Below are 57,671 nucleotides of genomic sequence, written 5' to 3'. Positions count from 1 at the left end.
AATACCCAATATCAAAGACACTTTTATTATTTCCATCATTACCTATAGCAATACCAATAAAAGTGTTTACATTAGGGTTTAAGTATTTTGCGACAACACATCTTAATTCTAGTTCTAATTCTTTGTCTTTCCAGTTCTTACTAGATAAAGGCATGAAAATATAAAGATAAGTAGAATCAGGAATGAGTAAAATTCGCGCATTAACTTTACGCTTTATCGCATTATCTAAACTTATACCTAACTCTATTCTGTTTATTCTTGACTCTTGATTAATTAACCTAACTGCTTCTTCATAACTATTTCGTGTTTCATCATTGGTATTATCGTCAATATGATAATCAAAAAGCTGTTTAATCATATAGTCCCAGATAAAACTAGGTTTAATTTGTTCTCTCCAATTTTTGTAATCTTCGGATTTTTCATAGGTAGCCCATAAACCATTGGAACCAGCTATTAGGTTTACAGGATAATCAAATTGTAATCCTGTTTGAATATATAAAGCCAACAAATCGGTTTCTTCAGGTAAAAGCATGTACTTACTTTCCAAAAATTTCTCTTTAGCCTCTAAATATCTAGTGAAGTCTGTTATTGTATCTAATTCACTAATTATAATTGCAGTTGATTTTTCATCAAAAACATGAACAAATCCACGATTATCAAATCCCATTGGTAAAGGAAAATCATATTCACTTCCGAAAGCAATTGCTATTCTATAAATTTTTCTATTCTTCTTAGGTGGTAATTTTACAATTGTTTTCCTGTTTTTCAGCTTTATATTATCTACACTATTCAAATAACGTTCGGCTCCAAAAACTTGGTTTAATGAACTATCTACAGCATTTTTAACCCATCTATTATATCGGATAGTTCTATCTTGATGTTCAGAGACTTTAATGTCTTTTACTGAAAAAATAATTATAGTGTTTTCACAAACGACTAAAAGGTCACAAAGTTCCTTACCCTTTTTACCCAAAGGATTAGGATGGCTCCAGAATGGAAGGAAAGACTCTTCACATAAATTTGCAATATATTGTTCGGATGGAGTCATTTTTTAATTAATCTATAATTAATTCAACATCTAGGCTTTTTAATTTTTCTTTGGTTTCTGGACTTATTTGCTCAAGACATGAAATACATAACAATTGTTTTGCCCGACTAAATGCAACATATCCTAATCTAGGATAGTCAGTCGTTTCATTAGTTCTTTTAGCGTCTCTTGTCTCTTGATTAGTTTCTATCCACAACAAAAGTTCATCTTCTGTTTTAGCTATCACCAAAACAGCTTTTGATTCTAGTCCTTTATAGTTATGAAAATTAGATACAACGACAGAGCTTTCAGTAGAAGACACCGAGCCATGAATTCGTAAGTTTCCAAGCTTAAATGGAACAGTTGTTTTGACTTCTAATCCTAGACTTTCACTAATAAACTTATAGAAAGTATTTTCATTTGTTATTTCACCAGATTTTATAGCCTTTAAGATTCGAATACAATTCTTTCGTAATTCAAAAATTGTAGTATTGTAGCGATTTAAATATTCGGTTTGGTTTAAACTCAAAGCAGATAATAATGTTGCCATTATTTCTCTTATAGGAGAAATATTATTACTTTTTCTCGGAGAAATAATATTGCCATCTAAAGCTCTAACTATTCTTTTAATTACCTCATTTTTTTTCGCCAGTATACATCTGTCATTATGAGTAATTCCTAATTGCTGACAAATTTCAAAAAAGCTTGGGATAATATTAGATACATTTTCAAATTTATCAATAAATTTAACCGATTCAGTACCTGTTTCTTTTTTACAAATTTGCCTGAAAGTATTAGTTCCGTATTCCCTGTTATTGAAGTGATTTAAAAAACTAACAATAGGTTCTGAACATCTAAAATTTGAATCGTTAATTTCGACATCATATGATGTTGTACATGAAGCTTTTAAAATAGGAATATTGGAAAAGTTTTTAATTGATGAATCATAACTCTGAATATACTGTTCTGGATCACCGACACAATATATTTCTGTTGTTTTTTCTTTTCGGATACTATCGATGATATAAAAAATATTATTCCCTGTATCCTGAAACTCATCAACAAACAAATATTGAATCTTATTAGCTACTATTTTTTTTATTTTTTTATTCTCAAAACACTCTTTAGCTAATGATACTGTTTGGTCGTATGTGATATAACCATTTTTATGCATAGAGTCTTTTATCTTTTTCTTTATAAAGTTTGCAGTTTTATAATTATATGTCTTCCCTGTTTCCTTTTTTAATTTTTGAAAAATATCATCTGTTGCACATTGAATAAATAATTTTTCTCCGTTCACTTTTGTGTTGTTAAAACTGGAAAAAGGAATAACAATAAATCTATTCAGAAACGAATGCATTGTTCCAATAAACAAGTTTGGAGGTATTTGTATTCTCTTTGAAAGTCTTTGCTTAATATTATCTGAAGCAGAATTAGTATATGTTATTACAACTATATACTTTGAAGGAGATAATGTTTTTAATTTATCAATAATTTGGTTTACTAACCCATAGGTCTTACCTGCACCAGGTCCAGCAATAACTAACTTTGGTTTATTCATCATTACTTTGACTTCCGTTTAAGAATAATATTCCAGATTTGATGTAATCAGGAACCGTAAATCCTGAATTATTTTCTTCAAGCTCAATCATCAATTGATAAGCAAAATCCGATTTGAAATTCTCTATCAAATCAAAATAATCTTCAATATCAATTTCATTTTCACCTAGCCCCTCACCATATTGTTTACCAGAGATAGGTCGTACTTGTTTTAACACTTTAAGTAAAATATCTTTTCCTAATCCATCTTTATTACTTGCTATGATATCTTTTTCAAAAGTTGATTCATTAGTTATGTGAACAGAAATTTGATCGATGTCAGAATATAAATCTGCCAAATTTTCTGCTCTATCTTCAGCTCTTGTATTTATATCACTGTCTGTTAAAACTAAACACTTTGTGTGATATCCATTTTTTACAATATCTAAAAAGTTCTTGAATGCTAAGCCATTAATATTAACAACACAACAACTTGATTTTTCAATAGTATTAGATGTCTCAATTTTAAAGAATGTTGGTAAGAGTAGCTTTTCAGATATTCCTTCAACTAGTATTATCTTCCTCGAATAAAAAAGATTAATGTTTTCAGCATCTAGATATTTTCTTAAATATTTAATTCTTTTTCTATCTTCTGCATTATTTGAAAAACCATCCAATACATAATGGGTACTTAAAGTATTATCATTTTTGTATAACACAACTGTATTATCAAAATCTATTTTAGTTGTTATATGGTTTGAATGTGAAACCAATATCAATTGAATATCTTTTCTGTATGTATTACTTCCTTCTTCTTTTATTAAAAGCTCAATATTTTGAGCTAAGTGATTCTGTAAATTGGCATGTAAGTGAGACTCTGGTTCCTCAATTCCAACAACTCTAAAATAATTACTTTCCATTGAACTAGGGTCTTCTATGTAAGATAGGATAAGAGACATGAAGAGTAAATTGTTTCTTCCTGTTCCATTGTGCTCAATCTTCAATGGATTTTCACCATATATCAAACTTAATTTCTTTAAAATATCCTCTACGTTGGGTAGAGAAAAAATTAAATTAATATTATTTGTAAAATCTTCTGTAGTTAATGAAATCTTATCCAATTGTGTAGAAATCCCCTCTTTAATGCCTTGAATTGCTTCGTTTTCCTTTATTGAATTATGTAATCCAACCAACTGCTTTTTTAAGTCTTGATATTCATTTTCTTCTTTAGCATTCAAAACCCTAAAAAGTAAATTCCCTCTATGGCTTGCAGATAACTCTAACTTGGCATCTCTTAATGCATCTAGCAGTTCAAATTTTAACTGATTTAGATGATACATATTTGCTTGAGTATCGTTTTGATTACCTCCAATAATAGAATAATAATATTTTGATATCGGAAAATTGATTAAATCTAAAATTTCCTTCTCTGGTAACTCTGAAAATTTTTCTTCGCCTATATCTATTTTGAATTTATTTATAAACTCTCTTTGAGTTGCAAGTTCAGCTAATCTATCAAATGATGATACAGGAGCATATCTATATGTTAACTCGGCTTCGGTTAATTCTTCATTAACATACCAATCACTTATTACAGATTCCTGATCTTCATCCCAATCAACTAAAGTGGCAGAAATTTCTATTACTGGAAATGTTATTTCTTCTAAAGGCTTTTCATTGTCAATGATGTCTCTTTTGTACTGGAGGATGACATCATAATTAAAATCAGAAACTTCAAGATTTCTCTTCTTATAAATGGATATATCTTGACTAAAGATTAATCCTAAAGAATTTAAAAGGTTAGATTTACCGATATTATTCTCACCAACAATTAAAGTCAATGGTTTTAGTTTAATATTAAAATCTTTAAAGTTTCGGTAATTTTTGATTTTTAGGTTAGATATATACATAGAAATTATTTTAAAAGATATTTTATTCAAAGCCTATCTTATAAAACAATTTTACCACATCAAGACGTCAGCATATTAGAGCAATTATTTGTAAAACTTTAGACAGTGAATTTTAGCAAATTCAAAGTTAGCAAATAGCTCATAAACAGCAATGTGAGTTTCCGTAAAATATATTACAATCTCTAATTTATCGGATGCAAACTCTCAATAACCTCCTGCAAGTTTTCAAGGTCATCCTGAACGTAACGTTCGGTAGAAGAAATATAACGATGCCCTGCCATGTATTGTACTTCCCTAATGTTGTATTGAGATAGCCAATAGGTAATTACGGAAGCTCTGATTTGTTTTGGAGAAACCACCTTGTGATTGATGCGTTTTAGTCTTTTGTAGATGTGTGTAGTAATGATGTCAAACCTATCAGAATTAAGCGGAAACAAAGCCTGTGAGTAGTTTTCTATCTCCTCTTGGGTGATTTCCCTATGTTTCTCTAAATACTGCACCAGTGGGAGTATTTGCCATGATTTAAGTTCTAGTGTTCGTCCATTGGTTTTTCGTGTACCTGGTATATAAACCACTCCTTTTTCAACATGAATGTGGTCTACTTTTAGGGATTTCAATGCAGTGGCATTCATTCCTTGATAGACAATAAAACCAGTGATGACCTTGTTGCGAATAGCAACCGATGGACTGCTTGGAAATTCAATATTGTGTGTTGGGTAGCTATAGTACAAATCTTCCAATTCTGCGAACTCTAACAAGTTATGATTGAGTGTTCGTTTAACACCTCGAATATTTACATTCTCTATTGGATTATCAAAACGTAACTCTTGATCTACTAAATAATTGAAATAGATTTTTAATGCTCCAACTTTATGCTTAACCGTAGATTGTGAGACTCGCTTCCCTTTTCTGACTTCTTGAAGCTTTTTAACGTACTCCAGACATTTTTTGTAGTCGATACTCTCTGGATGATAATCTTTCTTTTCGCACCAAGTGATAAATTTAGATTTAGTATCATCATAGCTTTTGATGGTTGTTTTGGAATAAGCTTCCCTTTTCAGGTAATCAGTAAACGAAATATTAGTCATATACTTTTTGTTTGTGAGCATAAGGATCTGCTAGATGAGTATAGATTTGTGTTGACTCTAGCGAAGCGTGTCCAAGAAAAGAACTAATCATTTGAATTGGTACTTTGTTTTGCATTAGGTGTGTTGCAATACTATGACGGAGCGTGTGCATAGTTATATTCTTCTCCTTAATGGTTTCATTTTCTGTGGCATCTACAATAGCTTTTAATCGATGCGCGATGGTTAAGTCATTCATACGCTTTCCGTGAGAGGATAAAAGCAATGCATCGGTTTGATAATCGGTAATAAATTCAGAGCGGTGTTCAAACACATACTCTTCCAGTATTTCTAAATTGTGTTTGTTAATTGGTACAAAACGCTCTTTATAATTCTTACCCTTGCGAACATATATACGTCCTTTCTGAAACAGGATATCTTCAGTGTCCATATGCATCGCTTCATTTCGTCTGAGTCCACAACTGTATAGCAGTACCAATATGGCTCTATCTCTAGCTTGAAAATATGGCGTCATGTGAGCAAACTGACACGCATCGAACAATTCTTTGATTTCAATTTGGGTAAGGATTGTTTTTTGGTCTTGGTAATTGATGCGTTCTTGTTTGAGGTGTACGCCAAATTTGATATTGGCATTATGTTCTTTTAAGTAGGTCAAGAATTTCTTTAAAGCTTGCTGATGTTTGTTTAAAAAGGACTTGCTCAAAGAACCACCACGTCTTTGGTTGCCACGTTGTGATAGATACTTGTAATAGTCTTTAATGATTTGCGTGGTGATTGTAGAAATATCAGAATACCCTTTGGACTCTAAATAATAGAAGAACTCACGCAGGTGGTTTGGTAAGTTGTAAACCGTAGATGGCGCATATCCTAACACTTTTAGCCAATCTTTATACGATGCTAAAAGCGTTATATACGTGTCGCTATTAAGTGATAATTTTTTCATTTTTTATTTACCTTCCTTTTATATTTCATTTTTTGTGGCGAGCTATTCGCAATGCTTTGATTTTATTGTTATTACCCTCGCCACTTTTTAAGTGGCGAACCTGTGGCGAGGTGGCGGTGGCAAATCCCAACTGCTAAGCATAACATCAGCTCGTTTTTATCAATTTATCTAAACAAATACCAAGTGCTTTGTTTATGCTATTTTCCAATTCTCCAAACTCATCCTGCTCTATAATTTCATATACAAAAGAATCGCTTTGGATATCCTTTCGTCTTTTGATATATCCTTCTGATTCGAGCTTCAATTGATACCTACGCATGGTGCTTTCCGCCATTCTAAATTCCTTACGCATCTCCCTGTTCGTAAAAATGGTATCTCCTTTCTTTTTTAAATAGATTTTTAGCCTTTCAAAATAATTGCGTGTTGCTCCATTCAAATTATCAGACTTACGCAGTAGAATTGGTTTCAATAGTTCATTAGCATATTTGATATCTTCTATTGTTGTTTCAATATACTCCTCTCCAGTATGTATATCATATTGCTTGTGTCGCTGACACTGATGATAGAAGGTAATAGCTTCAATGAATTGCAAATAATGAGCATTGGTACGTCTTGGTTTGAATACCGATTTTGGCAGTACCAAATGTTCTGCATATGGATTTATTACTCGTACAGGTTTTAGTAATCGCTGTACATTTTGGAGTAATTCTTCCGCCCACAGCTCATCTTCAATATTTACCTTACCTGCCGATACTTTACGTTGGTAATCCATAATACGTTCATCTTGCTCTTCGCTTTCATCAATGTAGAGAAGAAAAGAACGATTAGAATTATCTTCATAGATACTTTCTTTGGTAGTACACCCTCCAACCGACACAGGTCCCTCAACAACTAAGTTCTTGGTTTTTCCTTGTCCGCCAATTCCCTTTTGTACTACAGATTTTGTAATACGCTTTTTGGTTTGAAGTTCCCTTAGTGGATACAACACATCATCTGCACCATCCAAATCTTCAATCAGAACCAGTTTATGTTTCAATTCATCTTTCTTGAAATAGTAAAATGAATTACTAGAAAGTGAAGTAAGACTCAGTCTGTCTTCTTGTGGTATAAGTTCTGCAACACTAGACTGTAAATGTGTTTTCCCTGAACCACTAGAACCAAAAGAAATACAGTGCAATGGATTTTCCATTTTTCTACTGGTAAAAATAAGATACATCAACAATCTATTATTCTCTTCTCCAATAACACCAGATTTTCCAATGTACTTGTTCGTCTTTTCTAAGAGGTTTTCAGACTTAAGAAAATCCATAGCAGAACGCCTCTCTTTTTTGGAGAGGAGATATTCTTCTGCTTCTTCGTTTTCTACTTGGTCTAATACTTCTAATCTGAAATGTTCCAATTTAGAAATAAGTTCTTGTAAAGCTCGTCTAATTATAGAAGTACCGATTTCTAAAAATTCAGCCAACTTGCGTACAAACTTTTCGACACCATTGGCATTGTATAAATCTATGTTATGTCGCAAGGCATGAAATTCATCATCTAACCTATTGACCTTTAAGGTCACTCTCAATCTATCTAATCCAAAGGTGGATAAACCACCGAGAACATGAAATTCCAAAGTGTCTGTTGCGAAAATAAAGTGGTTTGGGTTTGATGTATTTAATTGACTCATATCTATTGAAAACAAATTACACAATAATTATTTTCAAATATAAACAAATATGATTATTTAATAAAATAATATTTGTGTTATTTGCTGTTATTGATTATTTGACCTACATTTGGAATTAAATAATGAGTAATATGGAAGCAACACAAGCACTATTATTAGAGAACATTAAACGTATTCGTAAGGAAAAAGGACTGACACAGAAGGATGTAGCAGAAGGATCTGATATGTTGGTGCCTACCTATTCACGCCTAGAGCGTGGTGGCTCTAATCCTTCCTTAGCTTCAATGGTACGTATTGCTAAAGCCCTTGGTGTTCCTGTAGTCGAACTCCTTTCTACCTCAGAAATTAAAGACCGAAATGTTGCTCAGAAATTGGAAATGATTGGAAACTTGTCGGAGTATAACAAGTCTGTAATTAATATAATGTTGGATTCGATTATCGAAAAAGACCGTATTGAAAAGTTACAGGAAGTAAAAAAGAACTCACGACTAGCGGAACTCGAAGCTATTCGTAAATAGTTCTAAACTGAATATATAAAAATAGAAGAAGCATCTTTCAAGATGCTTCTTCTATTTTTTTGTTCTATTAAATAACTCTCTTACAAATCAAACTCATGCGTAAAATGAAAATCAATTTGAGTCCCTAAATATCTTTCTTGTGAAGGAATATATGAATCTACAGTACTTAAGTAAATAATACTTTTGAATCTCGAAAAATCATCTAGTGAAGAACCAAATGAATCACTAAATATAATTTCGTTTGTACCTACATCTTTATCATATAACTTAAATGGAATATTGTTATAATAGGCCTTGTTTTTATCCAACACTAAAGGAGGGTTGAAAACTACTTCGATTGATGCCGAATTCATGATTACTTCATCATTAAGATAATTATACGTTAAAGGTGACTTTGTATTTTGATACACTTCACTAGTATGTGTTCCTGAAGCAGTTCCTATTTCAAAGAAAATATCTGCTTCTTTATTATCTCCTACTTCATTTGAATCCCATCCAGTAATTGTTCCCTTGAATTGCTTAATTATAATTTTATCCAAAGTTACCTTTGTTAAGGTCTCTAAACTTTTTTCTTTTGGAGTTCCATCTTCATCGTCACTGCTACTACATGAAATGGTTATGGTTGCAACAAGAATGAAGCTAAACACAGTAAATAACTTCTGTTTCATACTTTCACTATTTATTTTTTATACCTAATAACTGTTCCTGATACACTCGCAAAATCCTCTGTAAGATTTATGATAGCATGTCCTCCAACAGAAGCTGCTTTTTCTTTTAATCTTTTGTTTATAGTTTCTCCTGAGTGTTTTATAGCTCCTAACTTGGAAAACTTATCAGTGCTTACTTTTGCAATTTCAACATAATCTTTGGTTGGTTTTTGAGAAGAAAAAACATCTATATCATTGACGTTTGTTTCCTCATACTTTTCGTTACTTAAACGTACTATTTGTGAAGATTTACATGATTGTAGATTTGAAGCTCCTACAATTAGAGCTAACATAAGTAGAACTTTTGTTAAATTTTTCATTGATAATTGATTATTTATTGCCCCTTGGCTCTATAGGAGCGTTAATGTTGAGCCATTTACCCTTCAAATATAGATATAAATTCAAAAACACGACAATTTTGTCGTGTAAAATATTAACAAATACGCATACTTTTCTGATTGAACCTCATAGAGAGGTAAAATCATGGAACAAACAGAGATAGATACATACATAAGAAAGGTAGGAGATAGGATTAAGTCCCTTAGAAAAGAACAAGGGATGACCCAGCTAGATTTAGCTACGTCTTCTGATATTGATGTAAGACAGATACAACGTCTTGAAAATGGACATACTTCGGCAACGTTAAAAACTCTCCTTAAGGTTACAAATGGTTTAAACATTGGTATTTTAGATTTTTTTGATTTTCTAAAAAATGAAAATATAAAAGCATAACCTTAATGTCTCTTAAGAAAAAAATGTCCTCATCTGCTTTTACCATGTAAGCATTTGAGGACATTTTATATCTGTCCAAAGTCGTTCTACCATTAAACTTTTTGGACAGATGACTAGCGATAACTTAAGTCGAAAACCTTTTAAGACATCGCTAGGCAAGATTGCCTTTATTCTGAATACACTTCATAAAGGCTATCTTGCCTAGGGACACCCTAGGTACCCGTAACAAAAAAAGAAGACAGGAGCAACCATGCATCCTGTCTTGTTCTTTTGTAAAAAGTAGTATTATAAATTCTTTCCTATTTCTAGCGCATTTCTTTATAGCTACACAAAACCATATCCCAATCTTTATCCAAACCTACCTTTTCATAAAATGAAGCCGAAGCAATTAAACTAAAACCTTCATAATAATATGTTCTTAATCTTTCAGGATTGTTAGCTAACATGGCTATTAACATTCCATTTTGATTTTTTGCTTGAGTGTAAATGTTTTTACCTGAAGCTATAATCCCATTGCAAAAGCGATTAAAGACTTCACGTGAAGTGTAATAACCTAAATCCATAGCCACCTTAATCACCTCAAAATTATCTAAAGCTTTCCGTAATTCAAGTAAACGCAAGTGAAAACCAACAATGGTTTGAACTTCTTCCTTTTTTAGATGATTAATAAGAAAAGAATCATATTCAATTATATTTTCAAGAGAGCTATTGGTTAATGTAGTAGCTATGAGTTTCCAAAATTTATTTTCATTTATCATTATTATAAGTTTGGACTCATTATATCATGCTCAATAATCTAATTCTTCCTCTTTACTCTTGCTATCTCTTTGCAATTCCTGTAATCGTTTGGATTCTGTTTTCTTAATAGTAGCCTTTAAATCTTGGTCACGATCCTGCGTTTTTTGTTTTGATAATTCTAAAATTCGTTTTCTTGATTGCTTGAGCATTTGCATTCTTGTTGTATGTAACATGGATAATTCTTTGAGTAAATCTTCTTTACTTTGGATATGATTAAAATTGCTGATATTTAATACTTCATTTTTGGAAGTATAGGGATTGTAACAAACCAATTTTCCCTTTTCTAATTTGTATCCTGTAAAGGATTGTATAATCCCAGCAATAACAATATGTTTGTGGTTTTTAATAACATCCGCATTTTTGAAGAAGTTATCAATATTTGAATACCCATAATTTTGTGCTAGGTAAAATTTAATATTCTTTGTTGAAATTCTAGGTCTCATAATTTTACGTTTAATATTCTTGTTCTAAATCTTGCTGTTTGTTACCTAACTGAGTAAGTCGTCTCAATTGCTTCTTTTGTTGTGATTTCTCTAGTGTTAAAAGAGCAATACGTCCCTTAGAGTACCCGAGTGTTTTTAATCGGTACTTTCTGTTGTTTCCAATAATACCAGGTTCTTTTCCTCTGAAATACAGTTTCAATCCCCTGTCCTTAATCATTGTATAAAACTGTTCTACAGAATTGGCTTTACTGTAGAGTTCAGATAAAACCATCTCTAGCTGTTGTTTTTCACTTTGTTTCCCCATGAGATTAAGTTGATATTCTGCATCGGTTATTAGGGTTTTATCTTTTTTTTTACATGTTGCACACTACTGTATTTCAGGTCTAATTCCTGCTCTTGCCAACGTTCCATATACTGTTTTATCTCTGAAAACTGTTTTTTCGTATGATAGTTAGTAATACCTGTTCCTACATGGACGTGTGAACCAACCATATGGATATGGTAGTGGTCAGTATCATGATGGGAAACCGCAGTAACCACAGATTTTGGATAGCGTTGTTTAATGAATTCTTTGGCTACTTTAAGTAGTTCCTGTTCACTAAGCACATCCTTTTTATGAAAACTGATAATAGAGTGGTGGAATTTAGTCTCGTTATCTCTTTTATGAATACGCCCTTTATCATTCTGAATATATTTAGCTAACATATTTTGCAATCGTTCTTCTTTAACAATGGAGAATGCCTGTGCATCCTCCATTACTAATGATAATTCTTTAGCATACTTTCGATCACTTCGTATATACCTAGTATGTACAAAACCATGCATAGCTTCTTTGGATAAAACGTAGCGTAAGACTCTTTCCAAATTTGTATAATCCTTGATTGATTTTTCTTTGATAATCATGTGCCTTTCAATTGAATAATCTGGGTTTCTAAAGTCTCCATTTTTTCTAAGAACACTTCTAATATGTATGAATCAGAATGCTCTGTTAAGGTTTCAAACGCATCAATAATTTCTAGTTGAGATGCATGGATTTTTCCTAATAACCTAGTGTCAGATATTCCTTGATTCTTTAAAACTGAATAGATGCATTGATACAAAAATGCAGATACACTCAGTTCTCCTCGCTCTTTATGAATCAGCAACATCTTTTGATAATTAAAACCAAGAGTAAATTCCTTGATCCGTTCTCTTCTTTGCTTTTGATATGCCTCTAAATACAGCTTTCGATATTGCTTTTTAGCGTCTTTTATTTGTTGTATTGTGGGATTTTCAATAGCCCCAAAAACAATATCTAAATATTCATGTAATGAAGTGTATGGAAAATCTGTACTCATCGTAAAAAGTTTCGAGTGGATTATAATTCTTGTGTTTCATCTTGCTCATAACCTCTTTTCTTGGCTTGGTCTTTTGTCAGCTTTTTTATTTGTGTAATTCTATCTACAGTAGTTTCTCGAATTAATTGCTCTGTATTTCTTTTTACACTTCGAATATCTCTGATGTGAGAGAACAAATCTTTGTGTTGAAAGTTAGGATATTGACTATACCGTAACCTCATATCTTGTTCTTGAGGAAATGTGAAAAATATACCCTTAGCGTCTTCTTTAAGTGGCATGAACCCAGTGAAATTCCTATAGATATCATAGATAATTTCCCTTTGCTTTTCTTCTTTACATTCCCATAGTTCTTTTTCAGAATTGAGCTTGTAGGTTTCTAGCAAAAAAGACATGATATTTACCCTTGAAATATCAAGTGTCTCTTTAGGTTTTGAAAATAGTTTATCTGGCAATTGTAAAGTATTTGCCTGACTCTTATTCTCTTTTCGCTTTTGATACGCATCATTTAAATATTGTATAGCAGAGTATAAATCAGGAAGACGGTTTATCTTTTCTAACTCTACCGTCTCAGTAGCAAATAAAATTCCATCAATATCAGTAACAAAAAACTTGTTGTCATGGTCATAATCGTAGTTAGCAAATTCCTTTATTATTGATAAAACTGTTTCTTGTCCGTTTTTACTTTCTTGAAGATTATTCAAATTAATATCAGAATAATGTGTTCTTAAATGTTTAATGAATTTTAAAAAGTCTTTAAATGATTCCATAATCTTTTGAGTTTTACCTGTGGTTTATTTAATGATTTTATTATCAATCCGATTTTTTAAATAGATGCTGAAAACATGTACTCATCGTTCCCTTTCTTGCTCTTCTTTATTCTTTGGTAGCTCAGATAAACGGTCTTTATTCTTTTTCGGGAATAGCTCATCAAAAGTTTGCTCCTTACAGTAAAGATCTCTTTCAATCCTTAACCCTAATGGACGCTTTATCGACTCTAATTCATCTATAGAAAAACTTCCCCATTCGTCATTTGCAAATCCTGTAACATAGCCATGACATATCTTAGTTTCTTTATCATATTCCGTAGCGTACCAAGTTCCGCTACCTACTGGATCAAAAAATTTTGCAATTATAATTGGATTTTCTATGTCAGATTGATCTCCCACTTCGGCAAATCGCGCTTCTAATTCTGGTGTAATGAGTTTCATAGGCTATTGATTTTTTACTGTTGAATAAGGTGTTAAATCGATGTATTGAATTGTATAATCCGCCACATCTTGCATTTTATTATCAACCTCCATTGCTAATCGTTTACGGAGTTTCCTTTGCTTATACGCTGGAGTCACTTTGAGTTTAAGTGGCTTTTGTCCATTAGGAAGCACAATAATCTCATTATCGAGTTCACGTATTTCAGAGGCATATAACAGCGGTCGCTGTTTCTTTTGCCCATTGTCTTTATCGGTATAGGTATAGTTTCCTAAAAGCTTTTCTAGTTCAAGAGCCTTTTTGTCCTGTCCTCCGTAGTAGACTTTAACAAAACAGTTCTGAAGAATATTATCTTTTAACTCTTTATATGGGCTAAGTAATGATTCATCTTGCAGAATGATGCACTGAGGAATCTTGAATTTTCTACTATTGGAAATGGTATTACTATAATCAGGTAACCCATTAATCAAGCTAGAAAACTCATCCAGCACCATCATAATATCCAAATCTTCTTTTGACGGTAATTTGGAAAAGGCGAAACGATAAAAACTTTGAAAGACCAGTGCTACCATAGGCGCATAGAATTTTGCATCACTCACAGGAGATTGAATAAAGAGTACATGAGGTGTAGCCCTAAAATCTTCAAATGAAATATTGGTAATTGATGTAATATCCGCCAATGTCGGATTATCACCTAACCATGATAATGCGGAAATTGCTGTAGCTGTAATAGACTTGAGTGTTTTCTCAGAGTTCCCTGCTAACGCTTTAAACTTTGTCCATACATCATCAGAAGCTTTTTCCGCTAGTAATTTCTCAATAACCTTTGGTGTTCCTTGATAGGTTAAAATCAATTTATAAACATTCCCTAAATTAGCATGAATGCGTGGTTCTGATTCCAGTACATATTGAATAAAAAGCGTAATACAATCTTCTCCTGATAAACTAAAAAAATCATTATCCTTAGAAGCATTCCCCATGAGCGTTTTGGCTATTTTTCGCATGGCTGAAACATCCCCTTTACAACTATCAAGTGGGTTCAGATAGACACCACTTTTCTTGGTTAGATTCATTACCAGTGGTGTAATCCCAATATTTTGAAGGTATGGAATAGTGGTAGCCAATTCTCCTGAATTGTCATTGACCACCATTGAGGATTCAGAGTTTAATATCGTTGAAAAAATATGAACCTGCGTTTTTCCTTTTCCACTTCCTGCAACCACACAAAAATTGCGTCGTGAGGTTTCTAAATCCAAAAAGCGTTTGCCATCTACGCACCATCCTTTGTTTCTTTTAGAGATAAGTTTGTTAGGATTTCCAAACTCCGCATTAACGCTGTGGTCTTTATCAAAAAGTGACAGGATACTATCCAGTCCTCCTGATAGACTTTCACTGAATATATCTACAATACTTTTTATCATTACTGAGTGTTTTAAAAAGGTTATTTCAAAAATTTATCAAGTAGCTTACTACAGAATCCTGCTAGGGTTTCCAAGATTTTGGCTGTAGCATACAACCCTAACAGTAAGAGTTTCCAAATAGCCTTGAGGATGTACCCAAGGCTAGAGAATAGTATATGTCCTTTATGCTTTCCCATTACTAGTAACTATTGAAGTTTTGTAATAAAGGCAATGGAAATCCCAAGTTCTTTAAAGACAATGGTGTATAGCTTTTTCATTTTGGAAAAAGCGATGTCTTCTTTCATAGTTTGAGGTTGATAGACCACAATCACTGTAATATTCTTGTTTCCCTTTTTAATACCTTCTGCCTTGCTTAAAAAACGTTCTGCTACCTTTTGACTATTATGTTCTAATAACATAAGGTCATCGTATTTATGAATGGAAAACCAACTAGGGTTGTTTTCCTGTAAATCGGAATAGAGATATAGTGTAGCGGTACTGTTTGGAATAGCTTGTAAGGATATAATCTCATCTACAAGTGGCGTCCAAATAGCCGAATAGCGGTGTGCTTCTGAATACGTATTCTTCTTTAGGGCTTCAGAAACATCTTGCTTAAACTGCTTTACTTTGGCTTTACGTTCAATGTCATTGGCAAAAAGTGCATTTTCAGACATGAGCTTATACGAAACACGCTTGTTATGGATTAAGCTACTAATACTTCCATAACGAAACGCTACTGCCTGCCACCTATCTTTATCTAAATGGAATTGAGGAAGTATGGTACTCGTATATGGTGTTACTAAAAAATCTGCTTCCGTAACATCTTCTAATACGGAAATAATGGTCTGTTTTTTGTCTGCGGTGCAGGCTGATAACATCAGCCCAAGCGCCAAAGTATATAGGTACTTTTTCATTGTAGTTTGTTTTAAATGGTTATATATCTAAGCCTTTGTAAAAAGATGGTAGTTGTGGAATATCATCTTCAAAGAATTTTGGAGTCTTGCCATCACTTCTATGAATTAGGTTTGTACTATAGAAGGTCTTTTGCGACTCTTCAAAGAATTTTTGAACCAATTCTTGAATATCGTGCGCGTAGATTTGGATTTGTCTGCGCGCCAATTCAGATTCAGCTTGCGTTTTGCGTACTTTTTGAATCTGTTCTTTAAGTGCTTTGATTTCCGCTTCTAACTGTTGGAGAGCTTCTTTGGTTAGTTTGTATTGATCGAGTATTTTCTTTTCGTGTTTTTTTAAACCATTGAAGTAGACTACAAGGGATGCTGTAATAGCAAAAAACATATTGAGTGCAGTGAAATAAATAGGATGCACACCAGAACCAAACTCATCGTTTTCTGAAAAGGATTCGCTTCTAAAGATTCCTAAGACGTAAAACAAAATAAACAACCCACTAAAAATGGCTAGTGTAATAAGGCGTCTTTGCATTGGCGTTTGTCCTTTTGCGATGATTTCAGGTAGATTTTCAGCTAAAAAGAAAATTCCTACACCTATAGCCAAGCCAATACCATATGAAACAATTAGTGAATAACCCATGGATTGGAGTGCAATACTTGTAACAAAAAGATCAATAAAGATTAGAAAAACTAAAAAGAAACGTATCCAGCCATAACGCTTGGCTTTCTTTAAAAGTGAATTGTCACATTTATCAAGTTCACGTTTTTTAATACGATGATCTGTTTCTTTGAGTTCGAGTTCTTTCGAAAACTCTTCCAATTGCTTATCAGCTTCCTCCTTCTCAGAAATAATATGATAGGATTCTATCTCGCTTTGAACTTCTTTTTTAGCTCCCTGCATCATTTTGGCGTAAGCTCCATTAATGACACCTGAATACACATCTTTTGTACACTCAAATTCTGGCTTGTTCATCGCTGCTAAATCCTTTCCTAATGGAATGGCAATGTCATTTTTAATGACTTCATGTTCTTCGGTAAGCTTATTTTCTAAAGCTTCAACCCTATATCTAAAAATGGTAATGTTGCTGTCTACAGCTTTGTTGTTTACTTTGGTTTTCATAATAAACGGGTTAAGAATTAATAAATATGAAAAGGCACTTCCTGAAATAGGAAATGCCAATGAATTGTTAGGCTACAAGTTGTTTTTGTAACCACACAAATTTTTGATTATTTGAATTGTAACTCAACGCATTGTCAACCGTACGTCTTACCTTTGATAATAAATATGGGGTCTCATACTCATCAAAAGAAAGTGTGCTTAAGACAAATCGTACATATGCTCTTGTAAAGTGGTATTCATCATTACAAATTTTTACTCCTTGCTGATAAGCAGTTCTATCCATATCGTCCAACAGACCAGAGGCTAGCTCTAAATGTTCAATAGCATTTTCTTGCTTATAGTAATTAAAGTGATGTCTAGCATTTAGATATTTGAAGTACACCAAACAGTATGGTGTTAGATAATCAGTATTAATTTTTGATAACTTCTCTTCAACCAATTCTGGTTGAAAACTACGTCCATTAATTAATCGGTGGATAGTTTCTAAACGACTTATTTGAGACTTTGGATTGTGTGTCGTCTTTTGGTTTGCATGTAGATTTCTCATCTGTAAGTAGTATTAAAATGAAACTTGATTTTAATGCTACTTCGAGCTTGACTTTTATATCCTTTCTGATACTATTTCAATTAGTTCAATTTGAGAGGTCGGATTCTCATTTTGAATCAGCTGAAACGTCAACCTTTGAAGTGGCGTTGTCGTTAAGGCGACCACCTTGCTTATGCTTGGTGGTTTTTTGCCTTTCGACAATGCAAATGACTTTGGATTAGTTTGGCTGATTTTGGATGTTTATGGTTTAGTTTGGTTTTCCTTATTTTTATCAAAAAATATTTCAATGAAGGATGGCAAATAAATACTACTCAGAAGGAGAAGCACATGAAATCTTAGAAAGCTTGATAGAAGCTTTTAGGCACTATTATCAAAACTCAGACATTAAAAGTTTAGTTGATATTAGCGATAATGAGAGACTCAGTTCTTCTTTTTTTAGAAGATTAGATAGGGATGGTAAAAACAGTAATATTGAATTGGAATTTAGGATTTCAAGGAGTACTCTTGAGCCTTTTTTTAATGACACAGAATCAAGAAAATTTAATATCCAGACAGATACTAAAATTCAAATATTAATAGATTTTTATAATTCTCATATTTATGACCCTGAAGAAAAAGATTACCGAAAGGTTATAGAGCCTGAAACTGAAAAAGAAAAACTTAAAGAAGCAAATAATGTTGATGAAGAAGAACCAGTACCAGAACCAATAAAATCAAACCAAAAGAAAAAAATTAAAATTGATTTTGTTTATTGGATCAAGTTTGTGGTTATAGGGATTTTTATCTTAGCTGTTGGGTATTTTATCTTTAATGGTATTCAAAATCATTTTAATAAACAAACCGCTATTGAAGAAGAAAGAAATATTATCGAGAATGCCAAAGAAAAAAGTAGTTCAAGAAGTTTGTTATTATCAAAACTATATGAAGATATACATCAAGAGCTTAGAGATGATTATAAAAAAGATGGTATAAGAAATTTATCAGAGAGTTTAATAGGTATAATTGTTTCTTTGAGTGAAGATTTTAAACCATATAAATACATCAGAGATGATGAAGTAAAAAGACTCAGTCCAGAAAGAGGAAGTCTATTTTTTACCATCATTCAAAGTAATTTAGATGCAGAAACGCTGAATAAAATAATTGCAAAATCAAATTTCTCATATTCGGATTTATCTAATAAAGATTTAAGTGGACTTGATTTAATGAAAAATTTTTATGGATTAGCAGGTGATTATAATACTGAAGCTCAAATTCTAGTTACACCTGTGAGAAGAATAACATTAAATCACTCCGATTTTACCAATGCTAAATTAAATAGCTCTTTTCTCTATGGGGATTTTAGCTATTCCAATTTCAAGAATGCTAACTTTAATGAAACGACTTTTAAATGGTCTAAAATTAGCCATTGTAATTTTGAAGGAAATATATTTAAAAACAGTAACTTTATATATTCCAGTATAAACAACTCTAATTTTAAGGATATATCAATCAGCAAAAACTCAAAATTTAGTAGATGTGATCTAAGAGGTGCTATCTTTGATGATAGTACTTTTTTAGGGCAAGATGCTCCAGTATTCTTTGACAACTGCTTCTTTTCATCAACAGGAGTTTTCTTTACATATGAAGTTAATTTAACATACTCTGCTATTCATTTAATTAACAATCCCTTTAGTAATGAAATGAAAAATGAAGATTTTATGAATAACGAAATACTTATTTTTTCGGTTGATATGTTCAGGGATAAGAATAAGGATTATTATCGTACTAGAATAAGAGAAAGGTTTAGCCTGTTTGGAATACAAGAAAATGAAGTTGAAGATTTTGTCACCAAATTATTTGAACATAATGGAAATTATTCCTCTCCCAAAATGTTTTCATATGTAATAAGGACAAATGACAATACCAATAGATCAAAAAAAAGTCTATCAGGCTCTCTTAAGTATTTTAACAAAAGCATTGAAGATGTTATACAAAATTCTTCTAAAGATACATTTTATGTAAAAAGTGGTTTAAACAAACTTCAAAGTGAATTTCAGAATGAAATATATTTACATAATAAAAAGCATGATAGCTTGACTGACGGTATCGCTTCATTTAAAAATTGTACTTTTAAATCTGTATCCTTTGAGAATTGCAATTTAGAATATGTTAATTTTAAAGATTCAAAATTTGGAAAAGAGACTAACTTCCGAAGAAATAAGTTTATAAACTGTAGTTTTTTTGGAAACAACTTTTTAGACATTTCTGGGTATTTTACCCTAGAAAGCAATAGTTCATTAGATAGCTTAACAATAGATAAAAACTTTCCAATATTAACCTATTTTAAGAACGATAGTATTTTAATTGATAGTGAATACAAGGAATATCTTAAATTAAAAAATGATGGTGTAAGTTTAAATTTCACAGAACATCATGATTTTTTTGATAAAAAACAAGTAGTTGATTGGATTGAATCGAATAAACATATTTTTGTTTTAGATAGTTCAAATTATAATAATGGAAAAATTTTATTGAAAAAAGCACCTAAAAATAAATCTGATTTTAATAAAAGGAAGTACGACTCAAGTACCAAAATGATTCCCTTGAATGAAAATAAGATATATTCAATTAAACAAAAGTCCTAATATTAAGCGGATGCTTATACACTTGCGAACGCAAATGTTCAGCAGTTGCAGAAAGATATATCGTAGTGGTCTTAATATCACTATGTCCCATCATTTTAGATAAACTATAAATATCACAACCTCCTTCTACCATAAGTGTAGCAAAGGTATGACGGAGTTTGTGTATCGTAAAATCAATCCCTGAAGCACTACGTATCCTCGTAGTTAGTCTTTTTAAACCTGATACAGTAAATCCTTGATTTCGATTAGAAGAAGTAAAAAATTCAGGACAAGTTTTTCCTTGCTTTTTACGCTCTGTGAGATAACGGTCTAAACTTTGTGCCAAAGTATGACTCATGGGAATGATACGGTCTTTATTCCCTTTTCCTTTACGAACAAAAATTGTGAAGTTTTCTATATCTACATCCGCTAACTTTAAATTAAGTAATTCATTTTTTCTAAGTCCAGCGTATAGGAACATGGAAAAAATGGCATGATTTCGAGATCTTAAATATCGATGCGTATATGGGTAGTTATATACCACCTCCAGAAGCTTAAATGCTTCTTGTTTCTTGAGTGCTTTTGGTAAACTTTTTTCTTGTTTAGGTAATATCATAGACTCTACAAAATTCTCTTCCATATATTCATGCTCCATGCACCACCTAAAGAAAACAATCAGTGTCATGTAATAAGTTCTGTAGGTCGCTGTACTCCAGTTTTTAGCCACCCTACCGTGCAAGAAGAAGCTATGTACCATTTTTTTGTTTACAGCGCTTATATCACTAGTTTTTGAGACTTCTACAAAATAAGAAACTTGCTGTCTATATCTGTTAATAGTATTTGGAGATACAGCTCGCATGTATTTTGCATAATGACAAAAATCCTCCAATAATAGTTTTATATTCATATCGCTTAAGCAGATATTTCTACAACTATCATTAAAGGATTCTATGGACACATCAATTAGAGATGTGGTCGGTAATGACCATTTTTCAACCTTATAATTTAGTTTTCAGCTTAAATTATAAGGGGGATTTGTGCGCACGCTAGGACTTGAACCTAGGACCTCATCATTATCAGTTCCGATGTAACCCTTTAATTCCCTATTAAGGTTATTTTATAAGGGTTTTAGAGGATTTTAGTGTTAATGATATGCCTTTTTGCACGACCCCATCTCTACATTCAAAATCATTCTCCTTTAAGGGATGTAATAGAAATATCCAATTGTTAAACATTCATATTTGAATGCATTAATTACTAATTGGTCGACATAAAAAGTATAGCAATTCTAGAGATTCAAATCAATCATTAGTATGCTAATTTTTCTATTCCATCACGAGCACTTTCAGATTGAATTGAACGCAAATAACGCTCTGTCATTTGCAAGGAACCATGCCCTAAGACTCTCATAATAGACGTGATACTTGTATTCTTTTTTGCTAAACTACATGCAAAAGTATGCCTGAACTGATGCAAGTGAAATTTTACACTTGATAATTTACTGTACTTAGCAACCCAATGTTTAAGTCCATGAACAGAGAGAGGATTGTCTCCTTGGGTAGATACGATAAGTGCAGATGTTCTTAGGTTTCTTTTCTCCAAAAGTTTTAAATAGCTTTTTAGATGTGTAAAAAGCGTATAATGCATTGGAATACTACGGCTCTTTTTAGATTTAGAGGTTTCTCCATTAATATGGATGGTTTTATTTATAAAATCAACATCCTGTATTCGTAATCCAAGCAACTCTCCTCTTCGTATTCCTGTATAGAGTAGCAGGCTAACTATAACCATATCTCTTTGAAACCTAAATTGGTCTGCTGTAGCAGATAAACTTATACTCGCTACAATTTGAGATATTTCTACTGAATCTAATGCCTTACTATCATCATATTTAGGAGTAGGTGGATTAGGTATTTCTTTACTTAGCTTACCTTCCTCAATATATTTTTTTGATTCCAACCATCTAAAAAAAGGCATTAGTTTATTGTAATAAGTCTTAATAGTAGATACTTTTACTCCAATAGCAATTCTGTCTTTACCTACTTTTCGCTCTCTTATACTTAATCGTTCGTAAAACTCGTGCATCATATAAGGGTGTAAGTCGTTTACTTCTTCCATTTCAGGCATGATTTTTTGAAATGTAGAAAACACCTCTTCATAACTTTTAAGGGTTTGAGAACGTAATTGTTTGCTGTACCTACATTCTTTAATATAGTTATTGAAAATATATTTTAGATTCGTATTGGGGTTTATTTCTGTATCATAAATATGCATAGTTAAGTTAAAAAATAGCTGATAATAAAAACGCTTATAGGATGAGCGTTTTTTTTATTGAAAGTATTATTTTAAATATTGATCAGTAAGCATCAAAGCAAACACATCAAAGAGCATCATTCTGTAATGCTCAGGCTCATAATTCTTTCTAATACTTGGTAGTTTTGGTGCAAGTTCTGGATACCAAGAACTAATGGTTTTTGAAATCGTGTATTTTGTATCTGCTCCAAACTGTTTGAATACTTCTTTAATTTGCGTACGAGAGTATTTACGAACAGGTAGATTATACTTATTGGCTTCTGCCACAAACGCATCAATCATTTTTTTAACTCGTTTACTGATACGGTAATCTTTGAATTCATAACCTCTTACAATGATAAGTGAAGGCTTATAGTTTCTCATAAACTTCAATAAGCGATTCACATATTTATCATTGGTTAAAGGACGCATCTTTGCTATTCCATAGTCCACCAATTCTTTTGGAGATTCACAAATCAAATACCCCATTCCCTGTATGCTTGGGTATAGTACTAAAGCAAGCTCATTTTTATTTTTCATAGGTAGTTTTTAAATCTGCTAGGCGGTCAATAACTACATCCAATAAAATAATTCTGTGACTAATATTTGGTGTCTCCATCGCATTTAAAATACGCTCTTTTAATACTGAAACATTTTCGTAACATTCTTTAATAAGCTGTGTGTACTGATTTTTAAATAATCGTTCTATTGGAATTTTTAAAATAGAACAATATCCTAATATCACTTTTAAATTAGGTTCTCGTTGTCCTGATTCTATTTTTGATAAATTCCCTGTGTCTACACCAATAATCTCACTCATATCACTAAGGGTAATTCCTGTCCGTTTTCTAAATGTTTTTAAGTAATTCTGTATTTCCATATAAATAAAAAAGTACTGGGATAACTTTTTTTGTGAAAGCTCCAATACTTGTATGTGAATAATAGTTTAATATCATAACACATCATAGACGTACATATTTGTCAATTTGACAATTTTTTCTCTGGGTCACTTAATATTTTTTGGATAAGTTGTGTATTACTGGGTGTTTTTACGTTTTTAGGTGTTTAAAATTGATTTTATTAAATCCCTGTGACTTTTCTTCACTGTACTTATTTGTATGTTTAATTATTGTAGTGTGACCTTTCTTCACAGGTTTTATGTCTTTAAGTTCACACGGAATAGTTTTGTGTTTGAATTTATAGAATAGTTTTTGAGATAACTGTCTCTCTTTATTGGAATACATGAGCTTCCCTGTTTCGTTTTTTATTAGAATTAAATCTTTTTGTAGCAAAGATGTAATGGCATTGGAAATTGCTCGAGCAGAGAGTCCTGTTTTTCTAACGAAAAACTGCTGAGAAATCCAATCCCATTCCTTTACCTTTTTAGTTTTTTTGTCTATCCAACCTAAGGTTTGACGAATAATAACTAATAGCACCTTTAATTCTGCATGTCCTAATTGTTTTAAATGGATATCAAATACATGGTTTGGTACATTGGTTTTTGGGATATAACTCATAAATAATAAATAAAATTAATAGAATAGTATTTCCAATTAGGTTAGTCTAGCTAGAAAATAAATAGTTTTTGTGATTTATAAGCTCCTGTATAGTAATCGTCTTCGCTGAAAATGCAGGAGATATTTTTCCACTAATAAGCAAGCGTAAATAAATATGGTAGTGCTTTAAAGAGGTAAAGTCACTGGTCTGAAACGTAGGATAAAATTCTGTAGCAAAGTATTTGGCGTCCTGTTGTCCGAGCCTAAAAGTAATTAACGTTCCAATATTCCCAAGAACAGCGTTTTTAATGTCTTGATTCAGTTGGAAAAGATATTGATTTGCCAGTACAAAAGAGATTCCAAACTTACGTAATTCACTAATTGCTCCTGCAATACTTCCTGTAGTGAAGTTTTGAAATTCATCTAAATAAATGATAAATGGATGGCGGTTTTGTGGTGGCAGATGTACTCGATTAAACCCTGCGGATGCCATCGCTGTTATGAGTAACGAACCTAGTAAATGCGCCCCATCACTTCCCAAGAGTCCTCCCTTGGATAGATTCACTAAAAAGATTTTCTTTTCATTCATTAACTGTGAAAGGGATAATTGATTGGTATTGTTAACGAGTATTTTTCTCAGCATTGGAATAGATAAAAAACTCCCCACCTTGTTAAGTACAGGTAAAATATCTGTCTTTGAATATTTAGGATATTCCACTTTAAAAAATCGGATAACGTGCGGATTTTTTGAGTTCACTAAACAGCTATCTCTAAATTGATTGTCTAATAATACTTTTGGAATATCATCTAGTGTTGCTTGTTCTTGGTCTAAGAGTAGGAGTAGTGAGTTTCTTAGGATATATTCCAATTTAATTCCCCAACTCTGACCTCCCCATAGCTTTTGAAAGGTCTCCAATATGCTTGATGCTATCAAGGCTCTTTTAGCGTAGCTTACTTTTTTAAGTGGATTGTAACCTAACGTTAATTTTGGATTACTCGCATCTAAATACACAATATCTTGTTTACGATGCTCTGGAATAAGATCTATAATCTCACGGATAAAATCCCCATTCACATCCATTAAACAGGCTCCTCTGCCACAGATAATATCTTGATAGAGTAATACTTTCATTAAGTTGGTCTTTCCACTTCCTGACTTTCCTAGTAATAGCATTCCATGAAGTCGGTCTTTTTGATGGATACCAAATATTTTATTGTTGTGTCTAAAATCTTCTTTGGCGAAATAGGATGGATGTTGATAATGCATACACTACAGCATAGCGTGTCTTTTGATGTGGATATAGGTGACCCTTTTTCTGATTGTCAATTTGACTAAATCGCCTATCTAGGGATGATTTTGCTTTTGCTTCATACTAGGTGCAAACAACTTTGAAATAAATACACCTGATTATGAAAACAAAATTACCTGCTCCCTACACAGGAAGCACACCAGAAATTGAACTTCATTATAAGCGTCCTGTTTTTGATTCGATGTTTAGTATTCGTGAAGCAAAAGATGCCTGCAAAATTCTTAGAAAAACAGTACATCCTAAACGTTGGGATTTAAAAGAAATGTTCTTTGTTATTTTATTAACTAATTCTAACAGTGTACTTGGTATTGCCGAGCTTGGCTCTGGAACTACAGAAGCTGTGAAAGTAAATATTAAAGAAATCTTTCAGCTTGCTTTAGTTTCTAATGCCTCAGCACTTATCATTTGTCATAACCATCCATCTGGAAAAATGGTTATCTCTCCAAGTGACAAAGCCATTACCAAAAATATCCAAGAACTAGCCAACCAAATGGGATTCACATTACTTGACCACATTATTATTACCTCAGAGGATTATATCTCCTTTGCAGAGGAGCATCTGCTCTAACTCTTATTCATCCTTTATTTTTTTACCTATGCTATGCCCAAAACCCCCATTACCTACTATGGAGGCAAGATCAATCTTGTCTCTGAAATCCTACCATTAATACCCAAACACAAAGTCTATGTTGAACCTTATTTTGGAGGTGGTGCTATCTTCTTTGCCAAAAAACCATCACAGGCAGAAGTTATCAATGACCTTAATGCAATGGTGGTTAATTTCTATGAAGTAGTTAAGTCATCTGATTTTTCCAAGCTCAAAGAAAAGATTGAAGGTACGCTCTTTTCAAGAGCCACATATTCTGTAGCATTAGCCATTTATCGGATGCCACACTTGTTTAACAAAATACAACGTGCTTGGGCATTTTATGTAGGAACGAATATGGGGTTCTCATGTCAGATTGGTTCTTGGGGCTATGACAAATACAGTAAACGTGTCAAAGCATTTAGAAATAAGAAATTATTATTTGATGAATCTATTCAAAAGAGACTCGAACAAGTTCAAATTGAACACTTGAATGCTCTTAAGGTAATTCAGAATAGAGACGGAGAAGAGGTGCTATTCTATCTCGATCCTCCGTACCCAAACTCGAATCAAGGGCACTATTCTGGGTTTAGCCAAAAAGACTTTGAGGATCTTTTAGAAGTTCTTTCAACCATTAAGGGCAAGTTCTTGTTGTCTTCTTATCCAAACGAGGCTTTGGAAAAATATTCCAAAGCGTTTGGGTGGTATACCAAAACTTTTGAAAAACCACTCTCTGCTCATAAAGCAGAAAATGGAAAAGCACGTCCTCGAAAAATCGAAGTGCTTACTGCCAACTATCCGTTAGACAAAACTTAATATTAATCAGCGGTGATTCACCGCATTAAATTTTATACAAATGAATATTACAACTCATCAGGTAATACAGCATTTTTTGACTGTATTACTTGAGAAATTACAGAATGAAAAAGTGCATGAACTTGATAGTTTTTTCGATGACTATTTCACTAAAGACGAAATCATCACCATGTTACAAAATGTTTATGGAGATAGCTTAGAGGAGCATGTGAAAATTGATTCACAAGATAACTCAGAACTCTTAACATTCCTATCTAATGCTGATGTTTTACAGTTCTATATGCAAAGGTGGGAATTAAACACTCAGCAAAGTACTGCATTACATCCCGTTAAAGTCATGAAAACCTTAGAACAACTAGGTCTTCAAACTCATTATTTAGCTTCCAAAGCCATAGCATTTTGGGATGAATATGACCACTCCAATTATCGTTCCTTACAAATCAAAGCTGGAAAGATGAAACGTGTGTATGGTATTTATGACACTATGGTTAAACAACAAGATGTTTACAAGATTACTAGTCAACCTAAACGCTTTTTTGAAAGCTATGATTTAGCTAAAGAAAAACTACAGGAGTTTATTGATAGTGGAACTTTTAAAGAAGATGAAATACATATTCTTTATAGATACTTAAGTCTATCATGATAGAAGTATACGTAATCTTCTTAGCAGATGACCTAGGTAATTTTGACTGGGTATATACCTACCCAAAGCCATATTACTTAGATAAAAAAGAAGCTCAAAAAATAGTAGATGAGCTTATTAAAACTGAACACATTTCTAATTCTAAAATTAAAATCCGAACATTATGGAAATTCAAAAACAACAATTAGTTAAACTCTTTTCATTAATTTTAAAGAAAAGAGCCAGCGAAGATGCTGTAAAAACAAATGAAATTACTCCTTCATTATTAAAATTCTTTTCTCGCAAAGAGCTTATTGCTATTATCAAGTATCGTTTTGGAGGTAGCATTCCTAAAGAACACGACTTGATGGAAAAAGAAAATGAAGAGCTTTTAAACCTTATTGAAGATGATATGTACATCATTTCCTATGTCACCCAAAAGTGGTGCGAAGAAGTAGCTAAAAAGCCTGAAAAGGTTTTAGCTCCTAAGGTAACAGTCAATGAAAAGAAAGCAGCTTCTAAAACTACAAGTAATGAGAAAGCAAAGAAGTAATCCAAATAGTTTTTCTAATTTAGAAAAACAAAAAGCTATTGATGCTCTATTATGGAAAAACTTTGAAGCTAGGAATGAAGGTGTTTTTTATAAGTTATTTCAAAAGCAAGGAAAAGGTGATTTTGTAATTCAAAAAGCTAATACTCCTGAAGGTATGTATAACTTGTATAGTAAAACGGTTAGACAGAAGAACTACAGAAAAATGATTTATACTGACATTCAGAAAATCGCTCAAGAGGATAATCCTTTACATCATTGGGAAGAAATCAGAGGTTTGTTTTCTTCTTTTGATGGAGAGTTATTACGCTATATTCTTCATGCTAAAATCCCTCTAGAAAAGTTTATTCGATATGAATTAGCTTCTCGTGGATTTGATAAAGACCACAATTGGTGTGGTTTTGAAAAAGCTAAAAAGATTTGGCTTATATAATTGCATACAAAAAACCACTGTAAGGTGGTTTTTATTTATTGAGTATAAAATACTACTAAATTTTATTTTTTTCTTCTTCTATTTTTTTAAAAGCTTCCAAAAGCAGAGGGTTAGGTTTATATATTTTATCTATACGAAGTTTACTTTTTCCTATTTTAATTTCAGATTTGATTTCCGCTTCTTGAGTGTTTAAAAACTTAAGATATTTCTCAGCAGAAAGTGATGCTCTTTTTTTAGAAAGATAAGAATCATAATTTTTATAATTATTCATTTTAAAAAATTTATATATCAAAAAGTAAACACCTATAAATATTATTATTAGATTAAAAATATTTTCCATAGACTGATTATAACAAAAAAGCCATAAAAAGGCTTTTTGCTTTATTCTTCAATAAGAGTTCGCTCTAAGACATATTTAGTATCTGGAATCATTGTAATTTCATAATACCTCCCTTCTTTAAATCGCGCTGAATCAAACCACATTTCCATTTTTCCTAGTTTCTCAAACTCTACATTTTGTGTGGTAAATTTTGATGTTCCTGTTCCTGCTCTGGCTTTAGTTACTAAATCAATTTGAGTTATCGGTTGCTTATTTTGAACATATAAATAATTTATTCCTTTAATAGAATAAGGAAGAAACATATATGTTGCTCCAGCAAATAATATCATCCCTAGCACGAGCACTATATAACCCAAAATTTGAGCTTTTTTTGGAGATAGTTTCTGTAGTCTTTGAGGTCCTGTTGTAATTCTCTTAGGCTTAGATCTCCTTAAAAAAAGGGTTATTAAGCTCATTAACGTCCAAGATAAGCAAAGTATCCCCATTAAAACAATTAACCAAAAGGTTCTTTGCCATTCTAAGATTGGCAAAAATCTAGTTAAAATTGGCAATCCAATAAACGATACCCCACCAAGATACACCAAGTATAAGCTAGCTCTATCAATTCTTTTATTTATTTTTTCTTGTTTTGCATTCATATTTTTTAATTTCTTGAAGAATTACTATTTCTATTTTTGTTATTTTCTGATTTCTTTATTGATCTAGAAACACCATCAACAACAGCCTCAGCAGCATTTTCAGATGAATCTGAAACAACTTCATTAACAAGCATTTTTCCTAGAGTTCCGGCTGATACATTTTCGATAGTTCCGTTATTAAGCTTTGTGGTAATTTGATTTGAAACTGCTTGGAAACTACCTTTTCCAGCATTAATTCCTGGGATTTTTACATTTGGCAACTTAATTAATCCACCAAAAGCTGCAGTAGTTATTGCTTGTGAAATAGCTTCACTAGCAGCATCAGAACTTGAATATTCTGTTCCATCTAATTCTGTTTGAACACTATAATCTGCTACTCCTCCAGCAGCCCCTGCAACACCTAAGCCGCCTAAACCACCCCATGGTCCAGCTAATGCAACTCCGGTTGGTACTGTGTATAATGCAACTTCAGCAGTAACAGCCCCACCAACACCTGAAGCTATATATGAATTTGTAGAACTTAATTCTCCTGCAACTATATCACTAACTCCTTGAGCAGCGACACCCCCAATAAATCCTGCACCTAAAGCAATAGCGTCATCAATACCAGCCCACTCACCACCTTCATCTTGATACTTTACAGGATTATTGAAAGCATATGAATAAGAGTTGTGTTTCTGTGGGTTTGAAAGATATGTCTTTATATCTCCATTAGTTTTTTCTTGAATAGCTTTCCAATTTCCTAGTGAAAGTGCTACAGGGTCTTGAGAGATAAACCTCCCAATATCACTCTTCATATACCGAGCACCAGCATAACTTAATTGAGTGTTAGAATCTTTAATATACCCAGTAAATTGCTTCGCCTCGTTATCACTTCCCACATCGATCCTTGTATCTCCAAATGGATAGTAGTCGAGTGTTTGAGTAATTACTCCAGTACTATCTGTAGTAATATGTGTTCCTCCTAGATGATCAGTATGAACATGATTAAGTGTGGAGCCTGTACCGGACGTAGATCCGGTATCTTTCACTGTGGCTACCAAGGTATCAGCAAGGTTAAGTGACACTTTTACTTCTCCATTTTTAATTTCATAATCTGATGTTGGATAAATGGTAGTGTCACTTCCCTCTACCAGTTTAATTCTATCATTATTATGGTCATATTCGTAATTTGAAGTAGCTGTTCCATCTGCCGAGCTTGTTAATCTATTTCGATAATCCCAAGTGTGGTTCCATACTCCGTCATTCGTAAGGTTCCCATTGTTATCATAACTATAACTTGTTCCTCCAATATCAGTTACTGCATGTGGGTTTGAATATCCTGTGTCAGTATAGGTATAGTTTACTCCATTAAATGAGTTAATGTTTCCGATTGGAGAGTAAGTATATGTTCTCGTATAGTCTGCGGTATTTGCAGAGTTTGTAACATTGGTTTCTGTTAATCGATACAGGTCATCATAGGTGAAGCTTTGCGTCTTTGCAGTATCAGTGTTTGATGCATCTACAATTTGTGTAATATTTCCAACATTGTCGTAACTGTAACTAAGGTCTTGGAATTTTGTGTTTCCAAGTTCTGTAGTTTTGTTTGTCAGCTCATAGAGGTTATCTTCATCATACGTAAGTGTTGAAGTTACTCCATTACTGTGCGTTAGTGATGTTGGACGTCCATGTACACCATACTCTGCTGTTACCAGAGATGTTCCACCCCATTTAACTTCATCTGTTAGACCTCTTGTGTTGTAGCTGTATTCAGTAAATGAAGCATTTGGATGAGTTACTTTTGTAACAGAACCTTGCCTGTCGTAATCTGTATCTGTTGTGTAGCTTACCCCATCAATCACTTTTGATTCTGTATCAACAAGACCTTGTTTTAGATAGGTATAATTTGTTGCAGCGTCTGGTGTTACCACTGAACATAATTGTCCAATACCATTAATACATGAATCATAGGTATTGGTAACATCTACACCTATTGTACTACTGTTATTTTCAGTAAGAACTCGGTTTAACTGATCGTAAGTGTAGCTTGTTGTAGTTCCTTTTGGATCAGTTTGTGATGTCAGGTTAATGTCATCATAGTTAAAGTTCCATACTCCAAATTGAGAGTCATCCGAGCTATGTAAATCTTCTAACTGAGTTCGTCTTCCTAATCCATCATAACTGATGTTTCTAACATTATTTTCTGCATCAGTTATTTTAGTAAGTAGGTTTTGAGTATTGTAATTGTATTCTGTTTCATAGATTGAACCATCACTATGTTCTTTTACACTAACAAGATTTCCAAATGCATCAGTAATCAAATCTTTTTGATTGTTTTCTGCATCAGTAATAGTAGTTTCAAATCCATCATAACTAGTCGTTGTTGTTCCTTTTGCATTTTCTGTTTCAAGAACGCGACTAAGTGTATCATAAGTGAATTCAGTTAAGAGATCAGAATTTGATATTGGACTTGAATCAGAGCTTGATGATGTTTGATATGGGAGCGATTGTTTTGCTACTCGTCCCATTTCATCGTATACCGTATCAAGTGTTAACCATCCTGAGTCCATTTCTGATTTTGTTTGGATAGTTCGCCCTAGTCCGTCAGTATAGTTAAAGATATCTTGGGTATCTCCAGAGTCTCGATAGGTTGTTTCTTTAGTAAATTGTGGAGATGCATTTGTATTGTATTCAATTTCTTTTACTGTTTCGGTTCCTCCATTAGCAATGGTTTGCTCTATCTTGGTCAATCTATCTAATCCATCATAGCTGTAGTCAGTAACTTTTCCATTTGGATTGGTTTCTTTACTGAGCTTTCCAGATGAATAGTCATATTCATAGTTTGTAATATGTCCTTTTGCGTTGGTTACTGATACAGGGTAGATATTGTGCGCGTCGTATGAATAGGTGGTTGTATTACTTAATGCGTCTGTTTCAGTAAGTGGTAGACCAAAACTATTGTAAGTGTAACTCGTGTCTGAATAATCAGAACCTGAAATCCATTTTGATTCTGTTAGTAGATTACCATTAGCGTCATAGCTGTAATTTGTTTCAGCTTCTTTTACATTACTATTATTTTTTAATGTTTGATTTGTTGGGAGTCCTACAATGTAATCAGTTGTGTTATTTACATATGAATACTCTAGTGTTCGTTTATCTAATCCTGTATCAGAGAATGTTCCGTCAGCATTTCCATTTACTTCTCCGTATTGAATTTGTTTCTCTATGTTTCCATATGTATCGTATTCATATGTGGCTGCTGTATCGGTAGATGAAGAATCTCCATCGAATTGCTGGGTTAATACTGATGCTGCTTGAATACTGTGTGCATTATTACCTAGTGAGTTTTCTGTATAGCCTGTTCTTGTTTTTGTAAACAAGTCTCCACTTGAATCTTCTACTGTTTGCTCAAATACTTTTCCGATTTTAGCGTAGCTGTCACTTGGCTCATTACCTGTTTCTCCATTTGCTTGATGGTATTTGGTAGTTGTTTTTGTTCCGTCATTATCTGTTTTGATAACTTCAGAGAATCCAGCAAAACGTTTGTCGTGTGGAGTGTTGTAATAGTAATCAGCTCCTTTGTATTCGTAGTTTGTTGTTGCTACGTTTCCATTGTTGTCGTCTGTAGTTACCGATTCTACAACTGATACTGGGAAGTGAACATGGTTTGATGAATCTTGAATACGAGCGTACGTGTAAGTAAATTCTGTTTCTCCTCCTTGGGAGTTTTTGAGGGTCTTTAGGTTTGAGAAATCTTTAGCTGTGTTGATAAATACATTATTACCATAATCACTAGTACTATAATTATTATCTCCTCGCTTTGACCAACGAATAAAATCAGGAAGTCCATCACCATTGATATCTTGGAAATATGTACCTCCATAGGTTTTTTGTTCTCCTAATTTTAAGACTCTTCCATTTGATTCTGTTGGTAATGAGAACGTTGTATCTTCAACGAAACCATTTCCTGTGTTGATAAATACATTATTACCATAATCACTAGTACTATAATTATTATCTCCTAGCTTTGACCAACGAATAAAATCAGGAAGTCCATCACCATTGATATCTTGGAAATATGTACCTCCATAGGTTTTTTGTTCTCCTAATTTTAAGACTCTTCCATTTGATTCTGTTGGTAATGAGAACGTTGTATCTTCAACGAAACCATTTCCTGTGTTGATAAATACATTATTACCATAATCACTAGTACTATAATTATTATCTCCGTAGATATACCACCTAACGATATCAGGAAGTGAATCTCCATTAATGTCTTGAAAAAATGAACCTCCTTGTGAATTTGTTCTTAGATTTACAACTTTTCCATTAGAGTCTGTTGGAAGATTAAAGTTAGTATCATCTACAAAACCACTTATTGTATTTTCATGAGTATAACCTAGCTCCATTTCAGGCAACTCAAAAGAACTCGTTCCATTGTATCCAGTCACCTGAATATCTTTTACTAAATTATCAACAATCGTAATATCATATTCTGCTGTAGTTTGCCCATCTGTTTTTACTTCTACGTTATTAATATGATGAGCTGTTGCTACCTTGAATGCTGAAGCATATGAGGTAGATGGACTTGTTTTAGCAACTCTATTAAATACAACTTCATAGAGACCTTCTTGGTTGTAGCTAATTATGTCAGGATAGATTTGACCTTGGTCTTTGAAATATGAATATGAAATAGTGTTTCCATTCGTATCAGTTACTGATTCAAGCATCCATGAAAAGATTTTTGTTGTATCGCTTGGATTATCTTGCCGAGCCTGTACTGTTTCCCCTAGCTTGTATACTGTTCCCTCTTTATCAGTAATTGTCCAAATATCATTTGAGAATTCATATTTTAGAAAGTTTCCATTTTCTGTTCGCGGAGTGTAGATTCCATTTCCTTGGTCAATCAATTCCCCATCAAGTGATGATGTAAAATGGTTTTCAGTGTAGAGATTATTTGTTCCTTTTTTATTAATCCTTTGAATATATGGAATATTAAATGACCATCCAGTACCAATAAGTGAACTATGTGATTTATTTCCACTGTTGTAGTTAAGAGAAATATCTGGAGTTAAGCCATTTCTCCCTGTTGGAACTACAACAGGATATTCATAGTTTAGTGAACCATTAGTAGTTGAGACTTGAGGTGCAATATATTTACCAAGTGTTTGAGCTTCTGGTTCGATATTTGCACTACGCGCCATCATTGCCATTTCAGGTTCTGGTTCAATTGGTTCTTCAGGTTGAATTCCTGTAATTTCAGCTTTTTTCTTGTCGTACTCTTCTTGAGTAATTTTTCCCTTCTTTAGCTGTTTATCTAATTTCTTAAGCTGTTTTTGTTGCTTCTTTGTTAAAACAGGTTCAATTGTTTTTGAAATTGACTCAATAGTATCTAGCTCTGAAATTTCTTGAATTTCTGTATCTACAGTAGATTCTGAAATAGAAATATTATTTGTTTCTACATGTCGAGTTTCAGTTTTTAAAACTTGTTCTTGTGCAAAGGTTTTTGTTGTAAATAAAAAAGTTGCCAAAAGAATGACAACTTGGAGCACAACAAAAACACCTTGCGTATATGTATATAATTTAATGCTTGGGGTTTTCATAGGTGGGTTAAGTATATTAAATGCGTAATAGCGTGTAAAGTAGTTCCAACCAAAAAGCCCATCACCAAGGTAGAATTGCCCAGAGCAATTCTTACACACAAGTTTCCAAGGTGTAGCACAAACCAGCACAACCCATGATGATGGGTTTTTTAATCTGGTTTGTGCCTAAGGCTATTTGAACCATGTCCTCATAGAAGAGGGGTTAGGCTGCTTGGTTGTTAATAATACTATAACTGATTTTGAGTTCTTGGGAAGTGAGTAGAAATAAAAAACACTCATCAGTTAAGATGAGCGTTTTAAAATACTGTAATAAAAGGAAATTTAATCTTTATCCTTTTTCAAATAGGTTTTGAATTTCATATTCTTTGATGCGTATTGACCATCTTCAGTTTTAGATTGATATGATTCTTTACTGAAATCGATCCACAAATAAGCACTCTTATTAATTTCTGTAGAATAGAAGCCATTTGCATTAGTATTTAACTCTATTCTATCATTACCTAAATATTCATCATAATTTGCATTACCTGCATCATCTTCATATCTATTGTTATTGATAATAACCTTTACATTACTTAAGGGTTTTTCAGTTGTTTGGTCAAAAACATATCCTTCAACATGAACATTTTTAATATCAGTTCTTGATATAAAGAATATTGCAAAATATAAGATCATTCCTAATACAACTACACCCAGTGTAGCTAATATCCATTTCTTTTTAATTACCATTTATAGCTCGATTAATTTGTTGTTGAATTTGTTCACCAGCAGTAGTTTGAATATTACCATGGGTTACATTGCTACCAGAAACATTAACATTTCTAACTCTTGCTCGACCTTCTGATGAGTGTCTATATCCTCTAGAACCAGGAGAGTTACTAGAACCGCTATTACTTCTATTACTACTTCCACTACTATTACTTCCACTGCTACTACTTGTAGCACCTGAAGATGAACCAGTAGACCTTGAAGAACTTGAAGCACCACTAAAACTAGTCTGAAAGAAATTAAAAGCGTCAGCAACATTATCAGGAATTGAAGTATCAACTGTTGCGCCACCGAAAGGACCATCAGAACTATCAACTATTACCATAGTGTTAACTGGAATATCAGAAACCTCTTCAGCTAAATTAACGGCATTATCACCTCCATAGCTATAACCATAAATAATAACTTGGTCTCCTTCTTGATAATTTTCTTTTAAAAACGACGCCCCTGTACTAACACCAGGACCTTGTGTTGCTGAGGGTGATATAACTGCACCTTTAAAATCTAAACCAGCACTTCTAGCTGCTGATGCCGTAGCATTAAATCTGTCCCCAGTTCCTCCTGTTCCTTCTGTAGTAGCTCTTATATTACCATCACCAGTTGGCCCCCCATGATAAAATACAGCTAGAACTCTACTATATGGTTGACTACCATGATTTCCTGTTCCGTCTCCAATTGGAATTGCAGAACTTCCTGCACCAGTATTTCCTGCCACAGGTTCATAATTCAATTGATCTACAGCACCATTTGATGGTGTACCTTCTAATCCCTCAATTTCAATTTTCCAAACAGGATTATTATGAGCAAATTGATAGTTTGTAATAGATAGATAATCTTCACTGATAGGGTCTACACCAAAAAATCTACCAATTTCAGGCATGTAATTTCTGTAACGGAATGTTAACCAATTTAATCCAAGTTCTTCATTTTCTTCTTGATTTAAGAACCCATAAGGGTGATGAGTTCCATTAATCACGTTATTATACCCTTTATGTTCAAGCCCAAAGGGATAATAATGTTTCTCTTCCTTTATCACAATCCCATTTTCAGATCGATCCGATAAACGAATATCATCCAATTCTACAGTAGAGACTTCTGTGTTTGCCTCAGACAATCCTATCTTCACCAAAATAGAAGCTGCCCCTTCATTACGGATTGTATAGGTTTTATTATGAGTCCCACTACCAACATCTCCTAAGGATTTCCATCCCAAACTCACTGAATTTCCATCTAACTCCTGGATAAGAATTCGCATCTTATCTGCTTCATTAGCCATCGTTAGATTAAAGGATAAGGTCAATTGTTGCCCCTTGGTAAAATCTCCATAAATACGTTTATGAGTACCGCTATACATGTTTTTGACATCAATATGCAACTTTTGATCTACTACCTCTAAGGCACCTCCTGTCCAATCACTACTTCCCTGATCAAAAGCATCCTGGATATAGGTTTTTACTCCTGCATATGACAGGCGTATATTCCCCAGATGATCTTTATACTGGTAGGTATAATCATATCCATTGTTCCCATCAGGTTCCACATAGCCTTCCGGATGATTAAAAAATGTTAACCTTCCGTTTTTATAGATGTAGTTCCCTGCATAATCTGTCGTTGTTAAAGAACCTCCCTCTGTTACCGTTTTTCTTAACTTGGTACCAGCGGCGTCGTAAATATAATTAATATTTCCTTTTCCTGCCAGCGTTATCTGTTTAGGTAAATTTAAATGGTTATACTGAATCTCTGTAATTCCTTTATTGCCATCCCTGGTCATATTCCCATTGGCATCATAGGTATAGTCATCCCCTGTATTAGTCCCATCTGTAAACCCAAAAGTTTTATTTCCGCTATCCGTTACCTTTAGTAATTTGTTTCCTCCATTATAGGAATACACTAATTTATCCATTGCTCCAAAGGCAGTGGCAGTAGCATTAGTATGCCCGTTTCTGGTAAGGGTCTGGATATTCCCATTCTTATCATAGGTAACTCCTAATAGGTTATAACTTCCTATATTGGCATATCCGGCAGTGATCCGGTTTAAATCATCATACTGATAGGAATAGGAACGTTTGGTGTTGTCACTGGCAGTTTTCCAGAGCGTCTCGCTGATATTTCCATTGTATAACTCATCAGCTCTGGAAGCATTTTCGGTCACCCTGTTATAATTAATCCCAAAGGCAAACAGATCTGATCCCAGATTGTTGACATCATTAATCCCGGTAAGCCACCCCCGTACATTATAGCTGTAATCTACCGTTTGTAATTCGTTCCCTACCTTTTTAGCGATGAGTTGCCCTAACTCATCATAGGTATTACTGGCAATGGTTTCTGTATATGTTCCAATGCTTTGTTGTTGGGTAAGCAAACGTCCCATATGATCATAGGTAAAGACATCCGTTGTTACAATGGGGGTATTATTCCCTTTGGTATGTGTAGTTTTCAGACGCAGTACCTTGCCTGTAAAATCCAATTCATACTCCATAATATCAGTGGTATTCAGATATGGATTTACCGTTTTGACATAGATAGGTCTGGCTTTATCATCATAGTACGTAATGGTGGTAATCCAGGCGTCTGTATCCAGTACTTTTACCTTACTGGCTGTGACTAAGGATTTTGTTTTTGTCGTACTTTCTACTCCATAAGCCGTTACTAAGTGAGTATTGGTGAATCCCTGATAAGTGTCGTAATACTGAATGGTCAACAGTTCCAGTCCAGTGGTAGGAAAATTGTCATTGGAATAATAGTTTTCCTGATCCACACTGACATGGGATGTTTTTCGCTCGTAGTTTTGCTGTGTAGTCTTATCTTTAAAGAGCCTGCGCAACTGTCTTGCTGTCTGATCCTGTGGGGCAGTATAGCTACCGGCATAGACCACTCGATCAAAAACATCGTATTTGGTAAACAACCATCTATTCGCCGCTCTGAGCAAACTGTCCTGTGTCAATACTGGTCGGTCCAGATTGTCATAAACAATATACTCCCATCCTTTTCCAGGGATTTTCTTTTCGATAACTCTATTTCGATCGTCATATCGATATTGATAACACAATTCTGCAAGCTCTGTAGCAGACACCCCATCACTAACAACTACCTTGGGAGGAAGTACAAAACTTAAATTCCCATAAACATCATATACATAATAAGTATCATGTGCTTCTGATACAGTATAGGTTCTTTTTAGAACTATCTGTCCCTGCTTGTTTTTATATTCTCTGGTGGTATGATTATCTCCATCAGCTCTCGTCCAGTTTTCATCTTTGATAATGGTAACCAGCAATTGACTGGGAGCATAGTTTCCATTTTTACGAAGTACTGGTTTTTCAGTATCCCCAGTTGTAAATGTAACTTCAAACAAGGGAATATCTGCCTGATTTGTTGCCCAGTCAGTTTTGATGGTATGATCAGCTGCCATGGCACTGATTTCACTGTTAGCTTTCCAGGCTGTTCCCGGAGCTGCCTGTTTAATCACTCGGTTTAAAGCAGAGGCTTCAAAAACACTTTCTGAATAAGCATTAACACTAGTGCCTGTAAAATCCTGCGGGTAGTTACTTTTATAATATGCATCAATATCTGTAGCCACATTCACCGTTTTATAGGCTCCGGTAGCAGTAGTGGATACAAAGGGTAAATACTGTTTGCTCTGTCTTCCATAGCTGTCATAGGTGATATGTGTTACAATATCCTTATGACTGGGAGATTGCCCGATCCCGATTTGCTGAATCGGACGCCCTAAACCATCAAAATAGGTAATCTGTTTAATGGATTCGGCTGTGTCCGTATTACAATTGCTGTTTTCCAGATTTGCAATTGTCACTGCAAACTGAGGGACAATACTATAAACATAGTTCTTATCAGAGAGTGCTTCCTGTGCTTGTAATCCTATAGCAAACCATAATACCAACAAGCTATATATATATTTATTTTTCATATTTTAAATTTTAGTGAGGGATATCTCCTCCATTACAAGACCTTGTAAAATTATATGACCTCTCTATGGTTTTTGTTTTTTGAGTACGCTCATCTCTTATTACACATTTGAGTCCATCAGACTTATTATCACAATTTAGCTCCACCATAATTTTTTGTGGACCATAAGGGTTATTTCTTACAACTGCCCCATCCCTATACCAAGTATAAGAATAATGACCAGACCCATTTGAGACTATAGCTTCTATCATATAATCTTGATGATAGTGATTATTGTGTATCGTTTCTTGAGAAAAACTTCCTCCAAGTGGGGGAGCCCCATTAACTATAATAGTCTTACTGGTGGTTTTGCTTACCCCTGTTTTAACCTCTAAAACCTTACAGCTTACTTTTATATTTGTCCCGTAATAATCGTAATTCATTTTCAAGTTAAATGATTTAGATGTACTGGTATGCGTCTTCCAATTACTTTTAACTGTCCAGGTATATGTATAAGAACCGCCTGCCCCTGTAGAGTTAATGTTAAAAGAAGCTGAATTATTAACAGTAGTAGTTGATGGTACAGAAATAGCCCCTGTATTTAAAGGATTGTATACATAGATAGTTCGTGATCGCTCAATAGACTTTCCTGTTTTGGTATCAAGCACCAGAAACTTAATAGTATAAGTTCCATCTGTACTAAAACTCTTCTCAAAATGAACTCCTGTAGCAGATTGCAACTGATTATTCACATACCATTTATACGTCCGATGTCCTGATCCTCCTGCTATACCATTAGTAGTAAACCTGATAGAGTTCCCTTCTATGATATGGGTTTTATTCGCACTTACAGTTGGCCTGTTTAAGGGAGTATACACATAGATTGTTTTGCTTTTCTCTTTAAAGTGCCCGGATATCTTAGTGTCTATTACACGATACTTAATGGTATATGTTCCCGTATTAGAAAATACTTCTACCAATTTGATTCCTGTATCGCTTTGTTTGGTATTATTAATATACCACTCATTTCTTCTAGAACCAGAGCCTCCATTTATCCCTGAAGCAGTAAAGGTAATAGTAGTACCCTTTTCCAGGTGTGTATAATCGGAAATCAGTTTAGGAGTAGTCAAACTATTATATACATTTAGTTCTTTAGTGGTACTATTTTTAGTATGGTTTACTACCTTGGCATCTTCCACTTTTACATATACAGAAAAAGCTCCTGTAGTAGTATGCGTATAGGATAACATTGGATTATTGATCGTTTGCAAACTATTGTTCACATACCACTTATAATTGTAATCTCCTGATCCACCATTAAGTTCTGAAACTTTATAAGTTACCTTAGTTCCTTGTACCACTGCCGTTTCTGAAGTGGTTACCTTAGAAGTACTCAAGGGAGTATAGGTATATATCTTTTTTATAGCACTGTTTTTAGAAATCCCTGTTTTTGTATCTGTTATTTTGCTATACACAGAATAAGTCCCTGCTGTACTATTAGAAAAATCAAAACGAGCAGCTGTATTATCCTGCAAACTATTATTAACATACCATTGATAGCGAAAACTACCAGAACCTCCTCCACTGGTAGTGGTAAAAACAACCGGTGTTCCTTTAATCGTGTATGTGGCACTAGCTATGACTACAGGAGTTTGCACAACAGGATATACAACCTCTATATTTTTAGAGACCGTTTTTGCTTCTTTGGTTTGAGTGTCTACTACTTTAAGACGTATCTGATGATTTCCAACTTGATTAAAGGCTTTATTAATCTGTGATTGCGCCCCACAGGAAACCTCTACATTATCCACCCACCAGGTATAGATAAAACGATCACTCGCATTACTTCTTGTCACTGAAGCTCTATACTGTATTGAGCTATTTAATTGTACTTGAGTTTCTCCGTCAATTGCAATACTAAAAGCTCCATAAATAGCTTCCTTTTCCCCATCATAATTATATGAATATTTTTGAAGCACATGACCGTTGTGATCCTCGGTGTAAGAGAGTCTGCTAAAAGCATCATAGGTATGATAGATTGTATTTCCTCGGGGATCAGTGATACTGGTAACCCCTATAAGCGGATCATAGGTATAGGAAGTCACCATGGCATCAGGAAGTTGTTCTCTTACATTGTCAAGTGCTTCTCTAAGGAGTTGTTCTTTACAACCCGGCTGACGACAGTGATCTGTATCAGCATTTGATGCTGTTTTTAGGTTTGCTACATAAGGAGCTACATCATTATAGCTCGCATTTTCGATTTTAGCAACAGGAAGCTGATTTTGGTATCCCCAAATAAGTACTTGAGAGCTTCCATTTTCTCTGGAAACTTCAATTGGATTTCCTGTCTCATCATATCGATGGTATCGCAGAGTTACTACGGCTTCTTTATTGCCCTTGGCAACTTTAGTATAAGAGGGTAACAAAAGACCATTTTCCCAATTTTTAAATTCAGTACTTTGCGTCTGTAGCAGCTCATCATTCCTAGCAGTGCTAACTTCTATTGCTGTACTGATTCGATTTTGATGTCGTAATGCATTATTAACCGCCCCAGCCTTATCATATGGATATAAGTAAGTTGAACTAATCTCATTGTTCTGACTATCGGTAGTAACTTGTTTTTTTAATTGCCCATATGGCGTATCATAGCTATAAGAACTTTGTCTATCCATTGTTTTATTTTCCAGAAACTCCTTTGTTCGTGTTTCAACTAGACGATATTCTTTAGGATAATCGATATAATAATTTTCATTATAATGACGGGGATCTCCATATGTATTAGAATAATAATGTTTTCCAACTAACATTCCATATGCCTTCATACTACTAAACTTACCTTTGCCATAGGGGAAGAACTCTTCATATTGATTAGTCGTTTCTCTTACTAAAACAAATGCTCCATTTTTTCTTTTAAAAACTTCTAATTTAAGAAGATGACCCTTTTTCCAATCATTATTTAGTGTCGTGACAAAAGGGAAACCAGTGTAGTTGTTAGTAGCTAGTGAATAATGACGAACTTCTTTTCCGTTTTCACCTGTTTCAATGATACTTTCTACTCGCTTGTAAAGAACAGGTGCTCCCTGATAGCTTGCAAAATCTCTCATACTATTACTTACTGTATGTGTTTTTAGAACACTGCGGTTTATCCCATCAAAATAGCTGGTTGTATAACTATAGACAGGTCTAGCTCCTGTTAAAATACCACTTTCTGTTCCATCTGCTAATTTGTATTTATAACGAGTCTTTTTACAATTACCATTATTATCACAATCTTCAGTATCTCTTACACGCACACCTCCTACATAACTATAACGTTCTCCTACCTGATTAATCAACTCTTCATATTTTATAGAAAAGTTTACTTGAACTTCTCTTTTTACAGGCGCATAAATAGATCCTCGTATACGTATTCTAGCTCCCTGGGAAACACTTCTAAAAACAACAGGGTTTGTTTTTGAATAATTACTAGGGCAACCAGTAGCTTCGCATTGCGCCCCAGTATCTTCTCCTGTTATATGTACTCCCCCTATTAATTGAGAAGGGTTAATACAATCTAAACACGCTATTTCAATACTTGCTTCTGCCCCTTGCAATCCAATGTTGGGAGTTGTAGCAGGATTGTTAGGATCGTAAAGATACATTCTTGCCCCCATATTCACTTCTATAATTTGATTTGAAGGAATCGTTACTATCGTATCAATTGTTTTTCTATGTCCTTGTCCTGCTTTTACACGTTTAGAGATCGTTTTATTTCTGGAATATGTATAAAAGTCCGATATCCCAGGTGATGTTGAAGGCACCCTGTTTTGCTCATAATTAATCAAACTATATCCGCGTGTCGGGTAAATTATCTTTTTTAAAGCTCCAGAAAGTGTTTTTTGGTAGTTGATTATTCTATTTTCTATCGATAAAAGAGAACTGGCGTTTCCATTATAATACCCCCAGGCATCCTGATATTTGAAATTAGAAGAGGATGGTAACCTATTAGGAAAAGGATGATATTCGAATTGATACCATGGGGTTTGGACAATTCCTTTATCTTTTGTTATGCCTAATAATGTCTTTCTGTTTTTTGTCGGATCATTATAACTCAAGTTATAACTTACTATTTCTTGGGTCTTATCCCATACAGAAACTTTATTTAAAGTATGAACAGGCATTTCCTGATCTAAGCCTCCTGAAGAAATATCAAATCGTACTTCTCCATTAGGAAATCGTATTTTTTTAAGTAAATATTGACTCGATGAACTTTCCCTATAATCTACTATAACCGGCGGAGTTCCTCCTGTAGCCCCATCTTTTGTCTTTGATTCTGAATAGACTTTTTTTCTATAGATTCCTCCTGAAACATATTCAAAATAAATACTCCCTTTATTATTAGGCAGTTGTACTTGTGTTAACAGATAACTTACAGGAACACTTCTATTAACAGATTCAGGTCCGACACTATATTGATATGTTCCTATCTCATGGACAGTGAAATAATAGGTGATTCCTTTATCATCTATAATAGTAAAAGAATCTCCATTTTTTTGAACTTTATAATTTTTATGTTGTAGAAATACAATTTCATTCTTTTCATTAAACACAAAACTACCACCTAACCCTGAAGCATTAATACTATATAAATCCTGTTGTCCATCAAAGTTTCTATTAGCTATATTATCATATATCTGATACTGTTTATCTCTATATGCTGCTGTTCCAGAAAGGTGATCATAAGCTCCTTGTAAATATGGAATTATCGCAGTAGCTTTATATGATTGATTCCCATACTGATCATCCATACCTCTTACTTGTCTTGTAATTCTACCTGAAGCAATTAAATCCCAACCCAAGCCTGTCATGGGATGATCTTGTTCTGTAACAAGCCCTGAATAGTTATAGGATAAATATACTGGCCATTGAAAATCTCCTATGCGAATAGTATAGACAGGAATCGTATAATTGATTTTCCCTGTGGCAAGATTGACAGGAACATCACCGTACCTCCCTAAAGAAGCTGCTTCTGGAGAAACAGGAAAAACCTGTTCTATATCATTTAGAGGGTTAGCTTGGCTATTTTGCCTAGCTTGTAGCAGAAGGCAATACACCAGTAAAGAACATAAAAGAAACGTTTTTTTCATAAAGTTTATTGAATAGAAAGATTCATTACTAAAATATATATACAAGTAGGTAGTAATAGGGAAGTGGGACGCTACTCTATTGTTTACATAGGTTGAGGGTTTTGATTATCTTTTTGTTTTTTCAGGTATGATAACAGGTTTATAATCAGTCGGCAAAGATATACGCTAAAACCATAAATTATATTAAAAAAATACTTTTTTGCAGTAGTTGCAGTAAATAGTTTACTGACACTTAAAAAAACCCTGTTTTTACCATTCCTACAAAGGAAAACTCCTATAGAACACAGTCGGTTACTTAAGGAGAATTGTCCGGACGCCTCTTGATTATTGTATAAAAAAGGGATCTACAACAAGTAATCAAGTGCTGTACATTTATTTACTGTTTTTTTAAGAGAAAACGCGGCTTTTTGGGGCAAAAAAAGCCCTAACATACGGGCTTTACCTGTTAGGGGAAGAATCTCTTTTCTTATTTTCTACAGTGCAGAAGACAATGCATTCACTACTATTTAGATACATCTATAGGAGAGATCTCGGTATGTACCGTTGTATCTGTCGTGAAAGGATGGTTTGCTATGGAAATCAAATGTGTATTTATGACTTCTATTAGTACCGCCAAAGGGTGTACGTCTCTGAGCTTGCCTTGAATTTAAAAATTTGTTTCTCACGAATACCTCCCGGGTTTGTCCCCTAGGTAATTTACTTTATAAAGTATACAGCAAGAGGTATTCCAATCACACTTTTAAACAATTAAATAACAAATTACCAAACAAACAAAACTACACATGCCAGACATCTCAGGAAACAAGCTCCGCTTCAAAAAGTATTGCAAAGTGTTTTTTTAGTCTATCTTTTACAGCAGTTTCATCTACTTGTTCCTGTCCCAGTTCTACATGGAGGGAGGTGACTGCCTTCCCTTGTATCCCACAAGGAACAATATGATCAAAATATCCTAAATCTGCATTGACATTCAGGGCAAATCCATGCATGGTAACCCATCTACTGGCACGAACTCCCATAGCACATATTTTTCGGGCAAAAGGAGTGCCTGCATCCAGCCATACGCCAGTTTCTCCTTCGCTTCTTCCTGCCTGTACTCCATATTCTTCTAGGGTAAGAATTACCGCTTCCTCCAGTAACCTAAGGTACTTATGAATATCTGTAAAAAAATTATCTAAATCCAGAATAGGGTACCCTACAATCTGCCCTGGTCCATGATAGGTGATATCCCCTCCTCTGTTGATCTTATAAAAGGTAGCCCCTTTGGCACGTAATTGTTCTTCATTGATCAACAAATGCTTCATATCTCCACTTTTTCCAAGAGTGTACACATGTGGGTGGGCTACAAAGAGTAAATGATTCGGTGTTTCAAGACCTGCATTTTCTCTGCGATTTTTTATTTTGATATTCAGAATCTCCTGAAAAAGTTGTTCCTGATATTCCCAGGTCGCTTTATAATCCTTATATCCTAAATCCTGAAGCTTTACTTTTTTATTCATATACTGTAACTAGAAGTACAAAGGTACGATGATAAAAAAAAGCAGCCAATGGACTGCTTTTATATTTTATCGTTTTGGGAAATGAACATTACCATCAAAACACTCCCGGTTATTAAAATCCTGAGTGTCGAGTAGCTTGTTTTCCTTAATGATCAAATTCTATTTTCAGATCCATCACTCTGGGAGTTGCATCTAATTCCCCGAATGAGCTTTCCAGCTCTACTCCCTTGAAATCTGGTAAAACCCGGGCTTTCTCATTGCTTACTGATTTTATCTTATAAGGAAACCTATAAATCTGCTTAAAGGTAATCATCTTAGAAAAAGGGTTAGCCATTACCGAAGAAGTGGTAGTGTCATTTTTCTTTTTTTCCATGGCTTTCTGGTATACCTTCTCCGTAATCTTTCTCTCGAATGCCTGAGTCGAAAAACGGGTCTCAAACGAATTGGTAAATGCTGTAATATCCATATCTCTGTTTCCTCCTTGTTCTTTGGTCGGAATCATTCGATCCAATTCATTAACCCCCATTCCTTTTAGGTTCTTGGCAAAATCCTTTAACTCTCTGATATCTTTAAAATCAAAATCTACTTTGAAAGTAAACTCCTTGGAAACTGTATCCATTTTTACAGCCACCTGATAATTTTTTAATGTATTGAGTTTCTCCTGTTCTTCTTTACTCAGCGTAGCAATACTATCTTTTTTTTCTTCTAAGATATCTGAAAACCGGATAATCGTATCCATTTGTTGTTCAAGCCCCTTGGTTCCCTGCCCCATCTTGAGCATTTCTGACATATTCATCCCCAGGCTATAGTTCCCGGTTCCGTCTTCGTTAAAACGAATTTCCTCTGTCAACTGGCATCCGATGCACAGGCAAGCGATAAGCCCTGCTATTAGTATGTTAATTTTTCTCATGTATTCTAAAAAGGTAATTGATTGTTTATTGCTTAGAAAACAACAGGTGTTTTCTGTATAACAAAGGAACGAAAAAAAAGCATCCAAAAGATATAAGCCCTCTCAGGAAATCGCTTTCCTTTTCTTTTTAGACAAACTGTATGGAAAATCAGGGCATCAATTCCCTTAGTTCTTAGGATTATTAAGGATGATCAGGGCAGCTATCACCCCTGGAATCCATCCACAGACAGTAAGAATTAATACAATTAATATCGATCCACACCCCTTATCCAATACGGCTAATGGGGGAAAAAAAATCGATAATAACACTCTCCAAATACTCATAATTTTATAAAAGATAAATTAGTAAATTCCCTTTTGAAAGTATTCCCAAAGGGTTTTTCTGATCACTTTTTGATCTCAAAGCTGTTACTCACAGACCCTCCTCCCTCAGGAAGGAAAACGACCTTGCTATATACGATAAAATCAAAAGTGATCCCTACTAATAGGTAGCTTTTATCTCGAATATGTTACATATTAAGGATATAATTTTTACCTTCCCCAATCATTGCTAACTAATTGCTCATAAAATGATACGCTAAACTCCTCTGATAAGGATAACGAGTAAATTTTATCTGCCATTATTAAACAATACACTAAAAGCTGACAAATGAGATTACACCCCAGGTTACTGCTCCCTTTTTTTGTTTTATGCCATACGGTACTGATGGCGCAATATCAATTTTCGGGTCGTATTGATACGACCGAATGGTCTGGAGATGTATACCTGTCTCTGGTAGAAGATTACCGCAAGCTACACGGTATTTATCCGGAACAAATTATCAAAAAGGTGATCCCGGACAGTACTGGTTTTTTTACTTTTGAAGACAACAACCTTCCCGAAAACAATCACATTTATAAAATTCATGTAGGAAATTGCTCTCCTAATGAGCAACAATCGCACCTGAGAGGGGTATGTGCACATCAAAAAGAAATTGTATTTATCGCCAAAAATACAGACACACTTACCTTTCCTTTTTCTTTTGACCGGGAAATGTTTTGCAAAGTCGTCTCCAATAATTTTAAAAGCAGCACCTTTATTCAGGCAGATTCTCTATTAAATGAAATGCGTTATGCTTTTGGCAATTCCTCCAGTCCTGCGAATTATAAAATCAATGCCAAAAAATGGTTCAAAAAATTACAGCAATTCGGAATCGCCCAAAAAGAACCTCTTACAGAACTCTATCTCTATGCTTATTTATCTGATAAGTCCAATCGTCTCTACTCGTACTATCTCAAAGACCTAAAACAAAACGCTTATTACACCGAATTAAAAGAACGCTTACTACAACACTATCCACAAACAAACTACTCAGTACAATATGATACCGAGATCACCTCTGATTTCTATCGGGGAACTCCCCTGACAACGCCCGAAACTTTCAATCGATGGACCTGGATCCTGTTATCGGGATTACTACTATCCCTGGCAGGAAATGCATACTTATTGTATCAATTCCAACAGCGTAAGAAAACGTCGCTTCCCAATATCCATCAACTGACAAAACAGGAACAAAAAATCCTGCAACTGATTCGCGAAGATAAGACCAATAAAGAAATTGCCGCCAGCTTGTTCTTAAGCCTCAGTACTATTAAAACACATATCAACAGTTTATACAAGAAGCTAAAAGTATCTTCCAGAGAAGAAGTTAAATCCCTGAAAATAAAAGAGTAGCTATAATTCCAACCCGGGTCTAGTCCTCTTTTCAAACCGGATTTTATTGGGATTATGCATGGATGTTTTGATTTTTGATCTCACAATTCAAAACCAAGCTCTATGTGTAGAACTTTTCTATTTATTCTCTTTTTTACCGGTAGTCTATTGACCGCTTATGCGCAAGTAACTGTTCATATTGCCCCCAGTACCCGACTCCCTAAAGATTCTATTCGCACTCATAAACTGCTACATTCTTTTGAAGCTTTTCTCAGTCTAAAAGAAAAACCAAACAGAGAAAACAGTTATATATCTCCTTCGCATTTACTGGCTACTTCTGCCTTGCTTGATGAACTAAAGCATATCGAAAAAAGCCGTCGATTCGAACAGGATGCATTTTACCATTGTTATGTCAATAATATCATTCTTATAGATGCGACTACTTATTTATTGCAGTTTTCTTATGTCGGAACTCATAAAGAGACACCCGTATTACGGGCAGTCTTTAGTCTACTGGCAGAAGAACAACCAGATCGGTTTTATTTTTATTCTCCGCTGGTATCTAATACCGCTTTATGGAAAACCAAAAAACACGAATCATATACCTATCACTACCAAAATGAAGCGGTACTCGAAGAAGCCATGGCATATACCGCACAAGCCAAAGCCTATGATCAGATTCTGAACAGTGATACGCAAACTCCTACAACGCTGTATTGTGCCAAAAATTTTAATGAGGTACTGCGATTAATGGGAATCGATTATAAAGCAGACTATAATGGGTATCGCTATAACACAGTTACTGCTACCGAAAATGGGCATCATTTGGTTATCGACGGATACCTCGCTGCTACAGATCGGAGTTTTGACCCGCATGACCTATGGCACAGCCGGGCACGACGCGTATTCCCTGCTGATCGCATTCATAAAGCTGTGGATGAAGGATGTGCCTTCTTATTTGGCGGCAGTTGGGGATATAGTTGGGAAGAGATTCTACAGAAATTCAAAACTTTTATAGCGATCACTCCGAATCCTGACTGGCTTGCACTCTATAAAGAAGGAAGAGATTTCGGTGATGAAACGAAAAAACCCTTACGGGTAGATTATATGATCAATGCTTTGCTTGTCCAGAAAATAAAGAAGGAAGAAGGATTCCCCGCCGTAGTGCCATTACTCAATTGCGGAAAGAAAAAAGAAGCCTATTTCCCTGCATTAAAAAAAGCGACAGGAATCACCAAAAAAAATTTTAACACCCGTATTTCAGCGCTTATCGCGCCTATTCAATAACCCCATATTAGAACAAATAACCGCAGTATCAGCGTCCTTATAAGACCAATGACTGCCCTAATTTTTTAATAACCTAAATAATTGAACATGATGAAAAAAGCTATTGTATTTATGAGCGGACTATTTGTATTGTCCTTATTTTCCTGTATTAACAATGCCAGTGCGACAGAAACTCCAGAAGCTCCTGCGCTAACTGCCAAAGAAGTGACAGTCAGTGCTCCTGTAATGAGTTTTTCTGAAACGAATTATGATTTTGGAACCATCACAGAAGGGGAAATTGTAGAACATACCTTTACATTTACCAATACTGGAAATGCTCCATTGGTCATCACGAACGCCAAAGGAAGTTGTGGATGTACCGTTTCTAAATGGTCCAGAGATCCTATTGCTCCGGGAGCTACAGGGAGTATGTTGGTGGCTTTTAATTCTAACGGAAAGCCCAATCTGCAAAACAAGCAGGTAACCATTACAGCCAATACCAAAAAGGGAAAAGAAATCCTGAAAATCAAAGCAATGGTCACTCCAAAAACGGCTACCTCTACCGGTACCCCTATTAGTAAATAACCCGCACGAGAAAGCTAAGGTTACTTATGAAACAAGGAGGCATCAAATGCCTCCTTGTTTTTTTGATAAAAATACGGTTTTGGTTCAGGTTTGAGCGAATAGCTACTGTACTGTTTTGTTGAAAAATTCAAGCAGAGAAGTCCCCAAAAATACCTTCCTAAAAAAGAAGGTGTTCTATATTAATTTAAATCCTTTGATTCCCTAAAAGTTTTTAGGCTGGCTTTTCTTTAAATTCTCTAAATAGTATACTTTTGTAGCTTAAAAATGATGCAATATGCAATTATCAGAACAAGAACTCGTAAGAAGAGAAAAACTAAATGCGCTTCGTAATCTAGGTATCAACCCTTATCCAGCGGCAATGTTCGCTGTTGATCATACTTCCAAATCTATAAAACAGGAGTTTAAGGAAGGTAAAAAGGTAGTCATCGCCGGTCGATTAATGTCCAGACGTATTCAGGGAAAAGCTTCTTTTGCAGAGCTACAAGATTCTGATGGTCGTATACAGGTGTATTTTAATCGAGATGAAATCTGTACTGATGAAGATAAAACACAGTATAATGAAGTTTATAAAAAACTGCTTGATATTGGAGATTTTATCGGAATTGAAGGGGAGCTGTTTCTTACACAAGTTGGAGAGCAGACCGTATTGGTTAAAAACTTCACCTTGCTCAGTAAGTCGCTAAAACCGCTTCCACTGCCTAAAACGGATAAAGATGGGAATACCTATGATGAATTTAATGATCCGGAATTAAGATATCGTCAGCGATATGCAGACCTGGCAGTAAATCCTCATATCAAAGAAATTTTTGTCAAAAGAACCAAGCTTTTTAATGCAATGCGTACCTTCTTTAATGAACGGGAGTATTTTGAGGTAGAAACCCCTATCTTACAACCTATTCCGGGAGGAGCTGCGGCACGACCTTTTATTACCCATCACAACTCACTGGACATCCCGCTATATATGCGAATTGCAAATGAGTTGTACCTAAAGCGATTGATTGTCGGGGGATTTGACGGAGTATATGAGTTTTCTAAAAACTTTAGAAATGAAGGAATGGACCGAACTCATAACCCGGAGTTTACTGCCATGGAAATCTATGTAGCTTATAAAGACTACAACTGGATGATGGAGTTTACAGAGCAACTATTGGAGTACTGTGCAATTGCTGTAAACGGAACGACAGCAGCTACTTTTGGGGAACATAAGATTGATTTTAAAGCACCATATGCCCGAGTAACGATGGCAGATTCTATTAAGCACTTTACCGGTTTTGACATAAATGGAAAAACAGAAGAAGAGCTGAGAGAAGCAGCAAAAGAAATGGGTATCGAAGTAGATGATTCTATGGGGAAAGGAAAGCTGATCGATGAGATCTTCGGAGAAAAATGTGAAGGAAATTATATCCAGCCTACATTTATTACAGACTACCCAAAAGAAATGAGTCCATTGACGAAAGAACACCGGGATAACCCTGAGTTGACAGAGCGTTTTGAACTAATGGTTTGTGGAAAAGAAATCGCTAATGCCTATTCAGAGCTTAATGACCCTATCGATCAGAGAGAGCGTTTTGAGGCACAACTGAAATTAGCCGACAGAGGCGATGATGAAGCCATGTTTATTGATCATGACTTCTTACGCGCACTGGAATACGGAATGCCTCCTACTTCTGGATTGGGAATAGGAATGGATCGCCTGATTATGTTCTTAACCAATAATCAATCGATACAGGAAGTACTGTTCTTCCCACAGATGAAACCAGAGAAAAAGCAAATCGCCTTAACGGATGATGAGAAATTAGTCTTTAGCTTTCTAAAAGATAACTCTCCTATTGACCTGAATGCACTAAAAGAACAATCTGGTCTTAGCAATAAAAAATGGGATAAAACCATTAAAGGGTTAACCAAAAACAACGTGGCTAAAGTACATAAAACCGCAGAAGGGTTATTTGTAGAAATGATCTAATCTAAAGTCCCTAACACTATATACTATAAAAAGGAACTACTGAGAGTAGTTCCTTTTTTTGTTTCGAATTACAAGCCGCATATGATATAGATCCTCCTTTTTTGGTTGCAAAATTATCACAAACTTTACCTTCCTTCAAACTGCCCAAAAGCCACCTATAACTACGCGAATATACCTCTATAGAAAACACCGTTCTAATACATCTTCTATTCAACAAAAGAAGCTTATCGGCTCCTGGCTACCCCTATACGTAATCAGAGTCATTTTCTTGACTATAAGAGTTATCACACTATAGAATGTCTTTATGTTACTTTCGACAAAACAAATGCAACTAAGTTGCATTTATGATTATATACTTCTACATTTGTGATTTTTAAACTAGAAATAGATGAATCATAAATTACCAGTGACCGTTTTAAGTGGCTTTCTCGGAGCAGGAAAAACTACCTTACTCAACCATATTCTACACAATAAAGAAGGGCTAAAAGTAGCAGTCATTGTGAATGATATGAGTGAAGTGAATGTAGATGCTGAATTAGTAAAAAACGAAAATACCTTATCGCGTACAGAAGAAAAATTAGTAGAAATGAGCAATGGTTGTATTTGCTGCACCCTCCGTGAAGATTTGATGGTCGAAGTGGAACGTTTGGCAAAAGAAAATCGATTTGACTATTTATTAATCGAAAGCACAGGTATCAGTGAACCTGTTCCTGTTGCCCAGACTTTTTCTTTTGTAGATGAAGAAAACGGAATTGACCTCTCTAGCTTCAGTTATATCGATACCATGGTTACAGTAGTAGACTCCTTTAATTTCTTCAATGATTTTGGCAGTCCAGAAAGATTAATGGATCGATCACTTACCAATATAGATGGAGATTATAGAACAATCGCCGACTTATTAGCTGACCAGGTTGAATTTGCCAATGTCATTATTTTAAATAAAACGGACTTAATAACTGCTGATCATCTCAATACTTTAAAAGACGCGATCCATTCATTAAACCCTTCTGCACATATCGTTGAATCTTCGTATAGCAAAGTAGCTCCTGAAACAATTCTCAATACAGGATTATTCGATTTTGAAGAAGCAGAACAGAGTGCCGGTTGGATTGAAGAGCTCGAAAAATCGAGCCATACTCCTGAGACTGAAGAATATGGAATATCTTCTTTTATTTTTAAATCAAAAAAGCCTTTTGACCCAATACGTTTTTTTAATTTTACACTAGAATTTCCGGAGACTATTATCCGAAGTAAAGGCTTATTCTGGCTAGCTTCCAGGCCTGAACAAGCTTTAGTTTGGGGACAGGCTGGCGGATCATTAAAAGCCGATAGTGCCGGAGTATGGTGGAGTAGTATGCCCGTTAAAAAACGAATCCAATATGTAGCATATATTGAAAATCAAGATATAATTGAAGAAAACTGGGACAAGACTTTTGGTGACAGAAAAAATGAAATTGTATTTATTGGACAAAACATGGATAGAAAACAAATTATATCTGATCTTAACGCATGTCTTTCTACCGATGAAGAATTAGCCTCCCTAAAATGGAAACTGGGCTATGAGGATCAATGGTCAGTTCAGAGAGCCGCCATATATTGAAATAAAACACTACAACAGCTACTATTACACCCCTTTAATTAATCAATAATCATTCGAATGAAGCACCTAATTACGTTTTTTTGCATGTTATGTATGCACCAAACCTTTGCTCAATCTTTAAAAGGAAAAGTCGTTTCTCGAGATAACATCCCGGTTACTGAAGCGCATATTTTTAATGTAAATGATAAACATCACACCCATACCAATGAAAAAGGTGCTTTTAAGTTAGCCCCTGTTACTATTGGAGATACGCTTGTTATTAGTCATGTAAACTACAAAAAGAAAACAATTGTGGTTAGTGATTTTAAACCAACAACTATTATCCTGGAAGAAAACCTGGTGACGCTAGAAGAAATAACGATTCGTAAAGAACTAAATGCACTGAATGTAATTACTGCTATTGATATACAAGCCAATCCTGTAAATTCATCACAAGAGATTTTGCAGAAAGTTCCCGGATTATTTATAGGGCAACACGCAGGAGGAGGAAAGGCAGAACAAATTTTTCTTCGCGGTTTTGATATAGATCATGGTACTGATATTACCATTACAGCAGATGGATTACCGGTCAATATGGTGTCGCATGCTCATGGACAAGGGTATGCCGATCTACATTTTGTAATTCCGGAAACAGTTGATAAAATAGACTTTGGAAAAGGTGCTTATTATGCAGATAAAGGAAACTTCAATACAGCAGGGTATGTCAACTTTAAAACAAAAAACAGCTTAAATTCTTCTATTGTAAAACTAGATATAGGACAATTTAATACCCAACGTTTTTTAGGAATGTTTAATCTCCTAAACAACAACAAGCAAAGTGCATACATCGCCTCTGAATATATCCTTACGGATGGTTATTTTGATAGTTCGCAGAATTTTGATCGCTTAAACATTTTTGGAAAGTACACCAATTCTATAACCGATACAGAAAAAATCGGAATAACCATATCACATTTTACCAGTACATGGGACGCATCAGGACAAATTCCGCAACGCGCTGTCACCAGTGGTTTGATTTCGCGTTTTGGCGCTATTGATGATACCGAAGGAGGCTCGACAAGCCGAACAAATGTATTAGTCACCTATAATAAGACCCTTTCAGAAAATGCATCGATACAGAACAAGGTGTATTATAACACCTATGATTTTGAACTGTTCTCGAACTTTACTTTTTTTCTGGATGATCCTGTCAACGGGGATCAAATCAAACAAAAAGAAACACGGAATATCTATGGGTTTCACAGTGACTACAAACAAGATTTCACTACAATTGACGGAAGTTTCTCGGCAGGGATTAGCCTTCGAAATGATCAAAGCTCTGACAATGAATTATCCCATACTTTAAACCGAAGAGAAACGCTGAATCAAATACAATTTGGGACTATTAACGAAACCAATTTTGGCGCATATGTAAATGCTAATGTTACCTTTGGCAAATTGACGATCAACCCTGCACTGCGTTTAGATTATTTCAATTTTAAATACAATAATGCCTTGCAAACAAGCTATAAAACCCAATCACAAACAGAAAGCATCATAAGTCCCAAATTAAATATCTTCTATAATTACAACGACAATTTGCAACTGTATGCTAAAACAGGGAAAGGGTTTCATTCTAATGATACTCGCGTTGTAGTGGCGCAAAACGGAACAGATATTCTACCCGCTTCTTACGGATTTGACACTGGTTTTATTTGGAAACCTATCCCCAAATTACTGATAAACACAGCATACTGGTACCTGTTTTTAGAACAAGAATTCGTATATGTTGGGGATGCGGGAATTGTAGAGCCTAGTGGCAAAACTAATCGACAAGGTATTGATTTTAGTTTGAGATATGAACCTGTAAATCAGCTTTTCTTTAACATAGATGCCAATTATACGTATGCCAGAGCTTCAGAAGAAATAGAAGGTCAAGATTTTATTCCTTTGGCTCCTGATTTCACGGTAACAAGTGGTCTAAATTATAAAAGTAAATCCGGATTTTATGGAGGGGCACAACTAAGGTTTATCGATGACAGACCTGCAAATGAAGACAACTCTATCGTAGCTGAAGGATATACAGTAACAGATCTCAATGCCGGATATGAGTATAAAAATATCACGGTGGGATTACAAATTCAAAACCTTTTTGATGTCGCCTGGAATGAAACGCAATTTGCTACGGAATCCCGTTTGCAAAATGAAGTTGATGCAACAGAGGAAATTCATTTCACCCCCGGAACTCCCTTTTTCCTAAAAGGAACTATCAGTGTGCGTTTTTAAGTTCGGACACTAAAACACTACACAACAACCGAAATAAAAGACCAAAGAGCAAGTGCAAAAAGTATCGTTAGGAAATAATCGGAATCTATAAAATCATTAGACTATCTTCCATAAAAAGGAACTACTAAAAAGCGGTTCCTTTTTGTTTTTATTAACAAAACGAACATTTTTTATATACTCATTTTCAGATAAATACCAAATAAATTTTATCTTACTGCAATAAACTTCTATATTTGAAAACAACTAAGACATAAAAACCATGCCTTTTATAACCGACGAAGAACTACTTAACCTACAAGTACAAATAGATGAAGCCAAGGAAGAAAAACGAGCGACCAACTTCATTCACACCAAAGCTATACGGGACGAAAAAGACAAAACAAAAAAGTTTAAAATAGCCACTATCATTCTTGGAATTATCGCATTATTAGGTATTGCCGGAACTATTTATTTTTTAAATTTCAATACCCCGGAAAATGCAATCTCCAAGCTAAAACATGAAAATACAGTGGCAGATCTCAATGATAAGATTGCTGAATTAGAAGAAAATGTAAAAACCTTATCACTCAGCCCTAAAGAAAATGAAGAAGCCGCTTCTGAGACTGCCGGATCCTTAGAAGGAGCATTAGTGTATGCCGTACAGATTGGCGCCTTTGTAGATAAGGACCTATCATTATATTCTGAAGGATTTGCCAATTTTAGAGAAATCAGAAGTGGGGACTATAATAAGTATGCCTTAGGAAATTTCGAATCCCTGGAAGAAGCAAAGCAATTCAGAAGGGAATTGCTTAAACTCGGGTTCAGAGATGCATTTATTGCCTCTTATCAGGATAATCAGCGTGTAAAAATAGAAGAAGCTTATTAAAAAGCAACCGTACATATAACACTAAAAAAAGGCATAAGATTTCTTATGCCTTTTTTGATCTCCTTATT

Annotated in this window: 51 protein-coding genes (2 of these 51 running past the window's edge); 16 read left to right on the top strand and 35 right to left on the bottom strand. The window is 34.3% G+C overall.

All coding sequences use genetic code 11. From position 1 onward, the window contains the following. The 6 genes from ACFSTE_RS09415 to ACFSTE_RS09390 all read right to left on the bottom strand — a co-directional run. A protein-coding gene (locus ACFSTE_RS09415; protein WP_378253259.1) for a hypothetical protein crosses the window boundary here: on the bottom strand, window positions 1-1,048 show its 5' portion. 137 nt of this gene lie to the left of the window's left edge; the window shows 1,048 of its 1,185 coding nt (coding positions 1-1,048); its start codon is at window positions 1,046-1,048; its stop codon lies off the left edge, out of view. 7 nt (window positions 1,049-1,055) lie between these two features. Then, window positions 1,056-2,591, bottom strand: coding sequence for a UvrD-helicase domain-containing protein (locus tag ACFSTE_RS09410; protein WP_378253257.1), 1,536 nt, complete (start codon window positions 2,589-2,591; stop codon window positions 1,056-1,058). Then, window positions 2,581-4,506 (bottom strand): ATP-dependent nuclease, encoded by a 1,926-nt coding sequence (locus ACFSTE_RS09405; RefSeq protein ID WP_378298105.1) that lies wholly within the window; start codon window positions 4,504-4,506, stop codon window positions 2,581-2,583. Before ACFSTE_RS09405 ends, ACFSTE_RS09410 begins: the two co-directional genes overlap by 11 nt. Window positions 4,507-4,658: 152 nt before the next feature. Further along, complete coding sequence (locus ACFSTE_RS09400) at window positions 4,659-5,564, bottom strand: tyrosine-type recombinase/integrase (protein ID WP_378253253.1); 906 nt, start codon at window positions 5,562-5,564, stop codon at window positions 4,659-4,661. Then, window positions 5,557-6,504 carry a tyrosine-type recombinase/integrase gene (locus ACFSTE_RS09395; RefSeq protein ID WP_378298103.1) on the bottom strand — a complete coding sequence of 316 codons (948 nt, stop codon included), beginning with the start codon at window positions 6,502-6,504 and terminating at the stop codon, window positions 5,557-5,559. The genes ACFSTE_RS09400 and ACFSTE_RS09395 overlap by 8 nt, the downstream gene beginning before the upstream one ends. A 145-nt stretch (window positions 6,505-6,649) precedes the next feature. After that, the gene (locus ACFSTE_RS09390) at window positions 6,650-8,176 is read right to left on the bottom strand and encodes a hypothetical protein (RefSeq protein ID WP_378298101.1); all 1,527 of its coding nucleotides are present in this window, start codon (window positions 8,174-8,176) and stop codon (window positions 6,650-6,652) included. A 131-nt stretch (window positions 8,177-8,307) separates the two neighbouring features. Here ACFSTE_RS09390 and ACFSTE_RS09385 point away from each other — a divergent pair, with 131 nt between their 5' ends. Further along, a complete protein-coding gene (locus ACFSTE_RS09385; protein WP_378298099.1) occupies window positions 8,308-8,694 on the top strand; it encodes a helix-turn-helix domain-containing protein in 387 nt (128 codons plus the stop codon). Window positions 8,695-8,774: 80 nt separating this feature from the next. Here the strand turns inward: ACFSTE_RS09385 and ACFSTE_RS09380 are convergent, their stop codons facing one another. Both ACFSTE_RS09380 and ACFSTE_RS09375 read right to left on the bottom strand, forming a co-directional pair. After that, on the bottom strand, window positions 8,775-9,362 hold the full coding sequence (locus ACFSTE_RS09380; protein WP_378253245.1) for a hypothetical protein: 588 nt from the start codon (window positions 9,360-9,362) through the stop codon (window positions 8,775-8,777). Window positions 9,363-9,373: 11 nt separating this feature from the next. Continuing rightward, window positions 9,374-9,721, bottom strand: a complete 348-nt coding sequence (locus ACFSTE_RS09375) for a hypothetical protein (RefSeq protein WP_378298097.1) — start codon at window positions 9,719-9,721, stop codon at window positions 9,374-9,376. A gap of 163 nt (window positions 9,722-9,884) precedes the next feature. Between ACFSTE_RS09375 and ACFSTE_RS09370 the strand changes: the two genes are divergently transcribed. Then, window positions 9,885-10,133, top strand: a complete 249-nt coding sequence (locus ACFSTE_RS09370) for a helix-turn-helix domain-containing protein (RefSeq protein ID WP_378253241.1) — start codon at window positions 9,885-9,887, stop codon at window positions 10,131-10,133. Between the two features lie 305 nt (window positions 10,134-10,438). On the opposite strand, the gene ACFSTE_RS09365 is transcribed toward ACFSTE_RS09370, so the two are convergent. The 11 genes from ACFSTE_RS09365 to ACFSTE_RS09315 form a co-directional block, all read right to left on the bottom strand. Continuing rightward, window positions 10,439-10,891 carry a DUF4240 domain-containing protein gene (locus ACFSTE_RS09365; RefSeq protein ID WP_378253239.1) on the bottom strand — a complete coding sequence of 151 codons (453 nt, stop codon included), beginning with the start codon at window positions 10,889-10,891 and terminating at the stop codon, window positions 10,439-10,441. Window positions 10,892-10,921: 30 nt separating this feature from the next. Further along, entirely contained in the window at window positions 10,922-11,374 is a 453-nt protein-coding gene (locus tag ACFSTE_RS09360; RefSeq protein ID WP_378253237.1) for a hypothetical protein, read from the bottom strand. A gap of 10 nt (window positions 11,375-11,384) precedes the next feature. Further along, window positions 11,385-11,678, bottom strand: a complete 294-nt coding sequence (locus ACFSTE_RS09355; protein ID WP_378253235.1) for a hypothetical protein — start codon at window positions 11,676-11,678, stop codon at window positions 11,385-11,387. 29 nt (window positions 11,679-11,707) lie between these two features. After that, window positions 11,708-12,277, bottom strand: coding sequence for a relaxase/mobilization nuclease domain-containing protein (locus ACFSTE_RS09350; RefSeq protein WP_378253233.1), 570 nt, complete (start codon window positions 12,275-12,277; stop codon window positions 11,708-11,710). Beyond that, window positions 12,274-12,711, bottom strand: a complete 438-nt coding sequence (locus ACFSTE_RS09345; protein ID WP_378253231.1) for a hypothetical protein — start codon at window positions 12,709-12,711, stop codon at window positions 12,274-12,276. The genes ACFSTE_RS09350 and ACFSTE_RS09345 overlap by 4 nt, the downstream gene beginning before the upstream one ends. Before the next feature lie 20 nt (window positions 12,712-12,731). Beyond that, complete coding sequence (locus tag ACFSTE_RS09340) at window positions 12,732-13,478, bottom strand: hypothetical protein (protein WP_378253229.1); 747 nt, start codon at window positions 13,476-13,478, stop codon at window positions 12,732-12,734. An 81-nt stretch (window positions 13,479-13,559) separates the two neighbouring features. Further along, window positions 13,560-13,919 carry a DUF2958 domain-containing protein gene (locus tag ACFSTE_RS09335; RefSeq protein WP_378253227.1) on the bottom strand — a complete coding sequence of 120 codons (360 nt, stop codon included), beginning with the start codon at window positions 13,917-13,919 and terminating at the stop codon, window positions 13,560-13,562. A gap of 3 nt (window positions 13,920-13,922) precedes the next feature. After that, entirely contained in the window at window positions 13,923-15,338 is a 1,416-nt protein-coding gene (locus ACFSTE_RS09330; protein ID WP_378253226.1) for a type IV secretory system conjugative DNA transfer family protein, read from the bottom strand. A 185-nt stretch (window positions 15,339-15,523) separates the two neighbouring features. Then, a complete protein-coding gene (locus tag ACFSTE_RS09325; protein ID WP_378253222.1) occupies window positions 15,524-16,231 on the bottom strand; it encodes a hypothetical protein in 708 nt (235 codons plus the stop codon). Between the two features lie 19 nt (window positions 16,232-16,250). Then, window positions 16,251-17,345 carry a hypothetical protein gene (locus ACFSTE_RS09320; RefSeq protein WP_378253220.1) on the bottom strand — a complete coding sequence of 365 codons (1,095 nt, stop codon included), beginning with the start codon at window positions 17,343-17,345 and terminating at the stop codon, window positions 16,251-16,253. Window positions 17,346-17,412: 67 nt separating this feature from the next. Continuing rightward, entirely contained in the window at window positions 17,413-17,892 is a 480-nt protein-coding gene (locus tag ACFSTE_RS09315; RefSeq protein ID WP_378253218.1) for a hypothetical protein, read from the bottom strand. A gap of 293 nt (window positions 17,893-18,185) precedes the next feature. Between ACFSTE_RS09315 and ACFSTE_RS09310 the strand changes: the two genes are divergently transcribed. After that, window positions 18,186-20,516 (top strand): pentapeptide repeat-containing protein, encoded by a 2,331-nt coding sequence (locus ACFSTE_RS09310; protein ID WP_378253217.1) that lies wholly within the window; start codon window positions 18,186-18,188, stop codon window positions 20,514-20,516. On the opposite strand, the gene ACFSTE_RS09305 is transcribed toward ACFSTE_RS09310, so the two are convergent. From ACFSTE_RS09305 to ACFSTE_RS09280, 6 genes are all read right to left on the bottom strand, one after another. Continuing rightward, on the bottom strand, window positions 20,500-21,402 hold the full coding sequence (locus ACFSTE_RS09305) for a tyrosine-type recombinase/integrase (RefSeq protein WP_378253215.1): 903 nt from the start codon (window positions 21,400-21,402) through the stop codon (window positions 20,500-20,502). The two genes, ACFSTE_RS09310 and ACFSTE_RS09305, sit on opposite strands and share 17 nt — an antisense overlap. A gap of 401 nt (window positions 21,403-21,803) precedes the next feature. After that, window positions 21,804-22,769, bottom strand: coding sequence for a tyrosine-type recombinase/integrase (locus ACFSTE_RS09300; RefSeq protein WP_378253213.1), 966 nt, complete (start codon window positions 22,767-22,769; stop codon window positions 21,804-21,806). A 66-nt stretch (window positions 22,770-22,835) separates the two neighbouring features. Then, window positions 22,836-23,327, bottom strand: a complete 492-nt coding sequence (locus ACFSTE_RS09295) for a hypothetical protein (RefSeq protein ID WP_378253211.1) — start codon at window positions 23,325-23,327, stop codon at window positions 22,836-22,838. Then, window positions 23,317-23,667, bottom strand: coding sequence for a helix-turn-helix domain-containing protein (locus tag ACFSTE_RS09290; protein ID WP_378253209.1), 351 nt, complete (start codon window positions 23,665-23,667; stop codon window positions 23,317-23,319). Before ACFSTE_RS09290 ends, ACFSTE_RS09295 begins: the two co-directional genes overlap by 11 nt. A 169-nt stretch (window positions 23,668-23,836) precedes the next feature. After that, the gene (locus ACFSTE_RS09285; RefSeq protein WP_378253207.1) at window positions 23,837-24,304 is read right to left on the bottom strand and encodes a replication protein; all 468 of its coding nucleotides are present in this window, start codon (window positions 24,302-24,304) and stop codon (window positions 23,837-23,839) included. Window positions 24,305-24,350: 46 nt separating this feature from the next. Then, window positions 24,351-25,550, bottom strand: a complete 1,200-nt coding sequence (locus ACFSTE_RS09280) for a type IV secretory system conjugative DNA transfer family protein (protein ID WP_378298095.1) — start codon at window positions 25,548-25,550, stop codon at window positions 24,351-24,353. A gap of 143 nt (window positions 25,551-25,693) precedes the next feature. Here ACFSTE_RS09280 and ACFSTE_RS09275 point away from each other — a divergent pair, with 143 nt between their 5' ends. The 6 genes from ACFSTE_RS09275 to ACFSTE_RS09250 are packed head-to-tail and all read left to right on the top strand — an operon-like array spanning window position 25,694 to window position 28,600. Next, window positions 25,694-26,161 (top strand): JAB domain-containing protein, encoded by a 468-nt coding sequence (locus ACFSTE_RS09275; RefSeq protein ID WP_378253201.1) that lies wholly within the window; start codon window positions 25,694-25,696, stop codon window positions 26,159-26,161. A 33-nt stretch (window positions 26,162-26,194) separates the two neighbouring features. Next, on the top strand, window positions 26,195-26,995 hold the full coding sequence (locus ACFSTE_RS09270; RefSeq protein ID WP_378253199.1) for a DNA adenine methylase: 801 nt from the start codon (window positions 26,195-26,197) through the stop codon (window positions 26,993-26,995). 40 nt (window positions 26,996-27,035) lie between these two features. Further along, window positions 27,036-27,638, top strand: coding sequence for a hypothetical protein (locus ACFSTE_RS09265; RefSeq protein WP_378253197.1), 603 nt, complete (start codon window positions 27,036-27,038; stop codon window positions 27,636-27,638). After that, window positions 27,635-27,826, top strand: coding sequence for a hypothetical protein (locus ACFSTE_RS09260; RefSeq protein WP_378253195.1), 192 nt, complete (start codon window positions 27,635-27,637; stop codon window positions 27,824-27,826). The genes ACFSTE_RS09265 and ACFSTE_RS09260 overlap by 4 nt, the downstream gene beginning before the upstream one ends. Then, window positions 27,802-28,170: a hypothetical protein gene (locus ACFSTE_RS09255; RefSeq protein WP_378253193.1), complete on the top strand. Its 369-nt coding sequence runs from the start codon at window positions 27,802-27,804 to the stop codon at window positions 28,168-28,170. Before ACFSTE_RS09260 ends, ACFSTE_RS09255 begins: the two co-directional genes overlap by 25 nt. Further along, window positions 28,151-28,600 (top strand): hypothetical protein, encoded by a 450-nt coding sequence (locus ACFSTE_RS09250; RefSeq protein ID WP_378253192.1) that lies wholly within the window; start codon window positions 28,151-28,153, stop codon window positions 28,598-28,600. Before ACFSTE_RS09255 ends, ACFSTE_RS09250 begins: the two co-directional genes overlap by 20 nt. A gap of 55 nt (window positions 28,601-28,655) precedes the next feature. Here ACFSTE_RS09250 and ACFSTE_RS09245 read toward each other — a convergent pair whose 3' ends face one another. The 9 genes from ACFSTE_RS09245 to ACFSTE_RS09205 form a co-directional block, all read right to left on the bottom strand. Continuing rightward, a complete protein-coding gene (locus ACFSTE_RS09245; RefSeq protein ID WP_378298093.1) occupies window positions 28,656-28,871 on the bottom strand; it encodes a hypothetical protein in 216 nt (71 codons plus the stop codon). Between the two features lie 110 nt (window positions 28,872-28,981). After that, window positions 28,982-29,578: a hypothetical protein gene (locus ACFSTE_RS09240; RefSeq protein WP_378298091.1), complete on the bottom strand. Its 597-nt coding sequence runs from the start codon at window positions 29,576-29,578 to the stop codon at window positions 28,982-28,984. Between the two features lie 5 nt (window positions 29,579-29,583). Continuing rightward, window positions 29,584-35,160, bottom strand: coding sequence for a SpvB/TcaC N-terminal domain-containing protein (locus ACFSTE_RS09235; protein WP_378298089.1), 5,577 nt, complete (start codon window positions 35,158-35,160; stop codon window positions 29,584-29,586). Window positions 35,161-35,481: 321 nt separating this feature from the next. Continuing rightward, the gene (locus ACFSTE_RS09230; protein WP_378298087.1) at window positions 35,482-35,889 is read right to left on the bottom strand and encodes a hypothetical protein; all 408 of its coding nucleotides are present in this window, start codon (window positions 35,887-35,889) and stop codon (window positions 35,482-35,484) included. Further along, the gene (locus ACFSTE_RS09225) at window positions 35,879-39,856 is read right to left on the bottom strand and encodes a DUF6443 domain-containing protein (RefSeq protein ID WP_378253182.1); all 3,978 of its coding nucleotides are present in this window, start codon (window positions 39,854-39,856) and stop codon (window positions 35,879-35,881) included. The genes ACFSTE_RS09230 and ACFSTE_RS09225 overlap by 11 nt, the downstream gene beginning before the upstream one ends. A 10-nt stretch (window positions 39,857-39,866) precedes the next feature. Continuing rightward, window positions 39,867-44,960 (bottom strand): hypothetical protein, encoded by a 5,094-nt coding sequence (locus ACFSTE_RS09220; protein WP_378258853.1) that lies wholly within the window; start codon window positions 44,958-44,960, stop codon window positions 39,867-39,869. A gap of 794 nt (window positions 44,961-45,754) precedes the next feature. Beyond that, window positions 45,755-46,456: a lipoyl(octanoyl) transferase LipB gene (gene lipB / locus ACFSTE_RS09215; protein WP_176027332.1), complete on the bottom strand. Its 702-nt coding sequence runs from the start codon at window positions 46,454-46,456 to the stop codon at window positions 45,755-45,757. Window positions 46,457-46,601: 145 nt separating this feature from the next. Next, window positions 46,602-47,366: a hypothetical protein gene (locus ACFSTE_RS09210; protein ID WP_378258851.1), complete on the bottom strand. Its 765-nt coding sequence runs from the start codon at window positions 47,364-47,366 to the stop codon at window positions 46,602-46,604. A 165-nt stretch (window positions 47,367-47,531) separates the two neighbouring features. Further along, window positions 47,532-47,690 (bottom strand): YqaE/Pmp3 family membrane protein, encoded by a 159-nt coding sequence (locus ACFSTE_RS09205; protein WP_176027334.1) that lies wholly within the window; start codon window positions 47,688-47,690, stop codon window positions 47,532-47,534. A gap of 325 nt (window positions 47,691-48,015) precedes the next feature. On the opposite strand from ACFSTE_RS09205, the gene ACFSTE_RS09200 reads away from it, so the two are divergent. The 7 genes from ACFSTE_RS09200 to ACFSTE_RS09170 all read left to right on the top strand — a co-directional run bounded on the left by ACFSTE_RS09200 (window position 48,016) and on the right by ACFSTE_RS09170 (window position 57,603). Beyond that, entirely contained in the window at window positions 48,016-49,080 is a 1,065-nt protein-coding gene (locus ACFSTE_RS09200; RefSeq protein WP_378253174.1) for a response regulator transcription factor, read from the top strand. A 102-nt stretch (window positions 49,081-49,182) separates the two neighbouring features. Further along, window positions 49,183-50,346 carry a hypothetical protein gene (locus ACFSTE_RS09195; protein ID WP_378253172.1) on the top strand — a complete coding sequence of 388 codons (1,164 nt, stop codon included), beginning with the start codon at window positions 49,183-49,185 and terminating at the stop codon, window positions 50,344-50,346. A gap of 87 nt (window positions 50,347-50,433) precedes the next feature. Continuing rightward, window positions 50,434-50,910 (top strand): DUF1573 domain-containing protein, encoded by a 477-nt coding sequence (locus ACFSTE_RS09190; protein ID WP_368660067.1) that lies wholly within the window; start codon window positions 50,434-50,436, stop codon window positions 50,908-50,910. Between the two features lie 274 nt (window positions 50,911-51,184). Further along, a complete protein-coding gene (gene lysS, locus ACFSTE_RS09185; RefSeq protein WP_378258849.1) occupies window positions 51,185-52,873 on the top strand; it encodes a lysine--tRNA ligase in 1,689 nt (562 codons plus the stop codon). 388 nt (window positions 52,874-53,261) lie between these two features. Next, the gene (locus tag ACFSTE_RS09180; RefSeq protein ID WP_378258847.1) at window positions 53,262-54,473 is read left to right on the top strand and encodes a GTP-binding protein; all 1,212 of its coding nucleotides are present in this window, start codon (window positions 53,262-53,264) and stop codon (window positions 54,471-54,473) included. 57 nt (window positions 54,474-54,530) lie between these two features. Then, complete coding sequence (locus tag ACFSTE_RS09175) at window positions 54,531-56,738, top strand: TonB-dependent receptor (RefSeq protein ID WP_378253168.1); 2,208 nt, start codon at window positions 54,531-54,533, stop codon at window positions 56,736-56,738. 259 nt (window positions 56,739-56,997) lie between these two features. After that, a complete protein-coding gene (locus tag ACFSTE_RS09170) occupies window positions 56,998-57,603 on the top strand; it encodes an SPOR domain-containing protein (protein ID WP_176027340.1) in 606 nt (201 codons plus the stop codon). Window positions 57,604-57,666: 63 nt separating this feature from the next. On the opposite strand, the gene ACFSTE_RS09165 is transcribed toward ACFSTE_RS09170, so the two are convergent. Then, on the bottom strand, window positions 57,667-57,671 hold the end of the coding sequence (locus ACFSTE_RS09165; protein WP_378253166.1) for a GDYXXLXY domain-containing protein. 568 nt of this gene lie beyond the right edge of the window; only the last 5 of its 573 coding nucleotides appear in the window; the start codon falls outside the window, past its right edge; its stop codon occupies window positions 57,667-57,669.

It is taken from the genome of Aquimarina hainanensis, from assembly GCF_042684685.1.
Taxonomy (GTDB): domain Bacteria; phylum Bacteroidota; class Bacteroidia; order Flavobacteriales; family Flavobacteriaceae; genus Aquimarina; species Aquimarina hainanensis.
Note: the sequence above shows the minus strand (reverse complement) of the source record. Positions and strands in the feature narration are given on the sequence as shown.

Excerpts from the sequence above, each read along its gene's own strand:
- ACFSTE_RS09410 (WP_378253257.1), bottom strand. The coding sequence starts at position 2,591 with ATGATGAATAAACCAAAGTTAGTTATTGCTGGACCTGGTGCAGGTAAG.
- ACFSTE_RS09400 (WP_378253253.1), bottom strand. The coding sequence starts at position 5,564 with ATGACTAATATTTCGTTTACTGATTACCTGAAAAGGGAAGCTTATTCC.
- ACFSTE_RS09395 (WP_378298103.1), bottom strand. The coding sequence starts at position 6,504 with ATGAAAAAATTATCACTTAATAGCGACACGTATATAACGCTTTTAGCA.
- ACFSTE_RS09390 (WP_378298101.1), bottom strand. The coding sequence starts at position 8,176 with ATGAGTCAATTAAATACATCAAACCCAAACCACTTTATTTTCGCAACA.
- ACFSTE_RS09385 (WP_378298099.1), top strand. The coding sequence starts at position 8,308 with ATGGAAGCAACACAAGCACTATTATTAGAGAACATTAAACGTATTCGT.
- ACFSTE_RS09380 (WP_378253245.1), bottom strand. The coding sequence starts at position 9,362 with ATGAAACAGAAGTTATTTACTGTGTTTAGCTTCATTCTTGTTGCAACC.
- ACFSTE_RS09375 (WP_378298097.1), bottom strand. The coding sequence starts at position 9,721 with ATGAAAAATTTAACAAAAGTTCTACTTATGTTAGCTCTAATTGTAGGA.
- ACFSTE_RS09370 (WP_378253241.1), top strand. The coding sequence starts at position 9,885 with ATGGAACAAACAGAGATAGATACATACATAAGAAAGGTAGGAGATAGG.
- ACFSTE_RS09365 (WP_378253239.1), bottom strand. The coding sequence starts at position 10,891 with ATGATAAATGAAAATAAATTTTGGAAACTCATAGCTACTACATTAACC.
- ACFSTE_RS09360 (WP_378253237.1), bottom strand. The coding sequence starts at position 11,374 with ATGAGACCTAGAATTTCAACAAAGAATATTAAATTTTACCTAGCACAA.
- ACFSTE_RS09355 (WP_378253235.1), bottom strand. The coding sequence starts at position 11,678 with ATGGGGAAACAAAGTGAAAAACAACAGCTAGAGATGGTTTTATCTGAA.
- ACFSTE_RS09350 (WP_378253233.1), bottom strand. The coding sequence starts at position 12,277 with ATGATTATCAAAGAAAAATCAATCAAGGATTATACAAATTTGGAAAGA.
- ACFSTE_RS09345 (WP_378253231.1), bottom strand. The coding sequence starts at position 12,711 with ATGAGTACAGATTTTCCATACACTTCATTACATGAATATTTAGATATT.
- ACFSTE_RS09340 (WP_378253229.1), bottom strand. The coding sequence starts at position 13,478 with ATGGAATCATTTAAAGACTTTTTAAAATTCATTAAACATTTAAGAACA.
- ACFSTE_RS09335 (WP_378253227.1), bottom strand. The coding sequence starts at position 13,919 with ATGAAACTCATTACACCAGAATTAGAAGCGCGATTTGCCGAAGTGGGA.
- ACFSTE_RS09330 (WP_378253226.1), bottom strand. The coding sequence starts at position 15,338 with ATGATAAAAAGTATTGTAGATATATTCAGTGAAAGTCTATCAGGAGGA.
- ACFSTE_RS09325 (WP_378253222.1), bottom strand. The coding sequence starts at position 16,231 with ATGAAAAAGTACCTATATACTTTGGCGCTTGGGCTGATGTTATCAGCC.
- ACFSTE_RS09320 (WP_378253220.1), bottom strand. The coding sequence starts at position 17,345 with ATGAAAACCAAAGTAAACAACAAAGCTGTAGACAGCAACATTACCATT.
- ACFSTE_RS09315 (WP_378253218.1), bottom strand. The coding sequence starts at position 17,892 with ATGAGAAATCTACATGCAAACCAAAAGACGACACACAATCCAAAGTCT.
- ACFSTE_RS09310 (WP_378253217.1), top strand. The coding sequence starts at position 18,186 with ATGGCAAATAAATACTACTCAGAAGGAGAAGCACATGAAATCTTAGAA.
- ACFSTE_RS09305 (WP_378253215.1), bottom strand. The coding sequence starts at position 21,402 with ATGAATATAAAACTATTATTGGAGGATTTTTGTCATTATGCAAAATAC.
- ACFSTE_RS09300 (WP_378253213.1), bottom strand. The coding sequence starts at position 22,769 with ATGCATATTTATGATACAGAAATAAACCCCAATACGAATCTAAAATAT.
- ACFSTE_RS09295 (WP_378253211.1), bottom strand. The coding sequence starts at position 23,327 with ATGAAAAATAAAAATGAGCTTGCTTTAGTACTATACCCAAGCATACAG.
- ACFSTE_RS09290 (WP_378253209.1), bottom strand. The coding sequence starts at position 23,667 with ATGGAAATACAGAATTACTTAAAAACATTTAGAAAACGGACAGGAATT.
- ACFSTE_RS09285 (WP_378253207.1), bottom strand. The coding sequence starts at position 24,304 with ATGAGTTATATCCCAAAAACCAATGTACCAAACCATGTATTTGATATC.
- ACFSTE_RS09280 (WP_378298095.1), bottom strand. The coding sequence starts at position 25,550 with ATGCATTATCAACATCCATCCTATTTCGCCAAAGAAGATTTTAGACAC.
- ACFSTE_RS09275 (WP_378253201.1), top strand. The coding sequence starts at position 25,694 with ATGAAAACAAAATTACCTGCTCCCTACACAGGAAGCACACCAGAAATT.
- ACFSTE_RS09270 (WP_378253199.1), top strand. The coding sequence starts at position 26,195 with ATGCCCAAAACCCCCATTACCTACTATGGAGGCAAGATCAATCTTGTC.
- ACFSTE_RS09265 (WP_378253197.1), top strand. The coding sequence starts at position 27,036 with ATGAATATTACAACTCATCAGGTAATACAGCATTTTTTGACTGTATTA.
- ACFSTE_RS09260 (WP_378253195.1), top strand. The coding sequence starts at position 27,635 with ATGATAGAAGTATACGTAATCTTCTTAGCAGATGACCTAGGTAATTTT.
- ACFSTE_RS09255 (WP_378253193.1), top strand. The coding sequence starts at position 27,802 with ATGGAAATTCAAAAACAACAATTAGTTAAACTCTTTTCATTAATTTTA.
- ACFSTE_RS09250 (WP_378253192.1), top strand. The coding sequence starts at position 28,151 with ATGAGAAAGCAAAGAAGTAATCCAAATAGTTTTTCTAATTTAGAAAAA.
- ACFSTE_RS09245 (WP_378298093.1), bottom strand. The coding sequence starts at position 28,871 with ATGAATAATTATAAAAATTATGATTCTTATCTTTCTAAAAAAAGAGCA.
- ACFSTE_RS09240 (WP_378298091.1), bottom strand. The coding sequence starts at position 29,578 with ATGAATGCAAAACAAGAAAAAATAAATAAAAGAATTGATAGAGCTAGC.
- ACFSTE_RS09235 (WP_378298089.1), bottom strand. The coding sequence starts at position 35,160 with ATGAAAACCCCAAGCATTAAATTATATACATATACGCAAGGTGTTTTT.
- ACFSTE_RS09230 (WP_378298087.1), bottom strand. The coding sequence starts at position 35,889 with ATGGTAATTAAAAAGAAATGGATATTAGCTACACTGGGTGTAGTTGTA.
- ACFSTE_RS09225 (WP_378253182.1), bottom strand. The coding sequence starts at position 39,856 with ATGAAAAATAAATATATATATAGCTTGTTGGTATTATGGTTTGCTATA.
- ACFSTE_RS09220 (WP_378258853.1), bottom strand. The coding sequence starts at position 44,960 with ATGAAAAAAACGTTTCTTTTATGTTCTTTACTGGTGTATTGCCTTCTG.
- lipB (WP_176027332.1), bottom strand. The coding sequence starts at position 46,456 with ATGAATAAAAAAGTAAAGCTTCAGGATTTAGGATATAAGGATTATAAA.
- ACFSTE_RS09210 (WP_378258851.1), bottom strand. The coding sequence starts at position 47,366 with ATGAGAAAAATTAACATACTAATAGCAGGGCTTATCGCTTGCCTGTGC.
- ACFSTE_RS09205 (WP_176027334.1), bottom strand. The coding sequence starts at position 47,690 with ATGAGTATTTGGAGAGTGTTATTATCGATTTTTTTTCCCCCATTAGCC.
- ACFSTE_RS09200 (WP_378253174.1), top strand. The coding sequence starts at position 48,016 with ATGAGATTACACCCCAGGTTACTGCTCCCTTTTTTTGTTTTATGCCAT.
- ACFSTE_RS09195 (WP_378253172.1), top strand. The coding sequence starts at position 49,183 with ATGTGTAGAACTTTTCTATTTATTCTCTTTTTTACCGGTAGTCTATTG.
- ACFSTE_RS09190 (WP_368660067.1), top strand. The coding sequence starts at position 50,434 with ATGATGAAAAAAGCTATTGTATTTATGAGCGGACTATTTGTATTGTCC.
- lysS (WP_378258849.1), top strand. The coding sequence starts at position 51,185 with ATGCAATTATCAGAACAAGAACTCGTAAGAAGAGAAAAACTAAATGCG.
- ACFSTE_RS09180 (WP_378258847.1), top strand. The coding sequence starts at position 53,262 with ATGAATCATAAATTACCAGTGACCGTTTTAAGTGGCTTTCTCGGAGCA.
- ACFSTE_RS09175 (WP_378253168.1), top strand. The coding sequence starts at position 54,531 with ATGAAGCACCTAATTACGTTTTTTTGCATGTTATGTATGCACCAAACC.
- ACFSTE_RS09170 (WP_176027340.1), top strand. The coding sequence starts at position 56,998 with ATGCCTTTTATAACCGACGAAGAACTACTTAACCTACAAGTACAAATA.